Here is a 47,018-nt window from a genome sequence, read left to right as displayed (position 1 = left end):
GCTTCCTCGTCAAAGCCATAGACCGATTTGATTTCCAGATACTCTTGCAACCCGAAAACGCCCATTGAGCGGCCAATGCCGGATTCCTTGTAGCCACCCATAGGCGTCAGCGAGTTAGTCGGCGCGCCGTTAAAACAAACACGCCCGGCACGCAGGCCGCTGGCGAACTCATACGCCTTGCGCCGGTCCCCACCGAATACATAGCCACCCAACCCATAAGGCGAGTCATTGGCGATTTCCAATGCCTGCGCCTCGGTGGAATAAGGCACCACCACCAAGACCGGCCCGAAAATCTCTTCCCGGCAAATAGTCATCTCGGGGGTCACATCGACGAACACGGTCGGACGGGTGAAAAAGCCACGTTCGAAGCCTTCGGGGCGCCCCAGTCCGCCGACAATCAGCCGTGCACCCTCATCGAGGCCCGACTGTATGTGACGCTGTATGCTGTTGAATTGTGCCCGGCTGACAATCGGCCCCATGGTCGTGGCGGGATCTCGCGGGTCTCCGAGACGGAATCGGTTTGCTTCGTCAACCAGAAACGGAATGATCTGCTCCACCTGACTTTCATGCACCAACATGCGACTCGGCGCGTGGCAGGATTGTCCGGTATTGAAGAAGCCGCGCTGAATATTCCAGCGCGCGGCCTTTTCCAGATCGGCGTCTCGCAGCACGATATTCGCCGACTTCCCGCCCAACTCCAGGCACACGCGTTTGATGGTGCGTGCCGCTGCCTCGCCTACCTGCGCACCGGCACCGGTCGAGCCCGTGAAGGAAACCATGTCGACATCGGGATGCTTCGACATCGCCTCGCCAATCACTCGCCCCGAGCCGTTGAGCATGTTGAAAACGCCCTTGGGTACGCCTGCGGCATCCAGCACCTCTGTCAGCAGAATAGCGCTGACCGGCGAGTTGATACTGGACTTGGATACGACTGTACAACCGGCGGCCAGCGCATAGATCAGCTTGATGACGGTTGTCTGGATCGGCCAATTCCAAGGCGAGATCAGTGCGCAGACACCCAGGGGTTCACGGCGAACGATCGTATTGCCAATTCGCGCCTCGAACTCGTACGTCTTCAACAGGTCGCGAGCGACCTTCATATGTTCGATTGGCCCCATGACCTGAGCACGGGCACTGCAGGGAATACCCACCTCTTGCGCAATGGCCTGTACAAAATCATCGGCGCGCAATTCGTAGGCTTCGATGATACGGTTGATCAGGTCGTAACGCTCATCGAGGGAAGACTGCGAATAGCTTTTGAATGCACGCCGAGCTGCGGCCACGGCAGTGTCCACCTCTTCAACGGTCGCCATGGCGACCGTGGCAAACGCTTCTTCGGTAGTCGGATCAATCAATTCCTGGCGCTGGGAGGCCGCGGCCTCTACCCATTCACCGTCGATATAAAACTTCGCGTAATCGTGCATCTTGCTGGTGCCTCCAGTTGTTGTTATTCGGTGAGCATTTTCGTGACAGGTGGCAACACGGTACCCGCCGATTCAACCAACAGTTTCGACCGGCGAACTGCTTGCCCGGCGAGCCATTGCATCTTCACGAATCAGGTCGGCGGCTTTCACACCAATCATGATGGACGGCGCATTGGTGTTGCCCGACGTGATGAATGGCATGATCGAGGCATCCACCACCCGCAGACGCTCGATACCACGGACACGCAGTCGTTCGTCCACCACCGCCATGGCGTCGTTACCCATCTTGCAGGTGCCGCCCTGGTGGTGGGCCGAGTTGCCGGTTTCGACCAGATAGTTGTAGATATCTTCATCGGTACGAATGTGGAGCCCCGGCAATTCTTCCGAAACCACGCGAGACTTGATGGGTTCGCTGTTCATGATTTTGCGTATCCAGCGCACACCACTGATCACCGCATTGACGTCGTAATCGCTGCTCAGGAAATTTGGCGTGTAATCGGCCGGGTCAGACGGGTTGGTTGAGCGCAGCGTCACTGTTCCCGTGGTGCTGGGACGCAACTGATAGACCGACACACCGAGCCCGGGATGCCTTTCAACGTCAACCGTGCCATCGGGAAAGTATTGAAAGGTCATGGGCCGAAAGCTGATTTGGAGATCAGCGTAGTCCTCGTCCGGGCTACTTTTAACAAACGCCGCGACCTGGGAAGAGCCAAGGGCAAGATACCCTTTGCGGGTCATCAGGTAACGGAAGCCTTCCCAGTACTTGCGCAGGCCTACAAGGTTGGCGTTGTACGAACTGTCTGGGGTGCAACGGAAGGCTGTGTGAATATAAAAATGATCCTGCAGGTTTTGCCCTACTCCTGGGGAATTCAGAACTTCGGGAATTGCGTGTTTTTCCAGTTCAGCCCTTGGGCCGATGCCAGACAACATCAGCATCTGTGGGGTCTTCAGCGAGCCTGCTGACAGAATCACTTCGCGCGCCGCATAGATACGCTCCAAACGGCCACTCTTCAAAACCTCTATACCGACAGCGGTACGCCCCTCGAATAAAACGCGCTGCAGCTCGCATCCGGTTCGAACCGTCAGGTTCGGCCGTTCAATGACAGGCTCGATAAATGCCCGGTAAGTCGACATCCGTTGCCCGTCTTGGATGTTGTGTTGCATGAAACCTACGCCATCGTGCAAGGCGCCATTCATGTCCTCGGTCACCGGGATACCGGTACGGTTAGCGGCCTCTATAAAATCGTAGCTACTCTTTTCTTTGACGACCGGATCACTGATCCATAGTGGACCATTCGCTCCGCGATATTCATCGCCGCCCCGCTCAAAGTGCTCCATCTTTTTGAAATACGGCAAGACATCTTCATACCCCCAGCCTGGGTTGCCCAAGGCACGCCAGCCGTCAAAATCCTTTTGGTGACCTCGGATGAATACCATGCCGTTGATGGAGCTGGATCCACCGAGCAATTTGCCCCTAGGCCAGTACATCCGACGCCCTTGAAGCCTCTCCATTGGCGAGGTGCGGAAATTCCAGTTCAATGACTTATTGAAATAGAGCTTGCCCATTCCCGCGGGCGTATTGACCCAGAAACGATCTGAAGCAGGTCCCGCCTCAATAAGCAGGACGTTGTTCCGGGGATCGTCAGACAAACCGCGCGCAACCGGGCAGCCCGAAGAACCGGCACCGACAACGATGTAATCATAAATCTGCATGTACCCGCTCCTCCCGCTATTTCCCGACGCGGGAAGTGCCTTTGAACAACCGGTCAAAACGCTCGAAGCGATAAGCCCATTCGGGCCCCTGGTCCGTTTCGTAAGCCAACACTGCGGAGAGCATCGCGAAAGGCTCTATATAACGGGCGACCTTCAGAGCCCCAGCGTCCACCGGATCAAAGCCTACCTGACTGATAAGATCCGAAACTGTGGCTTTACTGGCTTCGTCCTCGCCACAGAAGATCAAAGTGGGACGTAGCATCTCTCCCCTGGCCGCGAATACATCGAACAAAACTTCGCTGGGCGTCGACTGGAAGGCCGCAACGACATGGGCCTCAGGAATCATCTGCGCCAACGTTTCCGCACCGGAAATCGTATGGCCGATGACAAGCTCGGTGTCTTCTGCGTTTAAAGGATTGCAGCAGGTCACGACGATTTTGCCGCTCAAGTCATCCACCTGGCTGAGGACGTCAGGCACTTGAAGCCAATGCACGGCCAAGAGGACCAAGTCAGCGTTGAATGCCGCCTCTGCCGGCGTGCTGGCCTGTGCATTCTTGCCTGCCGATGCAGCCAGATCGGCAAGTTTCTGCTGATTACGCGAGTAACTGAAGGAAACCTCATGGCCAACCCTGGCAAACATGGTGCCCAGATGACTGCCCATTCGGCCGGAGCCAAGAATTCCGATTTTCATGAAAGGCCTCTTGTTATTTTTTGGATTAAAAACACGGATGGCGTTCGGGTGAAAGGCTCGACGGCGAATAGAGGTATGATCAAAATTGATTAATCCCCTCCACGATTGTCATGGCCGGCTCATGAACATAGATCCTTGGAGCGGGCGCTTGAGCTGATACAGTATTCGCCCCCACGCAGAGAATGATGAATGGCAAAGGAACACTACAGCGACCTGCTCGCGCTCATTGCAGTTGCACGAGAGCAAAGTTTCACGCGGGCGGCCTCCCAGCTGGGAATCTCTCAATCGATGCTCAGTCATAGCATCCAGAGATTGGAGGCTCGGGTCGGCGTACGTCTTCTCACTCGGACGACCCGTAGCGTATCGGTCACCGAGGCCGGTGAACGTCTGCTCAATACCGTTGAACCGCGGTTGAGGGAAATCGAGACCGAACTGATCGCCGTGGCTGAATTTGGCGACACCCCCGCCGGCAACATTCGCATCACGGCAACCGATCATGTCATCGAAACTGTGCTTTGGCCGAAATTGGCGCAAGCCCTGCCGAAATACCCACAAATAAGTGTAGAAGTCGTTATCGACTATGGCTTGACGGACATCGTGGCCGACCATTTCGACTTTGGCATCCGGCTCGGGGACGGGTTGGCAAACGGGATCGAAGCAGTTCGTATAGCTCCCGACATGCGTTTTGTGATAGTGGGCGCGCCGTCCTACATGGAGTCTCGTGCCATGCCGACCAGACCTCAAGACCTCATGGAACATGAATGTATAAATATGCGCCTGCCAACACGTGGCGGCCTGTACGCGTGGGAGCTGGAAAAGGACGGCCAGGAAATCAATACGAGAGTCAAAGGCAGACTTGTATTCAACGGCATCAATCAGATTTTGGATGCCGCTGTATCGGGTTTCGGGCTGGCCTATGTTCCCGAGGACATCGCTCACCCCCATCTGGTTAACGGCACTCTGGTTCCTGTCATGCAAGCCTGGTGGAGAACATTCCCGGGGCTGCACCTTTATTACTCCAGCGAGCGCGAGAAGTCTCGGGCGATGCAGGTTCTAATCGATGAGTTACGGTACCCCGGATAGTCAACGGTGCTCTGAGCCCTTCCTTTTTCGCATCTGAATTATTCGCCATCATTCATAGGCGCTTTCGGATTTCAGATCATTACAGATCATCCTTAGCCCCCTATCATTTCGCCTCAAGCAAGTCGCGATGAGACAGTGTCCCATCGCCCGCCGGGGTCGATCCCTGGTTATTTTTCCTTTCATTATTCGTCCATTCGCCCAGCGCCCTAGTTGTCGAGGGCGTCATGTATTGGCTATTTCACAGGAACACCGATGACTACCTCAACTTTGAATACGGCCCAGATTGACAGCCGGATCTGGAGCGCCGTGGGGTCTTTGACACTCTGCGTCGCTCTGCTGATCGCCGCAGAATTCATGCCAGTGAGTCTCCTGACGCCCATCGCCAACGACCTTCACACCTCACAAGGCATGGCTGGCCAGGCCATTTCCATTTCCGGCTTCTTTGCGGTGGTGGCAAGTCTTTGCATTGCCTCTATCGCCGGACGCTTCGATCGACGTCATGTCCTGGTCTCGATGACCCTGCTGATGCTCATTTCGCTGGTGGTCATCGCTTTGGCGCCGGGCTTCACTTGGTTGATGATCGCCAGAGCTTTTCTAGGCGTCGCAATCGGTGGTTTCTGGGCATTGTCCACCGCCACTGTGCTTCGGATAGTCCCGGAGGAGGCTGTGCCCAAAGCCTTGGGCATGATCTATATGGGCCACTCAGTGGCCGCTGCGTTTGCCGCACCCATTGGGGCCTATGTGGGAGGTCATCTGGGGTGGCGCTTTGTGTTCGCGGCGCTTGTACCGATTGTCATCATTAACGTGATCTGGCAATACAAAAGCTTGCCCGCAATGCAGCCAGAAAAAACCATTCCCCTTTCCAGGCTGTTCGGGGTGCTGAAACGTCGGAACGTCATGTTCGGTCTGCTGGCCGCCATGCTGACGTTTGGTGGTACATTCACCGCTTTCACTTATTTGCGGCCATTTCTCGAACAGGTTACTGGCGTCGACTCCACTCAACTGTCGGTTTTATTGTTGAGCCTGGGCATAGCCGGTTTCGGTGGTACGTACATCGTCAGCCGACTGCTGGAAAAACAATTCCTCTTCCAATTGTTGCGCTGGCTTCCGGTGGCGTTGGCTGTCATGACGGTGGCTCTGGCCGAGCTGGGCTACAGTTTCGCAGCCGCCGCCATCATGATGTTTGCCTGGGGGATGTTGTACTCGGCCATCCCAGTATGCTGGTCGACCTGGCTCGCCAAAGAGGTAAGCGATGAGCCCGAAACTGGCGGTGGACTGATGGTTGCAGCTATCCAGATGGCGATCATGGTCGGAGGCGCTTTCGGTGGCAGCTTGCTGGATCATATATCGGTAACAGCCCCGCTGATTGGCGGCAGCGTATTGCTCATCCTGGCAGCGCTAGTCGTTGGGAATGGCGGGCGGCTTACCCAGTCCACGCCCGCCTGATAGCCTCTTGTGCCCAAGCCGTCGCTATGCATCCGCTACCTCAATAACAGCGGTGCATCGTCTTTAAGCACATTCAGCAGTACTTGCGCCGCCGGCGACAAATAGGCGCCGGTTCGCACGAAAACGACAATCGTGCGTTTCATTGTTGTTTCCTTGAGCTTGATCTCCCGAAGGTGCGTCACACCCTTTACGTCTTCGAGAGTCTCCCGGGCCAGAAAACTGAGCAGGTTGGTTTCACCAATCAGGCGCGGCAGCAAGGAGATCGAAGTCGTTTCGATCTGTACTTGAGGCAAAGGCAGGTCTCTGGACTGAAACGCATTGTCTATCCAGCGTCGGGCCGGCACGGCGGTGGCCGGCAGCACCCAACGGTACTGGCACAAATCGCGCAACTCATAACCTGCGCTAAACAGCGGGTGGTTGCGGCTGGCGACCACTACCGCCTCATCGTCAAACAACGCATGAAATTCCAACAAAGGATCTGCTTCGTACTGCGGGCAGATCACCATGTCCAGCCGCCCGGAAAAAAGTGATTCGCGCAGTAAATCGTCCTGCCCAATCACCAGGTTCAAGGTGATCTGCGGCGCACGTGAAAGCAGAGTCGCGGTCAGGTGCGGGAGTAGGTGATCAGCCATGGAAGCAGCGCAGCCCAGGCGAATATTGCCCATCACCCCGTTGGCAACATCACGTATCTCTCGCTGGGTTTCGGCAACGCTCTGCTGCAGCTGTTTGCCACGCACCTTCAGCAACTCCCCCACTGCCGTCAGCTTGATCCGACGCCCGTCGCGTTCGAACAGCCGGGCACCTAGCGACTCCTCAAGTCGTTGGATGCTTTTAGTCAGCGCCGGCTGACTGCGGTTGAGCTTTTGTGCGGCCCTGCCCAGATGGCCCAGCTCGGCGATGACTTCAAAATAGGCAAGGTCACGCAGGTCCATATCCATCAACCAAAGTTATCAATCAATCGATATTAGAAAATAGACTTTATCAAACACGCTATCAATAATTATCAGCACATCGATAGCGATGCCACGCCCTCAAGGCGACCAGCGATTGGAGCACGACTCTTGTCTTCTTCTGCCAGATTTTCTCTACATGCCTATCCCGCGCCATTCAAATGGTTGGCGCTTGCGCTAGTGGCTGGAGCAGCCGGTCAGTTGCTGAAGTTTCTAGGGGTGCCAGCCGGCCAGTTCCTGGGGCCGATGATGGTCGCCATCGTGTTTGGAACGTTCGGTGCGGGTATACAGCTCCATCCCTACGCCTTCAAGCTGGGCCAAGGTTGTGTAGGCATTCTGGCGGCCCATTCCATGACGCTGGCAGTGCTTCTCTCGATAGCCCAGTCCTGGCCGATGATGCTGCTGGCAACCGCCGCAACGGTTTGCCTCAGTGCTCTGGTCGGACTAGCCTTGGTATGGGCAGGCATTCCGGCCAGCACCGCCGCATGGGGAACGGCTCCAGGCGCTGCCTCGGCGATGGTCTCGATGGCGGATGAGTACGGTGCCGATTCGCGAGTAGTCGCCACCATGCAATACGTACGAGTCGTGTGCGTGGTGATGATCGGCGCACTGGTGAGCCACTGGGTCGGGGCACCGACAGGCGGCGAAACGCACGTGACAAACGTCGAGCCGCAAAGCTTCGGACTACTTAATCTAGGCCTGACCATCGCCACGCTGCTTGCTGGTGTTGCACTGGGCAATCGAGTGCCCGCCGGGGCGCTGCTGATGCCGTTGCTGCTGGGTGGCGCCTTGCAAATCAGCGGCCTGTTGCACATCGCGCTGCCCGACTGGCTCCTCGCTACTGCTTATGGCGCACTGGGTTGCTACGTCGGCTTGCGCTTTGACCGCCCAACGATTGGGTACGTCTGGCGGCGCCTGCCGGCGATGATAATGGGGGCCACGCTTTTGATCGCGCTGTGCGCATTATCTGCCTGGCTATTGGCATCAATATCGGACAGGGATTTCCTCTCGATTTACCTGGCCACCAGCCCGGGCGGGCTCGACACGATGGCGATCATCGCGGTGGACACGCATTCCGACGTGGGACTGGTGCTGGCAATGCAGACCCTGCGATTGTTTGCGGTCATCCTGACAGGGGCTTTTGTGGCACGGCTGATCATTCGCTTGTCTGAGCACCGCCAGATAACGTCATAGGCTTAAGCCACACCGCAAATGTCCGCATGCCCGAGGGCTGGTTTCTCCTACTCGGCAACACTTCCCTGTCGCTCAGCATCGCTAGCAAACTCCTCCGTAAACTCTACGCACCACGCACCGGAATGTTATTGTTCATGCGCACTCACGAAGATCATTCAAGCCATGCAAGATGACATCCTTAAGCAATCCTTTGGTGGGTTGATGGCCTTTATTGCCGTCGCCCGGGAAAAGAGTTTTACTCGAGCAGCAGCGCATCTAGGCCTGTCTCAATCCGCGGTCAGCCATGCCGTCAGCTCACTGGAGCGAAATCTGGGCACGCGCTTGCTTGCGCGCAACTCCCGCTCAGTCTCGCCAACGGAAGCCGGTGAACGGTTACTGGCAACTGTCGGTCCCCGCTTCGAAGAGATCGACGCTGAATTACTGGCGTTGTCAGAGCTGGGCGAAAGCCCAACCGGGACCGTACGCATCACCGCATCGGATCATGCCATCCGATCGATCATCTCCCCAAAGTTGAAGAAATTCCTGCCGAAGTACCCTGGAATAAAAGTCGAGCTGTTCGCGGACAATGGGCTTATCGACATCGCAGCAGATCGTTTCGATGCGGGCGTCCGATTGGGTGAGGCGATAGCCCAGGACATGATCGCCGTACGCATCGGTCCTGACATGCGATTCACCGCAGTAGCGACCAGGCGCTACTTCGCCAGCAGCCCTGAACCAGAGACGCCCGAAGACTTGATGCAGCACAATTGCATAAACCTGCGTCTTCCTACCCATGGTGGATTGTGGCCTTGGGAGTTCGGGGAAGATGGCCGGCAGTTGAACATGCGGGTTGATGGTCAGCTGATTTACAACAGTATTTATGATTGCCTTGATGCAGCCATTGCAGGCTTGGGTATCGCCTATGTACCTGAAGACATCGCTGAGCCCTATGTCAAGGCTGGCCACCTGATTCCGGTACTGAAAGACTGGTGCCCGCTGTGGACAGGACTTCATCTCTATTACCCAAGCCGTCGGCAACCCTCCGGGGCTATGGCTTTATTAATCGCCGCGTTGCGCCACGAGTCATGACAGAAAAAAAGGCCCTGCACAGCGTGCAGGGCCCGAAAGAGCCATGAAGACTCAAGGGATGAACGTTCCACCAAGGGCAAGTCGAGCGATGCGCACTACGACCTACGTTCAGACTTGAAGCCACAACATCCTATGCAAACCGGGCAGTTGCGGCTTCAAAGATGGGTTACTTCAGGTTGGTTCGGAAGAAAGAAGTCAGCTTGTCGAACGGAATCAGGTTCACCCGATCATACAAGTCCACGTGGCCCGCGCCTGGCACGATGAACAACTCCTTAGGCTCACCCGCCAGCTTGAAGGCTTCTTGGCTGAACTCCAGCGAGTGTGCTTCAGAGCCTGCGATGAACAGCATAGGACGAGGCGAAATCGACGCAATATCGTTGAACGGATAGAAGTTCATGAACTTCACGTTGCTGGTCAGCGTTGGATGCGTCGTCACTTCAGGCGAAGACCCGGCCGGGGTGAACTCACCACGAGGCGTGCGATAGAAATCGAAGAATTCGCGCTGGATGGGATGGGTGTTCGCGTCCAGTTTATGCACGGTACCGCCGGTGTACTTGGTTTCCCCACCCGTGAATTCTACATAACGCTGCTCAGCCGCCTCTGCGATGATCTGCTTGCGCTGTTCAAGTGTTTGCGAGTGCTTGAGCGCGTCGCGGTTGGCTGCGCCCATGTCATACATACTGACGGTGGCAATCGCCTTCATCCGAGGGTCGATTTTTGCCGCACTGATGACAAAACTGCCGCTACCACAGATGCCGAGAACGCCGATGCGGTTGCGATCGATATACGACTGGGTTCCAAGGTAATCGACCGCTGCGCTGAACGCTTCGGAGTAAATATCCGGCGCCACGGCGTTACGCGGTTGCCCCTCGCTTTCGCCCCAAAACGATTGATCGATCGCAAGGGTCACAAAGCCTTGTTCAGCGAGTTTCTGAGCGTAAAGATTTGAGCTTTGCTCTTTGACCGCCCCCATCGGGTGGCCAATGACAATCGCAGGGCTTTTGTTGGCCTTATTCAAATTTTTCGGGACATACAGGTTCCCGACGACTTTCATTCGGTACTGATTATTGAAGGATACCTTCTGCTCAGTCACCTTATCACTCTTGAAAAAGTTGTTCGCGCCGTTGGACATATCGGCTGCCACCGCGGTAAACGAACTAGCCAGCAGGGCCAGCGTAAAAAATAATTTCTTCATGGTGTTGTTCCTAATTAAGAACCGATGTGTGGACATCCAGAACGACTGCGGCCTGGCCCAGGCTCGATGAACGCCAGTGGAATCAAATCTAGCTGGTCAACTGCGCTGAACGGAGCATTGGGCTTTGACGCCGGGCACTACCCTTCATGGCATTAGGTCTAAGCCCACAAAGGATCAATTCGTCGACGTCAATGTATTCGAGGCGCTGTCTGGAAAACACCACATCCAATTGAATGGAGTCATGCATAAAATTGATTAATAGATACCGGACTGCCTGCAATCCTGGACTGGTGCGCTGACGATTTTATTAGCTGCAGTTTAGGGAGTTCCCACGGAGTACGGGAGATTCATTAAATCCCACCTTTAATCATTGACGAAAAAACTCCATCGCCCCACTGCGCCAAGCATCAATGTAACAGAATAATGCAGACCTAATCGTCGATTCTTCCATACCGGTTTCAGACTATATCGCGTTGATCCGCAGATGCCTTGGCGGCTTCATCGCGAATGCCCGTACTGCTCATCAGTAACCGGCTCCAGCCACTCGACATTTTTCCCGCCCTGTACCTCTTGAATTGCCAAGTGCGTCAAGCCAGTGGTATCCGTGGCCCCGTGCCAATGTTTTACACCCGGCGGGGTCCAAATCACATCACCAGGCTTGATGACGATTTTCTCCCCCCCTTCTTGCTGAATCCATCCAACACCGGCCGTGACGATAAGATTTTGGCCCGCCGGATGAGTGTGCCAAGCTGATCGGGCCCCTGGTTGAAAGGTCACAGCACCTGCCGTAACCCTTGATGGCGGGCGCGCTGCAAATAAAGGATCAACCCTGACGGTGCCGACGAAATTCCTGGACGACCCCAGGACAGAAGGTTGCTCCCCGTTCCTGACAATTTGCATCGCGCTGTCAGGCTCCTCTGCAGCGTGCAACGAACTTGAAACCATCAAGGTTACGCTAAGCATTGACATGGCAAACGTTATTCTCATCGATAAAATCCTGCTTGGAATGGGTTATCTGAACAGGAAGGGACGGCACGGCCGATCATCCTCACAAGGGGCGTATAACGTCCTGGATCCTCATCAATGCCGGCGCCAACCCCCGTACGATTTCGTTGGCCTTGGCCGTGGGCACCAGCTCCCTCGAACGTCGAATGAACAAGGGGTCTTTAAAGTGAACGCGCAGCTTCGCCAGCGTATTACTCACCGCTGGCTGCTTTACGTTCAGTCGTTCGGCTGCCCGCGTCACGCCTCGCTCGCGATAGACCACCAAGAGAATGAACAAGGCATTGAGATCGATCGCCGTAAATAGCGCTTCATCAAGCTTCATCGTGCGGCCCCCTTCCGATTTGGGGCGTGAAACTGGCAAACGTCAGGTTGGAACATGACGTTACCAAATGATTGACCAACGCCGTCATCGACTCACTTTCAAAGTGCTCAGTCATCATCGATGCCGCGCTCCAGTAGCCACTGAAGACCCACAAACCAGGATCGCGGGAGCTGCGAATCACGCTATACCCCAGGCATCCGTGTACTTTTTCAAAGGTCTCCGCGTACGCCTTCAAACGCTGTTCAAAGTGTTGGTCAACCTCTTCGATCACCCGAATCTCCAAGGTATTAACTGCGGCGATATTCATATCCGGCCCTGCTTTGCTTGGGTAATAAAATTAAATGACAACTGCGTGCAATGCCTGTGTTGCGCGCAATCAAGTCCCGCATCCAACGAAAGCATTTCTGCTGCACCAGCGAGACAAAACTAGCCCCGGCAATGGCGCCATGGCTATACGGCACCTGATTGATACGCTAATGAGCTTTTCTCAACAGTGCTCGTGCTTGAACTGCGCCACCACGAGTCCCGTTGAACAACGGTGGCTAAGCCATGAGCGGCACGTCCTGCAAAGACAGATATCGCCGAATCAAGAAGGCACCTATGAAAACAACGAGTTAAGAGCTATCGCGATAAACAGAATGGCAGCACTTGAACATCGTCGGGGCGCGATCCGGTGAATGCCGACTGAGCTTTTGGCAGCCATGAAACGCGGTCGTGAGGATTGCATCTACGCCGCGCGCTCTTCCAGGGAGATATATCCCGCAATAATTTACTGCCGTGGAAAGGCGTGACACCTCCCTCCCATGACCACCACAAGGGAAGCGCTAACGATGAGCAGCGCAAACCCCGAGAGACTTACTATCCCGAAGTAGCTTAGGAGCAAACCACCTACGGCACCTCCGCCAAAAATCCCCAAGTTGTAGATGGTCGTCAATATCGCCGTTGCCACCTCCGCATTATCTTCTGCCACCCGCCCCGTCGCTGATTGAAAAACAGTAGGCATGCCGCCGAACGAAGCCCCCCACACAAATATCGCAGCCGAAGCGATCATTTGATACGGAGCTGCTATCAGCACAACCATCGTCACAGCCGTGCACGTCAACGCGGTGGTCGCTATGAGCCGCAGCCTTGTATCGACGAAACGTCCGGCGATCAGTACGCCCAGGATGGCACCCGTACCGAACAGAAACAGGCCCTGAGCGGTCCCGCCTGACAGCCTGTTTTTTTCCGCAAGCGGCGCCATGTAGGTGTACAGCGTGTAATGAGCCAGGATCGCGCAAAAAGCCGACAGCAAGATCACTCTCAACCCCGGGGTGCGAATGACGTCATGAATCGAAGTGCCTTCCTTGCGCCCCTCTCCCGGCATGGGCGGCACGACCAGCAAAACCCAAACGATGACAAGCAGCGCGAGCAGCGAAAGCAATCCATAGCTGAAACGCCATCCAAGCAATGAACCCAGCATGCTACCCAAGGGCAAACCGGCGACCATGGCCACGGTACTCCCCGCCAGGGTAATCGCGACAGCCCGTCCCATGTCTTTGCGATCGACCAAGCGGATGGCATAACCACAGATGACCGGCCAGACAACTCCTGCGGCCAGGCCAGCCACCACCCGTGACGCGACCGTCAGCGCATAAGACGTCGAGATGGCGGTAATACCGTTAGCCATTGCAAAGCTCAGCACGAGCATGATGTACAAGGATTTGCGAGGCAGACTTCGAGTGAGCGCCACAATGGGGATTGCGGCTGCAGCGGAGGCCAATGCATAGATGGAAACCAATAAACCGATACCAGCGGGGGGCTGCTCAAGGCTCTCCGACATCGCAGGCAGAACCGCTGCCGGCATCGTCTCGGTCAGAATGGTGAGAAACGCTGTAGTGGACAGAGCAAGTAGCCCGATCATAGGCAGGCGACCATTATTGGCACTCATGGGCAAACTCCTTAATCGGATGCGTTCGTGCGAAGCGCATTGATGCCTTGCGCATCAAAAAAAGTCCGACATTAGCAGGAAGCAGCTTCAGGAAATGCCTGCCTCTGTGAATGCTCCTATGAATTCAAGTGGTCACTGGATTGGCCTTGATCATCGGATAAAGCCAAAGCCCCCAACGCCCGTCACGGAAACTGGGGGCACTGAGTCAGACGCGAGCAGTTTTCTGTAGCACGGTCTTGCTGACCATGTACGAGTCCAGACTCCACGGCCCCCCCTCTCTACCAATACCACTGTCCTTCACACCGCCAAACGGAGTGTCAGGATCCGGCGCACCGAAATGGTTAATCGACAGGACTCCAACATCCAGCTCACGACTCAATCGTTCAGCCTGTTCCAGTGAATTGGTGAACGCAAAAGCAGCCAAACCCACGGATAGACTGTTGGAAATCTCGATGGCCTCATCTAGGGTCGAGAAACGAACCGCGACAGCGACCGGCCCAAAAGGCTCATCGGTCATGATGGCGCAATCTAGTGGAGTGTCGACCAGCAGAGTCGGCGCAAAATAATAACCACGCTCACCTACACGATGCCCACCCACGGCAACCTTGCCGCCACGCGCCAATGCGTCATCGACAAAATGCTGCATCGCGGCGAGGCGCCGGACACTGGTGACCGGTCCGATGTCTGCCTTCGTATCCATGCCGTCGGCCACACGTACCTGATCGGCGGTTGCCACAAACGCCGCTACGAATTCGTCGTAGATACTCTCGTGTACCAGGAAGCGACCTGGCGCAGCGCACCACTGAGCGTTGATCCGAATTTTGCTCTTGAGTGCCATCTTGCCGATTTCCGCGGCATTGACCCCTTCGCAAACGATGACCGGGGCATGGCCGCCGAGCTCCATCAGCACCGGCTTCATGGCCGCACCCGCCAGTTGGCTCAAGTGCTTGCCGACTGCCACCGACCCCGTCAAGGTCACCATGCGGGTCACTGGCGACTCGATCAGGGTCGAAGACACTAGCGCCGGGTTGCCAAACACCAGATTCAATACGCCCTTGGGCAAACCGGCTCGCTCGAAGCACTGAACCATTGCTACTGCCGCGCCAGGGGTTTCTTCTGGGGCTTTCAAAATGATGGAGCACCCGGCGCACAGTGCACCGCTGATTTTTCGCGACGGTGCGCTTAGCGGCACATTCCAAGGCGTGAACGCTGCGACTGGACCAATTGGCTGACGAAGAATCGATTTCTGCATTTGAGCTTCGCCCGGAACGATGGTCCCGTAGGCTCGCAGGGCCTGTGCCATGTCCCAATCGAAGAAGCTCGCCGAACGCTCCACCTCCGCACGCGCATCTGCAATTAATTTGCCGTTCTCTCGGGTGATGATCTGCGCGATTTCTTCGGAACGTGAACGCACGCCTGCGATGGCACGACTGATGATGATATTACGCTCAGCCGGTGGTGTGTCCCGCCAGATTTTGAACCCCCGCTCAGCGGCGGCCAACACGCGTTTCAGGTCAGCGGTCGTGGCCCCGGGAACGCTGGTGAGCGATGCTTCGGTGCTGGGGTCCAACACTTCAAAGCAAGAGGGGCGGTCGAAAATCCATTCACCGTCGATGAAGAGGCCTACGCGCGGATGATCAGCGTCGGCGATGACATTATTATTGGTTTCAATGGACATCTGAATTCCCTCTACATTTGGCGCCAAGGGGCTCGGTTGATATCGCCCTCAATCACCGAAAAAACACTGTGCCGGAAAGGCAATTAATCAAATCTCGACCATCTCGAAGTCCAGCTTCGTCGCCGAACACTCAGGGCAAATCCAATCCTGGGGAACATCTTCCCACCGAGTTCCAGCAGGTATGCCCTCTTCCGGAATACCTTCGGCTTCGTCATACATGAAACCGCATAAAATGCATTGCCAAATTTTGAATTCGCCCTCGGACAAGGCTTGTGTGGACGTGTCATTGCTCATGATTTTTCTTCCGTTTCATTTTCTACTTGTTGGCCCCTTTGCCGACCATGGGAAGCGTTTCGTAACCCTTGGGGGACAGCAACCAGGGCGTTGCTTTCACTTTGCCAGAACAGCTGTTACCGGCCGCACGCGGCCATGGTTGCCATTGCCCTGCTTTCATATGACTGATTTCAGCTCTCTCAGGGACAGCCCTTCATTGGCCGCTTTCGACAGCAGCGGACTAGGTGCCCAACGCCTGCCGTATTGCTCATGCCATTGCTGCACTTGCAGATGGATTTCCGTGGCCCCGATCGTGTCAGCCCAGTACAGCAGCCCTCCTCGATGGCGAGGAAATCCAAAGCCGTACAACCACATGACATCAATGTCACTGGCTCGATATGCCTTACCTTCATCCAGGATCTTGCAAGCCTCGTTGATCGAGGCAAATAACAGACGTTTGAGGATTTCACTGTCGGTAAAGGTACGCTGAGGCGTGCCAAGCTCATGGGCGACGGTCGCGATGATCCGCATCACTTCTTCATCGTGACGAGGTGTGCGGTCACCTTCTTCATAGCGATACCACCCGGCCCCATTTTTCTGGCCCTTGCGGCCCAGCTCGACCATCCGATCCGGGACATGGAGCTTCCTGTATTGAGGGTCAGCTGCCGCGCGACGCTTGCGCGTGTCATAGCTGACATCGAGACCGGACAGATCGCTCACTGCGAACGGTCCCATTGGATAGCCAAATTCAACCATGACCCTGTCGATCTGCTCAGGGCGTGCTCCCTCCTCAAGCAGTAGCATCATTTCCGTGACCAGCGGCGCGCGACTGCGATTTGCCGCGAAGCCATCGCACGTTCCGGAGACCGCGCAGACTTTTTTAAGATCGCGACCCATCTTCATTGCCCGCACAACTGTCTCGATCGAGGTTTGATCACCCTTCACGATTTCGCACAGTTTCATCGCGTTCGCGGGAGCGAAGAAATGAGCGCCGGCGACGCTCTGAGGCCTGCCTGTCATGTTGGCCATGACGTTGATATCAATCGCGGAAGAGTTCGTTAGCAACAGCGCGCCAGGCTTCATCACCGCATCAAGTTTGGTGAACACATCCTTCTTCAGATCTATCCGTTCAAACACCGCTTCAACCACGACATCACAGTCGCCGATCTCTTCGTAATGAGAGACAGGCTGGACAAACTGAAGGCATGCATCCATTTCTTGCACAGTCATGCGTCCGCGCTTGACCTTTACGGCGTAGATGTCACGTATGCGCTGCAGGCCCCTGTCCAGTGCTTCGGCACTCGCTTCCAGGAGTTTCACCACAATGCCTGCATCAGCGAAGCAAATGGCAATACCGGCGCCCATCGTTCCCGCGCCGATCACAGCAGCGGACGTCACACCAGCAGGCTTGAAACCCGGGGGCGCATCCGGAACCTTGGCAGCCTCGCGCTCGGCAAAAAATGCGTAGCGAAGTGCCTTGGCAACATCAGAACCCTCCAGCTCAGAAAACAAGCGGCTCTCAACCTCTAGAGCCTCATCAAACGGCAGGTTGAAAGCTGCTTCGATACAATCGATCGCGTACTGAGGCGCCTTGTTGTGAGGAGACTTTTTGGCTGCTTCGCGGCGTGCCGCTTGCAGCAAATCCATGGTTGTCGCATCCATCGGTTCGAGCGCCAAATCGCGTACGCGCTGCGGTTGAGCGTGCGCCACTGCTTTTGCATACCTTACGGCAGCGTCACGAAGCTCTTGGTTTTGTGTTCCTGGAACAATCTGGGAAATAAGCCCGATCTGCAATGCTTCGGGGGCATGGATATGGCGGCTGGAGACGAGCAAATCGGTGGCTACGGCCGCCCCGACCAGCCTTGGTAAACGCTGCGTACCGCCGCCTCCTGGTATCAGCCCGAGAGCGACCTCGGGCAATCCGAGCTTGGCTGTGGGCAATGCAATCCGGTAATGGCAAGCGAGGGCGTGCTCGAGACCGCCTCCCAGCGCATATCCATGAATAGCAGCGACAGTCGGCTTGGCGCTGGCGTCGAGTGCCGCAGCACTCATGCTGGTAGTGATTGTTCTCGCCTTGCCGAACTGTCGAATATCAGCACCCGCGATGAAATTCTGGCCACCCCCCATCAACACGATCGCCGCGACAGCCGGGTCGGCGTTCGCATGGGTAACGGCGTCAATGATGCTCCCTCTCATCTCGGGAGTCAGGGCGTTGACGGGCGGATTGTTGACTGTGATTACGGCCACAACACCTTCGACTTCGTAACTGACCATCAGGCTTTCGCTCATCTCATCTTCCTGTCTCAAAAAAAATATGGCCTGCCCCTACCCCGCGACCGCTCGCACCCAATGAGCATCCAGGTTTGGCCCGGAAATTTGAGTGCAGCGCCATCCTGCGCTCCAAACAACGTTGAATCGATGGTAGCATGAGTTTTGATAATCAGCACGGATTTCACTGATCGGAACTTTTTGCTGTGCTACTTTAGTCTTTGACGCTGGACCGATCCCCCTGAACGAAGGTACCGGAAAGCACATTCGAGCTTCATCTTCATGCACTGAGGAAACCCTAGAGATGACAATAAAAGGCAGGGCATACATCGTCGGAGCGTATGAGCACCCCCTACGCAAGGCCCCCCACCATTCGGTGGCACAACTACATGCGGAGGCGGCGAAAGGGGCAATTGAAGACGCGGGATTAAGCAAAGATGACATCGACGGATATTTCTGCGCGGGCGATGCACCCGGCGGGAATGTATGGTCGATGGCCAACTACCTGAATCTGGACAAGCTGAGGCATGTCGATTCGACCGATATGGGAGGATGCTCTTATCTCGCCCATATCGCCCACGCTGCAGAATCAATAGCAGCGGGCAGATGCAACGTGGCTCTGATTACACTGGCTGGTCGCCCCAACTCTGAAGGTATCTCTGGGATACAGGCGCGCGTACGAGGAGTCAATCTACCGGACGCGCCATTCGAGATGCCCTATAACCCAGTCACGTTGAACCTCTATGCCATGTGTGCGATGCGCCACATGCATGAGTACGGCACAACCAGCGAGCAACTGGCGTGGGTCAAGGTCGCCGCCTCTCACCATGCGCAACACAACCCTCTGGCGATGTTGCGCAAAGTGGTCTCGGTCGAAGATGTATTGGCATCGCCGATGATTTCTGACCCGCTGCGGCGTCTCGATTCCTGCGTCGTGAGCGACGGCGGCGGCGCAGTTATCGTTGCCCGCCCGGAGATTGCGAAGGCCCTCAACAGACCACGGGTACGGATACTTGGCTGCGGTGAATCCACTAAACACCAGATGGGTGGACGCCTCGACTTGAGCTATACCGGAGCCGCGTGGACCGGCCCTCGAGCCTTCGAAGAGGCGGGTGTGACACCGGCCGACATCCAGTACGCCTCCATCTATGACAGCTTCACCATCACCGTCATCCTACAACTTGAAGACCTGGGATTCTGCAAAAAAGGCGAAGGCGGAAAATTCGTGTCGGACGGCAACCTTATTTCGGGCATCGGCAAGTTGCCGTTCAACACCGATGGCGGCGGCCTGTGCAATAACCATCCCGCCAATCGCGGCGGGATCACAAAAATAATCGAAGCCGTACGACAGCTTCGAGGCGAGGCTCATCCAAAGGTGCAAGTTCCCAACTGTTCGCTAGCCCTCGCCACCGGCATCGGCGGCGCGATAGGTCATCGGCACGGTGCAGCCACCGTCATCATGGAAAGGGAGTAAAAACATGTCGACCCCCTACACAGAACGCCCCATCAGCGACCCCATCCTGAACCCCGGTGATGAACCCTATTTCGATGCTGCGGCCGAGGGGCGCCTGCTCTTGAAGAGCTGCAATGCCTGCCATCAACCGCATCATTATCCTCGTGCGTTGTGCCCGTTTTGCTGGAGCACCAATGTCGAATGGATCACCGCAAGCGGGACCGGGACAATCTACACCTTCAGCATCACAAGACGCGGCGCATCAGCACCGTACTGCATTGCCTATGTGCGCCTTGACGAGGGACTGATGATGCTTACGAATATTGTCGATGTTGATCTGGACAGTGTTCGCATCGGGCAGCGGGTCAGGGTCGCGTTTAAAGAATCAGAAAGCGGCATGTCCGTTCCCATGTTCACAATTGACCATTCGGAGGCTTGAATGAGCAGCCGCGCCGTACTCTACAGCGCCGTAGATGATGTCATCACGCGCTATATGATTGACGTAGACAGCGCAACGCTCCACAGGATGGAAAGCGTCACTGTGGCCTCAAAGGTGCAATACGCATGGCCTCATCCATCCGGCGGCTTCCTGTATGTCTCAACAAGCGACGGTGGCCCGAGGGTGGAGTCCCATCACAATCACGTCAGCGCTTACTCGTTGGGACCTGACGGGCAACTCAACACTCACGGCTTACCTGCGCGACTTCCCTACCGAGCGGTACATTTGTGTATCGACCCCCTGGGACGATTTATCGTCAATGCCCACAATTTCAAGCGCGGCTCATTGACTGTGCACCGCATCAACGCAGACCGTACAATTGGCAGTTGCCAGGCTCAGGATCCGGACACCGACTTTGGGGTCTATCCGCACCAAGTCATGTTTTATCCATCCGCCAAACAAGTCCTGGTAGTTGACCGCGGCAATAACGCAACGACAGACAAGCTGGAAGATCCCGGGGCACTCCGTTCATTTCGGCTAACTGAAGAGCATCTCCAAATGAGCGATGTGGTTGCGCCGAATCATGGCTATGACTTCGGCCCGCGGCATGTCGACTTTCATCCGACGCATCCGTGGCTTTACGCAGCCGACGAGCGAACCAACCGTCTCTACATGTTCCGACATGACGGTGACCGGATCGAGGCCGAGCCAGCCTTCACGCGGGGAACGCTGCGAACCCCTGAGCACGTGCGCCCGCGACAACTCGCCGGTGCAATCCATGTTCATCCAAACGGGAAGTTTGTTTACCTGGTAAATCGCGCAGATGCGACGCACTCCGACCAGGGGCACCAAGTGTTCTCCGGAGGTGAAAACAACATAGCCGTCTACGCTATCAACCCTGAAACAGGCGAGCCCACACTCGTTCAGCATGTGGACACTCGTTCCTTTCACGTCCGAACATTTGCCTGTGATCCCAGTGGCCGTTTGCTCGTCACGGCGAGTATCAAGGCCTTGGCCACATACGATGATGAAAAAGGGCTGGCTGTAACGCCCGCGACACTGTCGATATTCCGGATAGGTGATGACGGGCATCTCAAGTACGCTCGAAGCGTCGATGTCGAGACGCCAGGAAATCAACTTCAGTACTGGATGGGTATTGTCGGGCTACGTTGATTGAGCGGCAATGCGCCGATGGTCCCCCACTGCCAGCAGTGGGGGACTACAATTAAATACGATTGAGCAGCCGGCCGCCGTCCACCGCCAATGAGATACCAGTGATGAAATTGGCTTCATCGGACGCAAGAAACAGGGCCGCATTCGCAACATCCCAAGCGGTTCCCTGGCGGCCGAGCGGCACTTTGGCGTTGCGCTCCGCGCTGACCTGCTCACGCGTCTGGTTCCACGCTTGAATACGCGCCTCAACCGCCATCGGCGTCGAGATCAAGCCTGGCAGGATGCAGTTTGCCCTGATCCCATAAGGAGCATTTTGAAGCGCCAACTGCTCGGTGAAAGCAATGACACCCGCTTTTGTAGCCTTGTAGGTAACGTAGGGATACTTACCCAATGCCGCCGCGGATGACACATTGACGATAACCCCGCCCCCTTGTTCGCGCATGAGTGCTACTGCGTGCTTACAGGCAAAGACGGTACCGCGAAGATTGATACGGCAAATGTTATCGAACTGATCTTCGGTGATGTCCATCAAGTCGGCGTCACCACCGGCGAGGCTGACCCCCACATTGTTGTGCAGGACATCCAGGGCCCCCCAACGTTTTTTTGCCATCTGCATGGCAAGGGCCAACTCATGTTCCCGGGTCACATCCGCAGAAAATGCTGCAGCGGAACCGCCCTCCTGAATGATCATCGCCGCAGTTTCCTCAGCGGACTCGATTTGCCGATCAACGGCCAGAACGTGCGCCCCTTCACGTGCAAATCGAATGGCCGCCGCTCGACCGTTACCCATGCCTTCGCCCGGGCTTTGTCCAGCACCAATAACAACAGCAACTTTCCCGGCAAGCCGCCCTGCCGGTGTGTACCCCTGCGTTTGATCCAGTGAGCCTGCCATTTCCGCCCTCTCTTATTTTCATGTAAGCGATTGAACTAACTGATAATTTCAAATAGTAGACTGGCACCAACGCCGTTTTCCTGAACAGGCGTCGACCCTCGACCTGCCACAGAGACGCTCAGGCAGGTAACGCCCGCGCCCGGAAGGAAGTCGAAATTGATACTATCACATGTTCTTATTATCGATACCTGTTCCGATCATCAGAACCAAGAAAATCAAAGCTGACTCTTTATCCAACGACATGATGCCTGTACAAATCGTGGTCATGCCGTTTTCGCAGTGCTATTATCAGTTCTAACTAGCAGCATATGTTTCATTCATCGGAACCATAAATTCCCCACAAAAATAATAGGAGGGAAAATGACATCGAACGCCACCATATTGATCGGCGGGGACTGCGGACCCACGCATGGACCGAAAGACGGCTTCCCGGTGGAGGGATACACAGAGCTCGTCCTGCCGACCCTTGCCTCGGCCGATATGCGCTTCATCAACTGCATGCGCACCTACTCGGACCGCACCGTGCGCGCAGATCATGCCCCACAAGTCGGTCAGCCCGTTGAAATGGCTGCTATTTTCACCAATGGCAGGTTCGATGCGGTGACCCTGGCAAACAATCACAGCTACGACAGCGGCCCGGATGCCCTCGTGGATACCCGGGACTTCTTTGTCTCGCGCGGCATCCAGGTGACAGGCGCAGGTCGGGATCTGGAAGAAGCACGATGTCCAGCAATCATTGAACACGACGGGATCAAGGTCGGTTATATGGGCTATACCTCGCTCGGTCCTGCCGGCAGTGAGGCAGGCCCGCAAAAACCTGGCGTGTCCAGTATCAAGGTCGATACCTCCTATGAAACACGTGGTCCCCACCAGCCCGTTCGCATTCGCACGGAACCCGATTCCAGCGACCTGGCGAACCTGATCGAGGACATCAAGAAGCTGAAAGGTGAGGTAGACGTCGTTATCCTGGCTTTTCATTCCGGCGTCATCCGGCTGCCACGCGTGATCTCCGATTACCAGGTGACCGTAGCCCATGCTGCCATTGATGCCGGTGCAGATATGGTGGTGTGTCACGCACCGCATATTCCCAAAGCGATCGAGATGTATAAGGGCAAAGCCATCTTCTACAGTCTCGGCGTGTTCGCAATGACCAAGTCGTTTCCCGCGCCTTCATGGAACGAACCCGCCTGGTCCCACGGTGCGGTTCGCAATCACGCGGACCTCGACCCCGAATACCCTTTCATGCCCTACGGCAAGGCCTGTACCTTGAGCTTGCTCGCCAAAGCAGTGGCGACCAAAAACGGTATACAAAAAGTTTCGTTCCTTCCGATGGTCATGGACGCACGGTATCGGCCTGAAGTGCTGGATCACGACGATCCTCGATTCCATGAAGTGCTTTCCTACCTGGAATGGGCCTCCGAAGACATGCCACATCGATTTAGCGTTGAAGGCAATGAAATCATCGTATCGGAGTAAATCATGGACCTGAAGATCAACGGAAAAGTGGCAGTCATAACCGCCGCCAGCGCAGGTTTAGGCAAGAACATTGCTCACGCACTGGCGGCCGAGGGCGTTCACGTGGTGCTGTTTGCACGCTCGGCGGACAAACTGGCCGCCCTCGCCCAGGAAATAACGGCAAAGCACGGCGTGCGTGCAGTCGCCATTGCCGGCGACATGCGCGTCGCCGCTGACGTAAAGCGCCTCGCCGACACGGTGAACGCTACATTCAACGGCACCGACATCCTCGTCCTGAACACGGGACGAGCCCCCAATCCGCTGCGGGCGACGCTCGACGAAACTGAAGAGGAACGGTGGCAAGAGGCCTATCAAAATCAACTCTGGGGAACCATCCAGGTAGCCAAGGAAATGGTTCCTCAGATGCTCAAGAAGCAATGGGGTCGCGTCATCGCCATTACCTCGGCATCAGTAAAGCAACCCATGCCGCACCATAGCCTTTCAACCGTTTTTCGCGCCGGCGTTACCGCGTACATGAAACATCTCGCGAACGAAGTGGGCTCTTGCGGCATCACTGTCAATTGCGTAGCACCGGCGTTGATCGACACATCGCACCGCACCGGCACCGCCGCGTACACCCCGGAGCAGGCAGAGGCGCGCCGCAAACTTACGCCGCTCGGCCGCATGGGGGAGCAAGACGAGGTCTGTGGCGTGGTCGCGTTTCTCGCATCCACACAGGCGGGTTTCATCACTGGATCGAGCATCAGCGTTGATGGCGGCATGATCGGTTCATTGCTTTAGCATTCAGGCAATATGCTCTCATCCCCCCCAAGAACAATAAATTATCTGCACCATTCCCCCTATACGTCGCATGCGTCGGTTGAATGGTCACAAGAGAGGCGACAGGCAATGAAAATCGGATACATCGGGCTCGGCGCCCTCGGCAGTCAACTCGCTCGTCGATTCCTGTCTCACTCGTTATGCGTGTGGGATATCAACACGGCTGCCGTCGACACGTTCAAGAAACTGGGCGCCGATGTCGCGCCTACGGCGGCCGACCTGGCTCGCCGGTGTGACGTCATATTCCTGTGCCTGCCACGCAGTTCGGACGTCAGGTCTGCGCTGTTCGGTCCAAACGGCCTCGCGGCCGGATTGGTGCCGGGGACGCTGATCATTGATCAAACAAGTGGTATCCCGGGCGAGACCAGACGTATGGCCGAAGAACTGGCCGAACGCGGTATCGACATGATGGATGCTGCGGTGTCTGCCAGCCCCCTGGTCGTTGCCGAAGGCAAAGCCACCCTGATGGTTGCGGGCCCGGATACGGTTTACGAGCGCGCCCTCCCCGTTTTACAAGTTATCACCCAAACGATTTATCGTTGTGGCGAAAGGGTCGGCGACGGTCAAGCCATGAAAATGGTCAACAACGCCATGAATGCTGGCTGCCGACTCGGGACCCTTGAAGTCGTGGCCATGGGCAAAAAAGCCGGCCTGTCACTGCCCCTGATGGCGGACGTGTTGAACCGCAACAAAGCGCGAAATCAAACCACGGATAGAATGCTACCCGCGCTTGCCCAGGGAAAACCCTCCACCAATTTCGCCCTCGCATTGATGCTCAAAGACGTCGATCAAGCCGTCGCGCTGGGAATGTCCAGGGATGTCCCAATGCCGCTAACCGCTCTGGTCAGGGCATTGTTGCAAATCGGAACCAACACCCTGGGGCCAATTGCGCAGCTCGAAGACATGGTCGGGCTCATCGAAAGCATGGCGGCGACAAAACTGTACGACGGCGACGCCGTGAAGCTGACCACGGATGGCGCCCCTCAAGCGTGCCCTGAAGGTGACGCCATCGAGTTGGTCACAGGTGCGATCGCATCGCTATGCAGCGCGATTACTTATGAATGCACGGCGGCAGGCCTGCGATATGGGTTGGCATTGGAAGACATGGCACAGGTCCTGGAAAAGACATCGGGATGGAGTGAATCCTCTCGCTCTATTTATACCCAATTGTTATCCAGTCACGCCCTGGACAACACGGCACTCTCGAGCGAAAAAACCATCCTCAAAGCGGCCTGTTTGCGCGGCAATGATCTTGGAGCTCCCATGTTGATCGCCAATGCTGCACGAAGCCTCTTCGAGCAAGCGGATCATCAGATCAGCGATCCAGTCCCGATAAAAGACTTGAGCACGTTCTACAGCTCTATTTCCGCGGTTCAGTTCAAGCCCTCCTCCAACTGCAATTGATTGGCGGCTCACGAATAGTGAGCGTGGAATCGATCGAGGTCTATATGAAAACCAAAGTCTGTCCCGATGCGGCGGTAAGCCAGCGGCACCTTCTGCAGGAAACAAGCCCACGCTCGGCTACCTGCCTGGTCCGGCAAACCTCGCCAACCTATTAACAAATAGTGAACGCGTATTGCTTTTAAACCCCAGCAACACGCGTCTTTCTAACATAACCTTCGTTAGCGGATTGCGTCATCGCAGAAACGCTTTTCACAAACATTACGCTCGCTGACCACCAAGATTCATCTGGCGAAAATGCAATATTGATCCACGCCTCGAACATCTCTAAGGCCTGATGGCGAAGCAACACTGTTTCATCCTGCAGTCTTGATGCATCAGCTTTGCATCAACTAATAAAAACCATCCTGTCACAGGAGAAGACGCATGACGAAGACGAAAACGACCAGCTCTCGGCGATCGCTAGCCGCTGGCGCTATCGGGAACTTCGGTGAGATCTACGATTTCGCTGTATTCGGGTTCTCAATACCCATTTTATCCGTTCATTTTTTTCCCGGCTCAGATCGAACTGCCGCGCTTCTGAGCACGTTCGCAGTCTATGCAGTGGCCTTCGTAGCCCGCCCCCTGGGTGGCTTGATGTTTGGCTATCTGGCGGACCGCCTTGGCCGTATCAGGGTCATGGCGATGACCGTTTGGCTCATGGCACTAGGCACCGCGATCATCGGGCTGCTTCCGACCTATGCAACCATCGGGATCGCCGCACCGTTACTGCTGTTGCTCTGTCGAATCGCACAAGGCTTGGCACTGGGTGGCGAAACGACCGGCTCGACCAGCTACATCGTCGAGTCGGCACCGGAAAACCGCAGAGGATACTGGCTTGGCTTCACGCTGATTTTCTCTCACCTGCCCAACGCCGTCGTGGCCGGTTTGGTCGTCGCACTCCAGCTTGGAGCGGGGGATCAAGCGTATTCAGACTGGGCGTGGCGCATCCCTTTCCTTCTTGGAGGCATTATCGGAGTTGTCGGGTTCTGGTTGCGCCGCAACATCGATGAGCCTGAAGAGTACAAGCAAGCCCGCCAGGCCAGTAAAGCCAGCAAAATCAAGAAAAATCCGCTGATCGCGGCCATTCGCTGCGGTGGATTGAGGGGTATGTTGCACGTGTTCATGGTCCAACCGGTTTTTTCGGTAGGGGCTTACCTATTGCTCGGCTTTATGTACACCTTTCTAATTGAGGTCGGGAAGCTGGATTCCACCTCGGCTTTGATCTCAAACGCCATCGCCGTCATCGTACTTTCAGCCCTACTTCCGTTAGGAGGTTTATTGAGCGATCGGTTTGGCCGCAAGCGAGTACTGACATTTGGTGCGGCATGGATAGCGCTCTCGGCATATCCGGCCATGTACTTGGCTGCCTCGGGTTCCTTCGCTAGCGCTGTGGCCGGGCAAACACTCCTCGCTGCCGGATTGGGGATTTATGGGGCAGCCAGCTTTGTGGCCGCAGCGGAATTTTTCCCGACATCGTTCCGTGCAACCGGACACGCGATTTCCTATCAGACAAGTGTCGCGATGTTCGGCGGAACGTGCCCATTGATCGCTGCGTACCTGTCCCAGGCGTTTGGCTCCCCGCTGGCGCCGGCCTTTTACGTCACGTTGATTGCCGTGCTCTGTCTGATCACAACTCAGTTTGTTCCTGAGACTCGTGGAGTAAACCTGCGCACCTCGGTGGGCAACAAGACAAGCAACAAGGCGAGTGAATTGCCGCAGCCCCAGAAAGCAATGCGGCAAGAGCTTTCTACATAACCCTTTTTGCAGTCAACTGATCGCTGAGCGGCTCAAGATGTGCGCGGACTGAAAACAGTCCGCCTCATCGGCTGAGCCGCCGAACATATCGCACCCGAACAGGATCGGTTGTAAAGGCGACTACCGCTCCAAATTGGCCGTTTGCCCGTCCTCCCTGTTTATGGGCTTAACTATGAAAATAAAAAACAAGCTTGTGCTGACGTTCGTATTGGTCGCGTTTATACCCGTGAGCTTGGTCGCAGTGATTTCGGTGACTAACACACGAACGCTGGCAGTTGATCAGTTTATGGATGGCAGTACGCGGGAAATACGTCAGATCGATGGCAACATTCGCCAGTTTTTCGACGCCAGCCAGCAAAATGTCGATCAAATGGCAACCGATCCAGTTTATGTATCGGTTGGCGCGCTGAAGAACTACCAGACCGGCGATGCCGCCAGCCGGCCATTGCCTCCTGCGGCCCAGCAACTGATCGAAAGGTTTGCGCATTACGGTGCGGCCCACCCGTCCGCGGCGATTCTCTCCATCGGCCTGGAGGACGGCTCCTATGCCAAATGGCCAGATGATCCTCAGCTGGCCAACTACGATCCGCGTTCACGCCCTTGGTATAAAGCGGCGATGGCGAGCCCTGGAAAAACCGTACGAACACCCGCTTTTTATCCAGCCTATGATTACGGTAAGGAAGATGCAGCACTGGTGGGGACAGCCAGGGCAATGATCACGAGCGATGGCATCGTCAAAGGTGTGTTAGCCGTGAACGTGTCTTTGAAAAACCTCACAGAGCTGGTCAAAAGTATCAAGCTTGGCGAAAGCGGCTACGTGATGTTGATCGAGGACGGAATCGTACTGGTAGACCCCCGCGACACGACGCATAGCTTCAAGCCGCTCAAGGACCTGGGCGCGGCCTATGCAAAGTTGGCCACCATCCCGCAGGGATCAACCGAGGTTGAACTCAATGGGATCCCTTACATGGCCAACGTCTGGACGTCGCCTGATCTTGGCTGGCGCTATATCGGCTTGATCGAACGTAGTGAAGTCATGAGCGCGGCCACTCGCATGACCTACCTCACCACCCTCATCGTGGGAGGGTTGACAGTCATTTTTGCCTTGGTCGCCGTGGCATTTTCCAAGTCCATCGTCAAACCCATCAGCCAGGTCAGCACCGGACTGCAATCGATCGCACAGGGCGAGGGAGATCTGCGTCGCGAACTAGAGTTTCAGGGTAACGATGAAACCGCTGAACTGGCAGGCTGGTTCAATAAGTTTCTCAGCGCCATACGTCAGTTGATCCAACACATCGGCGCCGCATCGAGCAATCTGCAAAATGCCTCGAGGGTTAACAGCGAGGTAGCCAACAACATGAACGAGGCCGCCGGGAGACAGCGCGAAGCGGTGGAGTTGGTGTCGACCGCGTTCAACGAGATGGTCGCAACCGCCAATGAGGTGGCCCGTTCATGCAGCGGCGCAGCAAAGTCCGCCGAGAATGGACATCGCCGCGTGGCGGAGGGCAAGCAGCAGATCGAGATCACCACGGACAACGTGAATCGCCTGGGACGCCGTCTGACCGAGTCGTCGCAGTCCATGACAGAGCTCGAAGCCGGCAGTCGCAGCATCAACCAGATCCTTGGCACCATTCGCGCCATTGCCGAGCAAACCAATCTGCTGGCCCTGAACGCAGCCATTGAAGCCGCCAGGGCGGGCGATCAAGGCCGAGGATTTGCAGTGGTGGCAGATGAAGTCAGAGCACTGGCCAAGCGCACATCCGATTCGACCGGCGAAATCGAGCAACTGCTCGGCACACTAGGCAGCAAGACCCAGGAGGTCATGGGCAAAATGGGTAGCTGCCTGGAGCTCTCGCACGCCAGCGTATCGTCCATCGAGAGCACTCGAGACAGCTTTGAAGGCATCCAATTGTCGGTCAATGAAATAAGGGATCAAAACCTGCAGATATCCGCCGCTGCTGAAGAGCAGCATAGCGTGGCCGAAGAGATCAATCGGCATATCCAGCAGATTTATGACGAGGCTCGGCTGGTGGAGAGCTTGGCCAACTCTGCACAAGATGACTCCGGCAAGTTGTCAAGTCTGTCAGATGAACTGAACGGTCTGGTGGGGCGCTTCAAATCGTGAACCGTCGTCGTTCGCCTGCAAGTCCCAACTGGTCCATTCGCATGGAAGTGACCAGCGGAGCGTTTCGTTCTCGCGATGAGCCGCTGTCAAGACATCCAGGCTTGAGGCCAGGCGCACATCATCAGTCGGATGTAGGGGCGGGCAAGGCCACCTCTCCACCGAATTGTCGCGATATGACTTCGGCACCCTTGATCGCCAATTCGATAAACTCCTTTTCATTCATGTTCATTCGGACAGTCGGTGCCCCCACCGACAAGCAATAGTGCACTTCTTGATTGACGTCCTTGATGGGTACCGAGATCGCCGAGATGCCTAACAGCCGTTCGCCATGGGAAACGGCATAACCCTGCTCCCGGATCATGGCGAACTCTTCAAGCACCGCGCCATTGGTGCGCTTCGTCGCTTTGGCAACATTTTTGACTAACGGGGTGAGCTGGGCTTTGGGCATATAGGCCATCAAGACCTTTGAAGCAGACCCTACCAACAAGGGAATCTGTTCACCCGCCTGGACCACCGCGCGCAACGGTGCCGAGCTGGTAGTGACCGAGTCGAGACAGACTCGATTGCGATCACTCACCGCATGAATGGAGACTGTTTCTTCAGTCTGCTCAGCGAGTTCTTGCAATACGGGTCGAGCGATCTCACGAATACCCAGGGTACTTTTTACCAGGCCAGCCAAGCGCGTGAACCGGAAGGACAAGCAATATTGCTGCTCGAGACGTACCAGGTAGCCAGCCTTTTCAAGACTCTGGACAATACGAAACGTCGTCGACTTCGGTAGCTCGATACGGTCTGCAATGTCTTGAAGCGTAAGGCTGCTGCGGTCTGAACTAAAGCTTTCGAAAACTGCCAAGATACGTTGCACAGAGCGCATCATTCTTGAAAAACCCCATCAAAATCGTTGATCGTAACGATCCTCCTCGACACGAAATGCTTCATTCGCCAACAAACGAGAATCAGTCTCAAAATAACATACTAGCATGACGCTATTTCACTCGCCAACTTCAGTTCCACCCACCGAACTTGAGAACGGAGGCACATCGCGACGGCTGGCGAACGCGCCTTGTTCAGTCGGGCACCGTTACCAGCTGCGTGCCCAGCCAACGTTTATCCGAAACCAACGTACGAACGACGTCAGCCAAAACAACACGTGCTGCCAAACCCGCCGGCGACAACTCATCGTCCGACAAACTGGCGACTTGATTCAAGCGGGTAAAATTGAACTCGGAAATGGGTACCGTATCGAAACGGTCTTTATCATGCCTTGCAAGTGCCGCGCTAGGTTGCACCGTCATCCCCAAGCCCGCCCCCACCGCGTCCATGAGTATCGCAAGCCCGTCGATTTCCGCGATGACGTTCATCGTGCAGCCTTCTCTTTCAAAAGCATTGTTTATCAGCGCCCTGAGGCCGTGCGTACTGCCGGGCAATATAAGGGGGACGTTGGAAAGCTCACTGATTGACAGCGATTCACTCTTGCGGACCAGGGAAAAGTCAGCTGCGGAAATAGCGAAAAGACGTTCATTTACCAGCGGTTGAGTGCTGAATCTGCGCCCATGATCAGCGCCAAACAATATCGCAAGATCGATCTGTCTAGCACTCAGCATCCGCTCCAGGTTGCCCGATAACGCCTCGACAATACGAAGGGAAATATCCGGGTATCGCTCTCGCATCGCCTCCATGAACGGCAGTGCAACGACGCCTGAGGTGGATGGAGCCAATCCCACCGTGACATGCCCGGCGAACCGTCCAGTCCGGGCCGCGTGGGCCGCATCCTCTGCGTTGCGCAATACCAGTTGTGCTCGATGCCAGAATGCCAATCCGGCGCTGGTGGGCTGCACGCCGCTCTTCTTTCTTAGCAGCAACCGAACGGACAGTTCATTCTCCAGTCGACTGATTTGTTGACTGAGGGCCGAGGTGACAACATCGAGTTCAAGCGCTGCTCGCCCCATGCTTCCACACTCAACTACCCGGACAAAGTAGCGCAGTTGACGCAGTTCCATCGGACACCTCCACTATCACAACGATGCCTGGACCGGTCGGTCCAGGCACGACACGCTATTTGCCGATAAAACGCGGTTTCCTTTTTTCCTTGTAAGCTTTGATGGCCTCCTTGTAATCATCCGTGGATTGCACCACGGCCATCTGCGCAGCCACCGACTCCAAGCTCGTCCGCAAATCAGTCCGCAGCGATTGGTATAGCAGCTTCTTTATGCTGCGTTGCTGGATGGGAGGGCCATCCGCCAGGCGTGTAGCAAAATCCAGCGTTTGCTGCATGAGTTCGTCATCACTGAATACTCGGTTGACGATGCCTAATGCCAACGCCTCCTCAGCACTGACGAAATCGCCCGTCCATAATAATTCCAGGGCTTTCGCGGTACCGACTATGCGCGGCAGCAAATAGCAGCCACCATTTCCAGGGATCAGGCCAACACGAATATAAGCCTCAGCAAATCGAGCCGACTCTGATGCGAAACGCATATCACACTGCAACGAAAGATCCATGCCCGCCCCCACCGCCGCGCCGTTTACCGCCGCGATGAGTGGCTTTTCAAAGTTCTCGATCGCTAATGCCACCTGGTGGGTGACTTTTTGCAATCTGATTTTACGCTCGAGCGGCGTTGGATCCCCCTCTGCGCTTTCGGCGGCCCGACGGCCCAGGTCGCCTCCGGAGCAGAATGCATCACCGGCACCGGTAATGACGAAACAACCGATGTCATCATTTTCATCGGCAGCCAGCAATGCAGTGCGAAGCGAATCCAGCATGCTCTCGCTCAAGGCGTTCTTTTTTTCGGGCCGGTTTAGCTTGGCTACCATCACCCGGCCAACGGTACTGACTTCTAGATCAGACATCATATTCCCTCAGTTCGATATGGACACGCCGCCCGTGCAAAACCACACTCGTTGCCCGCTGCGCTATTGCTCGGCCTGAGCCAGTGCACGGTGTCGTGCATGCTCGTCCCGAGCCTGCAACAATGCAGCTCTCAGCGAACGATTGAGCCACCGCTTGTTTTCGGCAAACGTGCGCGGGTTCTTTGCCCCCAACGCCTGCCCCAGCGCCGAAGCTTTCAAATGGAGTTCGTCTCGCAGGGCTACCTCGCGGACCAGCCCTCTCGCCAATGCTTCGGTAGCCTTCATCGCCCTGCCACTCTGAATCAGATCAAGCGCCAAAGCGCGTCCGCCGATGACCTCTAAAATGTTTGCACCCGAGAAGGTGGCGATACCCAAATCAATTTCGGGCAGCGACAGTTTCGCGGTATCGACGGCGACACAGGCATCCGCCAAGAGCGCAAGCATCGCGCCACCTCCCGTCGCGGTACCATTGAGCATTGTGACAACTGGCTTGGGGCAGTCCATCACGGCGTCCTGTAGCGCCGCCAACGCCAACGACCTTCGTTCACGCTGGCGTGCCGTATCACCGTCCGCCGGTTGTTCACGAATATCGACCCCTGCGCAGAACACGCGCTCACCAGTCCCGGTCAACATCACCGCGTTTATCTGCGGGTCATCAGTGGCCGCCTGCAGTGCAGCCGTCATACGCTCCATCATATCCACCGTCATCGCATTCGCCTTGGCGGCACGATTAAGAGTGATCCACAGGAGCGACTCATGTCGCTCAACCGTCAACTCGCTGGCTAGTTCATCCACGGACATCTTCCTCTACGTGCTTGTTTTTATTTCATCGAGACACACGACACGAGTTCTACTGGGGAGTCTTTTGTCCCGACACAAACATGTCCGCGAAAAACTCTTCCTCGGGGAGGTTGCGTAAGGCCACAAAATCCTGCCTTGCCGATTGCACGACGACGGGCGCTCCACAGGCATAGACCTGATGCTGGGAAAGATCCTCGTAATCTTCCATGACTGCACGGTGAACAAAGCCGACCCGACCTTCCCATAGGTCGTCGGGGTGCGCTTCTGACAGGACAGGTATGAACGTGACGTTGTGACTTTTCGTCCAAGCCTCGGCAACGGAACTCAAATACAGATCCGAGGCCCTTCGCCCGCCCCAATAGAGCGTTATTTCACGACTCGATGCTTTTTCAAGTTCGCGCTCAATCATGGCTTTGATCGGTGCGAACCCTGTGCCGCTGGCAACGAAGACCATTGGTTTGTTACTGTCTTCACGCACAAAAAAAGTACCTAGCGGGCCTTCAAGGCGCACCAGGTCGTTTTCTTTCATGACATTGAAAACGTGTTGGCTAAACGGGCCACCGTAATTCCTGAGATGCAATTCCAACACGTTGTCGTCGGGCACGTTTGCCAGCGACAAACTGCGACGAATACCGCCTGGCATCACCACGTTGATGTATTGCCCAGGCAAAAACCTGAAAGACTCCTTGGCAGGAAGGCGCAGGCGAATTCTCATCACATCCTCGGCCAGGCGCTCGAGACGATCGACACGGGAAACAAGCCGACGAATAGGGATGTCTTGTGTTGCTTCCACCACCTCGCAGGCGATCGTCAATGCGGTTAAAGCCTTTGCCTGGCACAGGAGCGCGTATCCCTGCTGCCGGTCCTCGTTGGAAAGTATCGCCATGCTGGACTCCGCATGATCGACCACCCCGTCGAGTACTTTGGCCCGACAGGTTCCGCAGATGCCATTTTGACAACTGTAGGGCAGTTGACACCCGCTTTTGAGGGCGGCAGCAAGTATCGTATCGTCTTGCTGCACCTCGAACGTGCGGTCGATAGGCTTCACATTGACCCGATGCGTCAATGTGGCGGACAGGCTGTCATTCATAGCGATTCACCCCTTTACAGAATGTTTTGTACATTGCTCTTTCTCGCGGCAAGCTTGGGGGCGGTTCATTAACCGCGCACAATCAAGGCGTCCGCGGCAATCACACCGTGGGGCAATACAAACATTGGATTGATGTCGATTTCGGCTATATCGCTGCGCTGCTGCCAGGCAAACTGCGATAACGCCACCAACGCGCGGGCAACAGCATCGACGTCAAGGGGAGGCGCGCCCCGAACCCCGTTCATGATCACGCTGCATTGCAATTCATCGAGCATTTCCATAGCGGTTGGCAGGCCGAAAGGGGCGATTCGACACGCGGAATCCTTCAGTACTTCCGCATAAATCCCACCTGCGCCGACTACCACCACTGGGCCAAATGAAGGATCCTTGACCACCCCGGCAATCAGTTCGAAGCCACCTGTCACCATCTCGGAAACGAGGACACCTTCAATGTGGGCGGCAGGCACATGCCGTTGCGCGTTGGCTAACACCTGCTCGATCGCTGACTCCAGCTCCTGGGCTGTCCGAATGCCGACCTTTACGCCGCCTATTTCGGTTTTGTGCGCAATGTCCGCAGAGACAATCTTGACGACTAGGGGCGCTTTGACTTTGTCGAACAGCGCAGTGTCAAAACCCTTCACGATCAGGTCGGTTGTGACGGGGATACCGATGGAACGCAGCATTTCCTTGGACTCGACCTCGGACAACGATGCCCGACTGCCAACGGCGGTGCTAAGCGGTACAGAAGCTCGCTCTACTTTGAGCCCCTCATCCTCTTGCATCTGCAAAATGCGCGATTGAGTCCGCTTGAATCGCATCAGCATTGCGATAGCTTTGGCGGCTCGCGACGGCGAAGGCAACACCGGAATTCCCGCATCAGCGAATACACGCAGCGCCTCTGCAACCTGAACGCTGGGGGCTGAGGAAAAAACCAGGATCGGCTTCGACGCCGACGCGGCAATTCGGGCCAATACCTGGGCTGCCGCCAGGCTGCCAGAGGCGCCTGTGGTTGCCAGGTTAATGCAAAGCGATCCTACGGCGGGGTCTTCAAGCGTCGCGCTTACAGCGGCTTCCAACTTCTGCGCATTGGCCGCTGAAAAATACCCTGCGGTAAGGTCGATTGGATTATGGACGGCCCCGATGTTAGGCACGACCGCCAGCAGCTTTTGCTGGGTATCGTTACCAAGTTCACACAAGGTCAGACCTTCAGGCTCACCCGCATCTGCGAATACGATCGCAGACCCGCCTGATACCCCCATCACCGCGACACCCCCATTGTCCGGGTATTTTTTGCTTTCCAATGCCTTGAGGAAATCCACTGCTTCATGGATCTCTCTGATCTCGACGATCCCCGTTTGCTTGAACAGGGCACGATAGAAATCATAGACACCCGTCATGCTGGCGGTATGCGATGCGGCCGCTAGTGCGCCCTGCTCGGTGACGCCCCCCTTCCACAGCAGGATCGGCTTGCCGCGCGCCGTAGCCTTGCGGCCGATTTCCAACAGCGCACGACCGTCATTGGTTCCCTCGATATAGGCGACGATGGTGTGTGTCTCGTCATCATCAAGCAGCGCCTCAATGAGCTGTACCGTGTTGACATCGCTTTCGTTGCCCGTCGCGATGACATGCCGGAAACCAATACCGGCTTCGGCACATGCAAGGGCGATGCTGTAGCCGAATCCCCCACTCTGCGTCACCAGCGATACCGACCCTTTCTCGAGTTTCGGTTCACGCGTAATGCTACCGAATGCGGCGTAGACACGAGAATGGATGTTGGCAAAACCGAGGCAGTTGGGCCCGATAATACGCATGCCCGCCGCCCGGGCAATCGCGAGCATTTTCTCCTCCCGGAGAATCCCTTCCGGACCGCTCTCTCGAAAGCCACCGCTCAGAACCACCGCAAAAGGAACCTTCTTCTGCGCACTCGATTCCAGCACGGCTAAAACACCCTGCGCAGGAACGCCAACCACTACGAGGTCGACGTCGCCTTCGATATCGGCAACGGACCCATAGCACTTCAAACCTTCAAAGGTTTCGTATTTGGGATTCACCGGATAGATCGCACCGGTGTATCCATTGCTCATCAGAGCTCTTACGGCCTGAGAGCCGGGACGTCCCGCATCCTCCGACACGCCTACAACCGCAATCGAACGTGGTTCAAGCAAGTTTTTGTAATTATTCATATCGGTACTGAAGCCCTTGATCGCTATCGAAAATCGGGAGACGAGGTAAAGAGATGCAGTCGTTTCTCTGCTCTCCCCAAAAGCAGAGCTGCCACGGTGCACTGTCGTCCGCAGTCAGCCGAAAGTCAATTATTTTTGGAATTGGTTCCAATGAATGAAACCTAAAACACTCTTTCACACAAGCTTGAACCGGCGCTAACCCAGCACGCACCTGCTACGTACAAGTTCCACTCATTGAAACTTGTGCTAATTATCAAAACACATGCTAGTATGATTTTGCGTCGACCGAGGGCAGCTACGGCCTCGTATGGACGGTTGATTTGTCCTGCATACATGCAGATTCAATAGGAGCATTGGTGATGATTTACACGCGCAGTGGGGCAGACGCCCTTGCAAACCGGAGCGTTATCGTTTCGCCCGGTACCGGAAACCAGCATTGGGGAACGACCTTCTTTGGCCCGCGGAGCTCTCAAGCGCGGGCCCCAGGCCCTCAGGCGACAATGTCTGAACTCAGAGCACACGAAGCAGTAGTGCCCCATTTCCACGGGGTGTCGATGTTTCAGTTGTTCATCGCTGGCAGTGGCACACTGGGTAATCGCGGGCAGGTACTTGAGCCGCTCACCGTCCAGTTCAAAGACCATCACACGGCTTACGGGCCGATCGTGGCGGGTCCGCAAGGGCTGTCCTTCGTCGCCATGCGGATGTACACCGGAAACTCCCAACCGGTCTATTTGAGTGAGCCTGGCTACCGGGAACAACTGCGTCCCAGCAAACGCCGGCACCTGACGTCCGAGCCCATCAAGTTCTCCATTGCCCCTGTGATGCAGGCCCGCGAAGAAGCGAGTTGGGAACTGCTTTTTGAAGATGAGGCAGATGGCCTGCGCGCTCAGGTATTACGATTGGGCGCTGGTATGAAGGTGGACGGTCCGCCCCCTGGTATTGCGTCGGGTTATTACGTTTTCGTCGGAAACGGCAGTGTGCTGCATGGCGAAGAGGAGCTTCCTCTCTGGTCCATGATCGTCGTGGAATCAACTGAGGAAAAGTTCGAGATCCAAGCAGGTGACCAAGGTGCCGAGGTTCTCGTGCTCCAGTACCCCCGGGAAGAGATTTGAAGTAGGGGTTCCCTCCGGCGAACTGACATTCGCTGGTCGTGTGCCCAACCTTAACGCGTAAGAAACACAGCTTCACCCTATCAAACAATAAACAAGTCTACGCCCCTGAGGGGGAGTAAAAGGCTTTGCACAATGGAGTTCGTTATGAGCATTGGCGTAACGTTCAATTTCAAAAGGCTGGTCGCGCCGATATCCGGCGCGCCCCCCAGCCGGCTATTCGCTACGACCGCTTTACCCACGCTGACACAACTCGACATGCCTGCACCGCACACAGCGATAAACGCGACAAGCATCCATGTCTGTAGGAAACGTTCGGATAGAAAAAGCACCAGTGCTCATGGAGCGCTCAAAAAACTCCAGCTCCGCAGCCTGCTGGCCTGTCTGGCCCTTGGCGCCGCCAGCGTCGCTACAGGCGCATATGCCGGGCCACTCCCCCCCTCTTCAGCATTGGCCTACGACAAGCAGACCCAAGGCCCAGTACCCATCCCGGTATCGGAACGAGGCCTTCCAACGGTTACTGCTCAAACCTGGTTCAAAGCATCCAACGAAGGACGGATACTGGAAGGCGCCATATTTGACCGCGAGGGCAACCTGCTTTTCTGTGATGTTTCGGGTAAACGCGTACTTCGCCTCTCGCCGACCAAACAGCTTTCAATCGTAGCCACGATAGAGAACCTCTCCCCTGGCGGACTGGCATTTCATCCCGACGGACGTCTGTTCATCGCGGCTCTCGATCTGAACCGCAACCTCGGCGCGATTTTCGCGGTCAAACCCGATGGCACGGGAATGCAAACCATCATCGCGCAAGACACCGGATTCATGCCCAATGACTTGGCGTTCAACAAACAGGGTGGTTTCTACTTCAGTGATTTCAAAGGTATCTCGACCGAGCCAAAGGGCGGGATCTATTACGTTTCTCCCGATCTTTCGCCTCCCGTTGTCGTCTTGCCGCATCTCTCGATGGCCAACGGCGTTACGCTAAGTCCAGACGGAAAAACGCTGTGGGCAACCGAATTTGGCCGCAACCTTCTGCATCGCATCGACCTGGCCAACGCTACTACCATCGCCACCATCAGTTCGTCCATCCCCTACCGTTTCACGGGGCCCTCCCCCGATTCGATGCGGGTCGACGCCGATGGCAATGTCTATGTGGCGATCTATGGGCAAGGTCGTGTAATGGTCTTTAACCAGATCGGTATCCCGATTGGCCAGGTGCTGCTGCCGGGGCGCGAACAAGGGCACAATCTGCTATCGACTAGCCTCGCAATTGATCCCCATACGAACACCTTGTACTCCGTCACCAGTGATGGAGATAAGGGGCAAGGAGCGACAATATTCCACGCCAAGGTGTTTACCCATGGCTTGCCGCCGGCGTCATTCAAATGAGCCGTCTCAATGTTTGTTCCCCACACGTGTGTCCTATTGATCACATGGAGAAACCCCTATGACCCCTATTGGCGCAGAGCCTGACTCTTTGAATGCCAAGCGCGATACGACAAAAGCCTCGCGATGGGTATGTCGTATCTTTGCCATTGTATTACTGATGCTTGGGCTGGCCCTTTCCATTGGCGGTATCATCTTGGTTGCGGACGCAGGTTCTGCGTACTACCTGATTACCGGGCTGGCCTTCATCACAAGCGCTGTACTTCTCTGGCGCGGCGATGCGCGAGGGATTTGGGTCTATGCCGCAATGCTGGTCTGGACCACGGCCTGGAGTTTGTGGGAGGTGGGTTTTAACGGCTGGCAACTGGCGCCGCGGCTCATTGGTCCGTTTGTTCTCGGCGCAGTACTTCTGCTACCGCATTTCACCCGACTCAAGCCAGCGCCGAGCACCCGGAAACTTCCACGCGGCTGGCCATCGTTTGCCGGCGGTCTGGTCGCTGCAATTGCTTTGGGGAGCGTCAGCCACGCTTTCGGACCCGATGCCCCGGACTTTCCGATGTTGAGACGCGGCGTGCAATCGCAGGCGCCAGCGAAACTACCTGAACCACTGGCCAACAACGAGCGTACCGACTGGCAAGCCTACGGCAATGACCAGGGCGGGACCCGCTTCAGTCCGCTTGCAGACATAGACACAACCAACGTCTCGAAACTGGTCAAAGTCTGGGAAGCCGACATGGCGCCAGTGAACGGCGATCTCAACGCGATCGAAGGCACCCCCATCATGATGGGTAGCTCCCTGTACGCGTGTGATGGCAATAACGGTATCCATGCATTCGATGCGGAAACCGGCAAAGAATTGTGGCGCCGCGACATTTCCAACGGCGTACCGCAGTCGGGCAAACCTTGTCGGGGTGTGGCGTACTACAAAGTGCCTGACGCCAATGGGTTCTGCTCAGAGCGCATCTACGCCCCCAGCCACAACCCCACGCTGGTGGCACTGGATGCGAAAACCGGTGAGTATTGCCCTGGGTTTGGTAACAACGGCGCAGTCGATCTGACAAAGGGCGTCGCACCTTACCCCCATGGCTTGTTCTATGTCAGCTCGGCACCGCAAGTCATCCGCGGCAAGATTGTCGTCGGTGGCGGCATTCCCGACGGGCAATACTGGGGTGGTCCGTCCGGCGTTATCAGGGCGTTTGATGCAGTAACAGGCGAACTCGCCTGGGCCTTTGATGCCGGCGCGCCAAATCGCCTCGGCCTGCCACCTGAAGGACAGTATTACACGCCTTCCACGCCCAACAGCTGGGCCCCGATCAGCGCGGATGAGAAGCTCGGTCTTGTATATTTGCCAGTGGGCAACGCGACACCTGATGCTTACGGTGGGCAGCGCCGTCCCTATGACGAGGACATCTCCAGTGCGGTGATCGCTCTCGACGCGGAGACTGGTCGACTGCGCTGGAAATTTCAGGCCACGCACCATGACATCTGGGATTATGACGTCGCTTCTCAGCCCACTCTGTTGAATTGGCCTACCGCAAAGGGCATGCGGCCAGCACTGATCCAACCAACCAAGCGCGGCGAGATTTTCGTGCTCGACCGCGAGACTGGCGAGCCGATCAAGGCGGTGGAAGAACAGCCTGTGCCTCAGCGTGATATTGCTAAAGGCGAATGGCTGTCCCCTACCCAACCTGCCTCTGTCGAGCTCCCTGCTTTCAGGGGGCCTCAACTGCGCGAAAAAGACATGTGGGGGGCGACGCCGATCGACCAGATGGTTTGCCGGATCATGTTCAAACAATCGCGCTACGAGGGCCAGTTCACGCCCATCACGCTCGACAAAAATGTCTTGATCGATCCCGGTTCAATGGGGGGTGTGAACTGGAATGGCATCTCGCTGGACGTTGATCGTGGGCTGATGATCGTCAACTGGACTCAGGTCCCTGACCGAATCGAGTTGGTCACACGCGAAGAAGCAACGCAACGCAATTTCAGGATTGCACCGGGTCTGGACGCAGGGGGACAAGCCGAGCAGCCTATGCTTGACACGCCCTACGGTGCTTATCGGGTCAACTTCCTTTCGCAGCTTGGCATTCCTTGCAATGCGCCGCCTTGGGGCCTGATTGGCGCTGTTGATCTTGTCAGTGGCAAGCTCATCTGGTCCAAGCCATTTGGCTCACCGCGTGACATTGGCCCGTTCGGTCTGCCGACCCTGGTCTCCATCCCAATCGGTACACCGACCGCCGGTGGCGCCGTGACGACACGTGGCGGCCTGGTATTTATCGGTGGTGCAGCAGAGCATACGTTCCGTGCCTTGGATGCCGCCACCGGCCGGGAGCTGTGGAGCAGCCGCCTGGCCACCAGCGCCAATGCCACACCCATGACCTACCGCAGTCCTGTGAGCGGAAGGCAATTTGTGGTGGTCGCCGAAGGTGGGCGCCCGCATTATCGTACGAAGCCTGGTTCGAAGCTGGTTGCCTTTGCAATTCCAGACAGCAAGTGATCGCTGCTGACAATAGCTGATCGACTAAGGAGCCAGGCCATCGCGACCTGTCTCCAAAGTCTTGGACAGGGCAAATTTGCCTGCCTCTGAAATGGGTCTATATCCATTTCAGTATCAAAACGCCCGGTGCATTAGCATCGGGCGTTTTGTATTTCAGGGAGAGTGGTAACGCCTGCCACATATCCCCCTGCACAGAAACATCACCCTTCACTAAAACTGAAGCCCTCACCTCTAAATCCGCCTTTCGCCGCGATGAGCCCATCCCTATGGTTAATCCACTGGCCGGCAGTCACTTCGCCCTGCCAGTGAATCGAGGAGATACGATGGTCGACGTTCTGGTGATAGGTGGCGGCAACGCTGCGTTATGTGCCGCATTGATGGCACGAGAGGCTGGCGCCAGCGTGATGCTGCTGGAAGGCTCGCCGAAAGTCTGGCGCGGCGGAAATTCGCAGCACACGCGCAACCTGCGCTGCATGCACGACGCGCCTCAGGATGTGCTGGTCGATGCCTATCCCGAAGAAGAATATTGGCAAGATCTGCTTAAAGTCACCGGTGGTCTTACCAACGAGAAACTGGCGCGCATCGCCATTCGCGCATCGTCATCTTGCCGTGATTGGATGCGTTCACATGGTGTGCACTTTCAGCCGCCCTTGTCGGGTGCTCTTCATGTGGCTCGCACCAACGCGTTTTTCATGGGCGGCGGCAAGGCATTGGTCAATGCCTACTTTCGCAGCGCCGAACGCCTGGGCGTGAAGATCCGTTATGACGCTCAAGTCACCGACATAGAACTGGAAAACGGTGCTTTCGTCGCAGCTCACCTGGCCGAACGCATGGTAGGTGGACAGCGATTCCCAGCGGAGCGTATCGAAGCACGCGCTTGCGTCCTGGCGGCTGGCGGGTTTGAGTCCAACCGTGAATGGTTACGGGAGGCTTGGGGCCAAAACGAGCGTGGTGAATGGCCATCGGACAACTTTCTGATCCGCGGCACTCGCTTCAATACCGGTGTGTTGTTGCGACGAATGCTCGATCTTGGCGCCGATGCAGTTGGCGACCCGACCCAGGCACATATGGTTGCCATCGACGCCCGGGCTCCGCTTTACGACGGCGGTATATGTACCCGCATCGACTGCGTGTCCCTGGGCGTGGTTGTCAACCGCGATGGCGAACGGTTTTACGATGAGGGTGAGGATTTCTGGCCCAAGCGTTATGCGATTTGGGGCCGTCTGGTTGCAGGACAACCCAACCAGCAGGCCTACTCGATTATCGACCAACAGGCGCTTGGCCGCTTCATGCCGCCGGTGTTCCCCGGAACCACAGCCCGGACGTTGCCAGAACTTGCTCGCCTGTTGAACTTGCCGCAAACGCAGTTCGTTAAAACCATCGAAGACTACAACAACGCTTGCCATGTCGGCACGTTCGACCACACCACGCTCGACGACTGCCATACCGAAGGACTTATTCCCGCCAAGACTCACTGGGCAAGGCCGCTCACCAAACCACCCTACTACGCCTACCCCCTCAAGCCAGGTGTCACCTTTACCTATCTCGGCTTGGCGACCGACGAAACGGCCGCCGTGCACTTTGATGGCAAGGCCAGCCCGAACCTGTTTGTCGCCGGAGAAATGATGGCTGGCAACGTACTAGGCAAGGGTTATACCGCGGGTATTGGCATGGCCATCGGTACCGCCTTCGGACGAATCGCCGGCGTACAGGCCGCGCTTTGTGCAGGGTTTGGCCTTTCTCCTGTGAAATCGGAGCTTCAACATGCAGCTGTTTGATCCCCAGGTATCCAGTCAACTGATCCCGGTCCTCAACCTGCAGGAAACCGAAGTCGAACGGCAGATGACCATTTGCAATGCCTGCCGCTATTGCGAAGGTTTCTGTGCCGTATTCCCCGCAATGACCCGGCATCTGGAATTCGGTCAGGCCGACATTCACTACCTGGCGAACCTTTGCCACAACTGCGGCGCATGCCTGTCAGCCTGCCAATACGCTGCCCCGCACGAATTTGCCGTCAACGTGCCCAAAGCCATGGCTAAGGTACGTCTGGAAACCTACACCAATTACGCCTGGCCGCAGCCACTGGGCAAATTGTACCAACGCAACGGCCTTACCTTGGCACTGGCTTCAGGCGCGGGGTTGGCGCTGTTCCTATCGCTGACCTTGATGATCATGGGCAACCTGTTCATTGCCATGCCAGACGGTAACTTCTACAAGATCTTTCCACACAACACGTTGGCACTGATGTTCAGTGCGGTGTTCGGTTTCGCCGTGTTGGCCCTAGGCATCGGCGTGCGTCGATTCTGGCGCGAAATCTCACCCGCCGAGGCACCGCTGCCGTTGAAAGCCAGTGCAGCACTGGAGGCCGGCGCCAACGTCGCACAACTCAAGTACCTGGACGGCGGACATGGGGAAGGCTGCAACAACGCTGACGACGAATTCACCCTCTGGCGCCGCCGCTTTCATCACCTCACTTTCTACGGGTTCATGTTGTGCTTCGCAGCCACGGGCGTTGCCACCCTTTATCACTTTTTGCTGGATTGGTCGGCGCCGTACCCGATTTTGAGCCTGCCGGTATTGCTCGGCATTTTCGGTGGTGTAGGTCTGTTGATCGGCCCGGCAGGTTTGCTCTGGATGAATTTGCGGCGTAACCCGCAACAGGGTGATGAGAACCAGAAACCCATGGACCGTGGCTTCATCGCGCTCTTGTTCCTGGTCAGCGCCAGCGGCCTGGCATTGCTTGCCGGGCGCGAAACCAGTGCGTTGGGCCTGTTGCTTGCGATCCATCTGGGCCTGGTCATGGCGTTCTTCCTGACCATGCCCTACAGCAAATTCGCCCACGGCATATTCCGCAGCGCTGCGTTGCTGAAATACACCATTGAAAAACGCCAACCCAACCCGATCAGTGCGGGCGGCGAATGACAGGTGTTTTTCAAGAGCGCGCCGACGGCATCCTCGGCGCCGTTAAGTTGAAAGTAACCTTCATGAGAATCACAAGGAGAGTTTTACAGATGCTCAAATAAATTACCGAGACATTTCTCAAGAACAGACGTGACATGACTTAGGTCCCGTCTTCTCATCAACTTACCGTGTGTCACGTCAAGCTCGACGCGTCCACAAAAAATCCAGTAGAGCTTCGCTGGGATCAACCGTTGCAGACATTCTTTAATGCTCTTCCGAGCGGAAGACCAACCTGAAGATGTGTTCGATTATCTGACTAATAAAAACAAAAGCAGAGATTATCATGACCACTCATTTGAACTGCAACACGCTTAATACTTCCATCGCATTGCTGCTGCTTTGCGGAGCGGCCAACAGTCATGCACAAGAAGCCTTCAGTCCCGAATCCCCTTGGATGTTGGGAGACTGGGGCGGCCTACGCACAGAATTGCTGGAAAAAGGTTATACCTTTAACGTGCTCTACACGGGCGACGCAGCGACGAATCTTGCTGGTGGCTACGATTCGCACACCACGGCGCGGTATACCGACCAACTTGCGCTGATGAGCAATTTTGACCTTGAGAAAATACTTGGCTGGGAAGATGCTGATTTTCAATTCACCATATCGGATCGTAACGGGCGCAATCTAACCAACGATGTACTCACCGATCCTCGTGTGGGAGGCATCAGTCAGGTTCAAGAGGTATACGGGCGCGGCCAGACCTGGCGACTTACGCAACTCTGGTATCGTCAAAAGTTCTTTGACGGCGGGCTGGATATCAAACTGGGTCGCATGAATTTTGGCGAGGACTTCGGCAGCTTCCCCTGCAAATTCCAGAACTTGGCATTTTGCGGCGCGCAGCCTGGTAACTGGGCCGGCGATATCATTTATAACTGGCCAATCACTCAATGGGCGGGCCGTGTAAAGGTCGCATTGAGCGATAACACTTATGCGCAGATCGGTGCGTACGAGCAAAACCCTTCCTACCTGGAAATAGGTAACGGCTTCAAACTCAGCGGCAGCGGCAATGAGGGTACCTTGGTACCTGTCGAGCTGGTCCATACCACGTCGCTGGGAGCCGGACGGCTGCCAGGGGAATATCGCGTAGGGGCGTATTACAGCAGCCGTGACGCAAACGACGTCAACACAGAAGAAAACGGCATAGCAAAATCCCGCGACAGTAAACACGGCGCATGGATTGCCGGGCAACAACAAGTCTGGAAAGATCCGGACTTCGCTGCTCGCGGGCTGACGGTGTTTGCCTATGCCACCGTGCATGACAAAGCCACCAATATGATCGATCGCTATGCGCAAGTAGGCGCTTACTACACGGCCCCCTTCAAATCTCGCCCGAATGACGAGATCGGCGTCGCCATCGCCAGTCTCCATGTGAATAACCGTTTCACAGATCATCAGCAGCAACTGAACGACCGGGCGGGGGTGAGCGATTACGACGACCCTCGCTACACACCGACACAAAGCTCAGAAACCAACATGGAAATTTACTATGGCTTCGGCGTGACCAAGTGGCTGACCGTGCGCCCCAACCTGCAATTTGTAGGCAATCCTGGCGGAGTCAGCGAGGTCAGGGATGCATGGGTGGCCGGTTTGAAATTCGAGACCAGTCTGTAAGAGGCTCTTCCTATGCAATTTATTTTCAGCCTGAATTCGCACAAACACGGGAGACTACGACAATGACGTTTTGCAGCCTACAGAATCGAGTTCAACTGCTCACGAAGTGCGTCGCCGCCCTGGCCTCTAAATTGTCGAGTCACTCGTTCTCGTACTTGGAGCAATTTCCCGAAGCCGTCCTGTTGTCCGATCGTCCGGCAGCACAAGACGAGGTATAACAGCCGAAACACGGCGCCGTAGGTTGGGCGCGCCTTGGAACGCTGCAAAATGATCCCAACCAAACTCAGAAATATGTACCTGACAAACGTCTCATCACTTGATAGGAGTACTTTCATGTCTTGGTCCAAACCTGCTTACACCGACCTGCGTATCGGTTTTGAAGTCACCATGTACTTCGCAAACCGTTAAGTTTGTATCTGATGGACAGCGCCTCGGCCTGCCGAGGCGCTTTATTTTAAGTTCCAGAATGATGGAGCAGCCATGTTCGTCCAGATTCTAGGTTCCGCGGCCGGTGGCGGTTTCCCCCAGTGGAACTGCAACTGCGCCAATTGCGCAGGTTTTCGCAACGGCAGCCTGCGGGCCCAGGCGCGCACTCAGTCATCCATCGCGATTTCCGATGACGGTGTGAGTTGGGTGCTGTGCAACGCCTCTCCGGACATTCGCGCCCAGCTTCAGAGTTTCGCCCCTATGCAGCCGGGCCGAGCCCTGCGGGAC

Annotated in this window: 38 protein-coding genes and 2 pseudogenes; 21 read left to right on the top strand and 19 right to left on the bottom strand. The window is 56.1% G+C overall.

Features of this window, described 5'->3' with window-relative positions; translation table 11 throughout:
• The 3 genes from J4E53_RS10895 to J4E53_RS10885 form a co-directional block, all read right to left on the bottom strand.
• On the bottom strand, positions 1-1,424 hold a 1,424-nt coding region (locus tag J4E53_RS10895; protein WP_207268135.1), incomplete at its 3' end, for an aldehyde dehydrogenase family protein.
• Between the two features lie 72 nt (positions 1,425-1,496).
• Positions 1,497-3,137, bottom strand: a complete 1,641-nt coding sequence (locus tag J4E53_RS10890) for a GMC family oxidoreductase (protein WP_103308706.1) — start codon at positions 3,135-3,137, stop codon at positions 1,497-1,499.
• Between the two features lie 16 nt (positions 3,138-3,153).
• Complete coding sequence (locus tag J4E53_RS10885; protein ID WP_103308707.1) at positions 3,154-3,828, bottom strand: NADPH-dependent F420 reductase; 675 nt, start codon at positions 3,826-3,828, stop codon at positions 3,154-3,156.
• Between the two features lie 189 nt (positions 3,829-4,017).
• Between J4E53_RS10885 and J4E53_RS10880 the strand changes: the two genes are divergently transcribed.
• Entirely contained in the window at positions 4,018-4,911 is an 894-nt protein-coding gene (locus tag J4E53_RS10880; protein ID WP_103308708.1) for a LysR family transcriptional regulator, read from the top strand.
• 252 nt (positions 4,912-5,163) lie between these two features.
• On the top strand, positions 5,164-6,357 hold the full coding sequence (locus J4E53_RS10875; protein ID WP_177431703.1) for an MFS transporter: 1,194 nt from the start codon (positions 5,164-5,166) through the stop codon (positions 6,355-6,357).
• Between the two features lie 35 nt (positions 6,358-6,392).
• Here J4E53_RS10875 and J4E53_RS10870 read toward each other — a convergent pair whose 3' ends face one another.
• On the bottom strand, positions 6,393-7,289 hold the full coding sequence (locus J4E53_RS10870) for a LysR family transcriptional regulator (RefSeq protein ID WP_013692834.1): 897 nt from the start codon (positions 7,287-7,289) through the stop codon (positions 6,393-6,395).
• Positions 7,290-7,418: 129 nt separating this feature from the next.
• Between J4E53_RS10870 and J4E53_RS10865 the strand changes: the two genes are divergently transcribed.
• Together J4E53_RS10865 and J4E53_RS10860 are read left to right on the top strand one after the other, a co-directional pair.
• Positions 7,419-8,501, top strand: a complete 1,083-nt coding sequence (locus tag J4E53_RS10865) for an AbrB family transcriptional regulator (protein WP_103308709.1) — start codon at positions 7,419-7,421, stop codon at positions 8,499-8,501.
• A 162-nt stretch (positions 8,502-8,663) separates the two neighbouring features.
• On the top strand, positions 8,664-9,569 hold the full coding sequence (locus J4E53_RS10860; protein ID WP_013692832.1) for a LysR family transcriptional regulator: 906 nt from the start codon (positions 8,664-8,666) through the stop codon (positions 9,567-9,569).
• Positions 9,570-9,735: 166 nt separating this feature from the next.
• On the opposite strand, the gene J4E53_RS10855 is transcribed toward J4E53_RS10860, so the two are convergent.
• The 8 genes from J4E53_RS10855 to J4E53_RS10820 form a co-directional block, all read right to left on the bottom strand.
• A complete protein-coding gene (locus tag J4E53_RS10855; RefSeq protein ID WP_013692831.1) occupies positions 9,736-10,764 on the bottom strand; it encodes an alpha/beta hydrolase in 1,029 nt (342 codons plus the stop codon).
• A 498-nt stretch (positions 10,765-11,262) separates the two neighbouring features.
• Positions 11,263-11,751 (bottom strand): cupin domain-containing protein, encoded by a 489-nt coding sequence (locus tag J4E53_RS10850; protein WP_060743003.1) that lies wholly within the window; start codon positions 11,749-11,751, stop codon positions 11,263-11,265.
• Positions 11,752-11,812: 61 nt separating this feature from the next.
• Complete coding sequence (locus J4E53_RS10845) at positions 11,813-12,091, bottom strand: LysR family transcriptional regulator (RefSeq protein ID WP_060743004.1); 279 nt, start codon at positions 12,089-12,091, stop codon at positions 11,813-11,815.
• Positions 12,081-12,398 (bottom strand): antibiotic biosynthesis monooxygenase family protein, encoded by a 318-nt coding sequence (locus J4E53_RS10840; protein ID WP_060743005.1) that lies wholly within the window; start codon positions 12,396-12,398, stop codon positions 12,081-12,083. Before J4E53_RS10840 ends, J4E53_RS10845 begins: the two co-directional genes overlap by 11 nt.
• 462 nt (positions 12,399-12,860) lie before the next feature.
• On the bottom strand, positions 12,861-14,021 hold the full coding sequence (locus J4E53_RS10835) for an MFS transporter (RefSeq protein ID WP_060743006.1): 1,161 nt from the start codon (positions 14,019-14,021) through the stop codon (positions 12,861-12,863).
• Between the two features lie 205 nt (positions 14,022-14,226).
• Complete coding sequence (locus J4E53_RS10830) at positions 14,227-15,699, bottom strand: NAD-dependent succinate-semialdehyde dehydrogenase (protein WP_060743007.1); 1,473 nt, start codon at positions 15,697-15,699, stop codon at positions 14,227-14,229.
• An 87-nt stretch (positions 15,700-15,786) separates the two neighbouring features.
• Positions 15,787-15,966 carry a rubredoxin gene (locus J4E53_RS10825; protein WP_343226763.1) on the bottom strand — a complete coding sequence of 60 codons (180 nt, stop codon included), beginning with the start codon at positions 15,964-15,966 and terminating at the stop codon, positions 15,787-15,789.
• A gap of 183 nt (positions 15,967-16,149) precedes the next feature.
• Positions 16,150-18,261, bottom strand: a complete 2,112-nt coding sequence (locus J4E53_RS10820; RefSeq protein ID WP_060743008.1) for a 3-hydroxyacyl-CoA dehydrogenase NAD-binding domain-containing protein — start codon at positions 18,259-18,261, stop codon at positions 16,150-16,152.
• Between the two features lie 283 nt (positions 18,262-18,544).
• On the opposite strand from J4E53_RS10820, the gene J4E53_RS10815 reads away from it, so the two are divergent.
• From J4E53_RS10815 to J4E53_RS10805, 3 genes are read left to right on the top strand one after another with little or no spacing between them, the layout of a single operon-like run.
• Positions 18,545-19,714: a thiolase domain-containing protein gene (locus J4E53_RS10815; protein WP_013692824.1), complete on the top strand. Its 1,170-nt coding sequence runs from the start codon at positions 18,545-18,547 to the stop codon at positions 19,712-19,714.
• Positions 19,715-19,718: 4 nt separating this feature from the next.
• Positions 19,719-20,132 carry a Zn-ribbon domain-containing OB-fold protein gene (locus tag J4E53_RS10810; protein WP_060743009.1) on the top strand — a complete coding sequence of 138 codons (414 nt, stop codon included), beginning with the start codon at positions 19,719-19,721 and terminating at the stop codon, positions 20,130-20,132.
• Positions 20,133-21,305: a beta-propeller fold lactonase family protein gene (locus tag J4E53_RS10805; protein WP_060743010.1), complete on the top strand. Its 1,173-nt coding sequence runs from the start codon at positions 20,133-20,135 to the stop codon at positions 21,303-21,305.
• Positions 21,306-21,357: 52 nt separating this feature from the next.
• Here the strand turns inward: J4E53_RS10805 and J4E53_RS10800 are convergent, their stop codons facing one another.
• Positions 21,358-22,197, bottom strand: coding sequence for an SDR family NAD(P)-dependent oxidoreductase (locus J4E53_RS10800; RefSeq protein ID WP_060743011.1), 840 nt, complete (start codon positions 22,195-22,197; stop codon positions 21,358-21,360).
• 360 nt (positions 22,198-22,557) lie between these two features.
• On the opposite strand from J4E53_RS10800, the gene J4E53_RS10795 reads away from it, so the two are divergent.
• The 6 genes and pseudogenes from J4E53_RS10795 to J4E53_RS31045 all read left to right on the top strand — a co-directional run bounded on the left by J4E53_RS10795 (position 22,558) and on the right by J4E53_RS31045 (position 29,815).
• Entirely contained in the window at positions 22,558-23,673 is a 1,116-nt protein-coding gene (locus J4E53_RS10795) for a CapA family protein (RefSeq protein WP_103308710.1), read from the top strand.
• Positions 23,674-23,676: 3 nt separating this feature from the next.
• The gene (locus J4E53_RS10790) at positions 23,677-24,453 is read left to right on the top strand and encodes an SDR family oxidoreductase (protein WP_013692819.1); all 777 of its coding nucleotides are present in this window, start codon (positions 23,677-23,679) and stop codon (positions 24,451-24,453) included.
• A gap of 108 nt (positions 24,454-24,561) precedes the next feature.
• Entirely contained in the window at positions 24,562-25,896 is a 1,335-nt protein-coding gene (locus J4E53_RS10785) for an NAD(P)-dependent oxidoreductase (RefSeq protein ID WP_060743013.1), read from the top strand.
• 423 nt (positions 25,897-26,319) lie between these two features.
• Positions 26,320-27,690 carry an MFS transporter gene (locus tag J4E53_RS10780; RefSeq protein WP_060743014.1) on the top strand — a complete coding sequence of 457 codons (1,371 nt, stop codon included), beginning with the start codon at positions 26,320-26,322 and terminating at the stop codon, positions 27,688-27,690.
• Positions 27,691-27,850: 160 nt separating this feature from the next.
• A pseudogene (locus J4E53_RS31050) lies at positions 27,851-28,960 on the top strand (sensor histidine kinase); the annotation flags it as partial.
• Between the two features lie 87 nt (positions 28,961-29,047).
• Positions 29,048-29,815, top strand: coding sequence for a methyl-accepting chemotaxis protein (locus J4E53_RS31045; RefSeq protein ID WP_371919214.1), 768 nt, complete (start codon positions 29,048-29,050; stop codon positions 29,813-29,815).
• A gap of 121 nt (positions 29,816-29,936) precedes the next feature.
• On the opposite strand, the gene J4E53_RS10770 is transcribed toward J4E53_RS31045, so the two are convergent.
• From J4E53_RS10770 to J4E53_RS10745, 6 genes are all read right to left on the bottom strand, one after another.
• Positions 29,937-30,689 carry an IclR family transcriptional regulator gene (locus J4E53_RS10770; RefSeq protein WP_060743254.1) on the bottom strand — a complete coding sequence of 251 codons (753 nt, stop codon included), beginning with the start codon at positions 30,687-30,689 and terminating at the stop codon, positions 29,937-29,939.
• 193 nt (positions 30,690-30,882) lie between these two features.
• Positions 30,883-31,815 carry a LysR family transcriptional regulator gene (locus J4E53_RS10765; protein WP_013692814.1) on the bottom strand — a complete coding sequence of 311 codons (933 nt, stop codon included), beginning with the start codon at positions 31,813-31,815 and terminating at the stop codon, positions 30,883-30,885.
• A gap of 55 nt (positions 31,816-31,870) precedes the next feature.
• Positions 31,871-32,665, bottom strand: coding sequence for an enoyl-CoA hydratase/isomerase family protein (locus tag J4E53_RS10760; RefSeq protein ID WP_060743255.1), 795 nt, complete (start codon positions 32,663-32,665; stop codon positions 31,871-31,873).
• Between the two features lie 63 nt (positions 32,666-32,728).
• On the bottom strand, positions 32,729-33,466 hold the full coding sequence (locus J4E53_RS10755; RefSeq protein ID WP_219734414.1) for an enoyl-CoA hydratase/isomerase family protein: 738 nt from the start codon (positions 33,464-33,466) through the stop codon (positions 32,729-32,731).
• Positions 33,467-33,515: 49 nt separating this feature from the next.
• Positions 33,516-34,556: a CDP-6-deoxy-delta-3,4-glucoseen reductase gene (locus J4E53_RS10750; protein ID WP_063321890.1), complete on the bottom strand. Its 1,041-nt coding sequence runs from the start codon at positions 34,554-34,556 to the stop codon at positions 33,516-33,518.
• Positions 34,557-34,624: 68 nt separating this feature from the next.
• Positions 34,625-36,739: an acetate--CoA ligase family protein gene (locus J4E53_RS10745; protein ID WP_063325119.1), complete on the bottom strand. Its 2,115-nt coding sequence runs from the start codon at positions 36,737-36,739 to the stop codon at positions 34,625-34,627.
• Between the two features lie 554 nt (positions 36,740-37,293).
• Between J4E53_RS10745 and J4E53_RS10740 the strand changes: the two genes are divergently transcribed.
• The 8 genes and pseudogenes from J4E53_RS10740 to J4E53_RS10705 form a co-directional block, all read left to right on the top strand.
• Entirely contained in the window at positions 37,294-37,851 is a 558-nt protein-coding gene (locus J4E53_RS10740; protein WP_013692809.1) for a hypothetical protein, read from the top strand.
• Between the two features lie 144 nt (positions 37,852-37,995).
• Positions 37,996-39,237, top strand: a complete 1,242-nt coding sequence (locus J4E53_RS10735) for an SMP-30/gluconolactonase/LRE family protein (protein WP_203225771.1) — start codon at positions 37,996-37,998, stop codon at positions 39,235-39,237.
• 58 nt (positions 39,238-39,295) lie between these two features.
• A complete protein-coding gene (locus tag J4E53_RS10730; protein ID WP_063321892.1) occupies positions 39,296-41,731 on the top strand; it encodes a pyrroloquinoline quinone-dependent dehydrogenase in 2,436 nt (811 codons plus the stop codon).
• A gap of 323 nt (positions 41,732-42,054) precedes the next feature.
• Positions 42,055-43,509 (top strand): FAD-dependent tricarballylate dehydrogenase TcuA, encoded by a 1,455-nt coding sequence (tcuA, locus tag J4E53_RS10725; RefSeq protein WP_063321893.1) that lies wholly within the window; start codon positions 42,055-42,057, stop codon positions 43,507-43,509.
• Positions 43,496-44,653: a tricarballylate utilization 4Fe-4S protein TcuB gene (gene tcuB / locus J4E53_RS10720; protein ID WP_103308712.1), complete on the top strand. Its 1,158-nt coding sequence runs from the start codon at positions 43,496-43,498 to the stop codon at positions 44,651-44,653. Before tcuA ends, tcuB begins: the two co-directional genes overlap by 14 nt.
• Before the next feature lie 322 nt (positions 44,654-44,975).
• Complete coding sequence (locus tag J4E53_RS10715; RefSeq protein ID WP_063321894.1) at positions 44,976-46,304, top strand: carbohydrate porin; 1,329 nt, start codon at positions 44,976-44,978, stop codon at positions 46,302-46,304.
• A 333-nt stretch (positions 46,305-46,637) separates the two neighbouring features.
• A complete protein-coding gene (gene pqqA / locus J4E53_RS10710) occupies positions 46,638-46,712 on the top strand; it encodes a pyrroloquinoline quinone precursor peptide PqqA (RefSeq protein WP_020295432.1) in 75 nt (24 codons plus the stop codon).
• Between the two features lie 72 nt (positions 46,713-46,784).
• Positions 46,785-47,018, top strand: a pseudogene (locus tag J4E53_RS10705) (pyrroloquinoline quinone biosynthesis protein B); the annotation flags it as partial.

It is taken from the genome of Pseudomonas sp. FW305-28 (genome assembly GCF_017351395.1).
Lineage (GTDB): Bacteria > Pseudomonadota > Gammaproteobacteria > Pseudomonadales > Pseudomonadaceae > Aquipseudomonas > Aquipseudomonas fluorescens_AA.
Note: the sequence above shows the minus strand (reverse complement) of the source record. Positions and strands in the feature narration are given on the sequence as shown.

What these genes read in the sequence shown, in the direction of transcription:
- J4E53_RS10855 (WP_013692831.1), bottom strand. Translation starts at nt 10,764, where the DNA reads ATGAAGAAATTATTTTTTACGCTGGCCCTGCTGGCTAGTTCGTTTACC.
- J4E53_RS10875 (WP_177431703.1), top strand. Translation starts at nt 5,164, where the DNA reads ATGACTACCTCAACTTTGAATACGGCCCAGATTGACAGCCGGATCTGG.
- J4E53_RS10870 (WP_013692834.1), bottom strand. Translation starts at nt 7,289, where the DNA reads ATGGACCTGCGTGACCTTGCCTATTTTGAAGTCATCGCCGAGCTGGGC.
- J4E53_RS10790 (WP_013692819.1), top strand. Translation starts at nt 23,677, where the DNA reads ATGGACCTGAAGATCAACGGAAAAGTGGCAGTCATAACCGCCGCCAGC.
- J4E53_RS10745 (WP_063325119.1), bottom strand. Translation starts at nt 36,739, where the DNA reads ATGAATAATTACAAAAACTTGCTTGAACCACGTTCGATTGCGGTTGTA.
- J4E53_RS10730 (WP_063321892.1), top strand. Translation starts at nt 39,296, where the DNA reads ATGACCCCTATTGGCGCAGAGCCTGACTCTTTGAATGCCAAGCGCGAT.
- tcuA (WP_063321893.1), top strand. Translation starts at nt 42,055, where the DNA reads ATGGTCGACGTTCTGGTGATAGGTGGCGGCAACGCTGCGTTATGTGCC.
- J4E53_RS10890 (WP_103308706.1), bottom strand. Translation starts at nt 3,137, where the DNA reads ATGCAGATTTATGATTACATCGTTGTCGGTGCCGGTTCTTCGGGCTGC.
- J4E53_RS10715 (WP_063321894.1), top strand. Translation starts at nt 44,976, where the DNA reads ATGACCACTCATTTGAACTGCAACACGCTTAATACTTCCATCGCATTG.
- J4E53_RS10735 (WP_203225771.1), top strand. Translation starts at nt 37,996, where the DNA reads ATGAGCATTGGCGTAACGTTCAATTTCAAAAGGCTGGTCGCGCCGATA.
- J4E53_RS10860 (WP_013692832.1), top strand. Translation starts at nt 8,664, where the DNA reads ATGCAAGATGACATCCTTAAGCAATCCTTTGGTGGGTTGATGGCCTTT.
- J4E53_RS10765 (WP_013692814.1), bottom strand. Translation starts at nt 31,815, where the DNA reads ATGGAACTGCGTCAACTGCGCTACTTTGTCCGGGTAGTTGAGTGTGGA.
- J4E53_RS10780 (WP_060743014.1), top strand. Translation starts at nt 26,320, where the DNA reads ATGACGAAGACGAAAACGACCAGCTCTCGGCGATCGCTAGCCGCTGGC.
- J4E53_RS31045 (WP_371919214.1), top strand. Translation starts at nt 29,048, where the DNA reads ATGAACGAGGCCGCCGGGAGACAGCGCGAAGCGGTGGAGTTGGTGTCG.
- J4E53_RS10810 (WP_060743009.1), top strand. Translation starts at nt 19,719, where the DNA reads ATGTCGACCCCCTACACAGAACGCCCCATCAGCGACCCCATCCTGAAC.
- tcuB (WP_103308712.1), top strand. Translation starts at nt 43,496, where the DNA reads ATGCAGCTGTTTGATCCCCAGGTATCCAGTCAACTGATCCCGGTCCTC.
- J4E53_RS10795 (WP_103308710.1), top strand. Translation starts at nt 22,558, where the DNA reads ATGACATCGAACGCCACCATATTGATCGGCGGGGACTGCGGACCCACG.
- J4E53_RS10820 (WP_060743008.1), bottom strand. Translation starts at nt 18,261, where the DNA reads ATGAGCGAAAGCCTGATGGTCAGTTACGAAGTCGAAGGTGTTGTGGCC.
- J4E53_RS10845 (WP_060743004.1), bottom strand. Translation starts at nt 12,091, where the DNA reads ATGAAGCTTGATGAAGCGCTATTTACGGCGATCGATCTCAATGCCTTG.
- J4E53_RS10885 (WP_103308707.1), bottom strand. Translation starts at nt 3,828, where the DNA reads ATGAAAATCGGAATTCTTGGCTCCGGCCGAATGGGCAGTCATCTGGGC.
- J4E53_RS10755 (WP_219734414.1), bottom strand. Translation starts at nt 33,466, where the DNA reads ATGTCCGTGGATGAACTAGCCAGCGAGTTGACGGTTGAGCGACATGAG.
- J4E53_RS10840 (WP_060743005.1), bottom strand. Translation starts at nt 12,398, where the DNA reads ATGAATATCGCCGCAGTTAATACCTTGGAGATTCGGGTGATCGAAGAG.
- J4E53_RS10830 (WP_060743007.1), bottom strand. Translation starts at nt 15,699, where the DNA reads ATGTCCATTGAAACCAATAATAATGTCATCGCCGACGCTGATCATCCG.
- J4E53_RS10760 (WP_060743255.1), bottom strand. Translation starts at nt 32,665, where the DNA reads ATGTCTGATCTAGAAGTCAGTACCGTTGGCCGGGTGATGGTAGCCAAG.
- J4E53_RS10850 (WP_060743003.1), bottom strand. Translation starts at nt 11,751, where the DNA reads ATGAGAATAACGTTTGCCATGTCAATGCTTAGCGTAACCTTGATGGTT.
- J4E53_RS10785 (WP_060743013.1), top strand. Translation starts at nt 24,562, where the DNA reads ATGAAAATCGGATACATCGGGCTCGGCGCCCTCGGCAGTCAACTCGCT.
- J4E53_RS10750 (WP_063321890.1), bottom strand. Translation starts at nt 34,556, where the DNA reads ATGAATGACAGCCTGTCCGCCACATTGACGCATCGGGTCAATGTGAAG.
- J4E53_RS10880 (WP_103308708.1), top strand. Translation starts at nt 4,018, where the DNA reads ATGGCAAAGGAACACTACAGCGACCTGCTCGCGCTCATTGCAGTTGCA.
- J4E53_RS10815 (WP_013692824.1), top strand. Translation starts at nt 18,545, where the DNA reads ATGACAATAAAAGGCAGGGCATACATCGTCGGAGCGTATGAGCACCCC.
- J4E53_RS10770 (WP_060743254.1), bottom strand. Translation starts at nt 30,689, where the DNA reads ATGCGCTCTGTGCAACGTATCTTGGCAGTTTTCGAAAGCTTTAGTTCA.
- J4E53_RS10800 (WP_060743011.1), bottom strand. Translation starts at nt 22,197, where the DNA reads ATGGCAGGCTCACTGGATCAAACGCAGGGGTACACACCGGCAGGGCGG.
- J4E53_RS10805 (WP_060743010.1), top strand. Translation starts at nt 20,133, where the DNA reads ATGAGCAGCCGCGCCGTACTCTACAGCGCCGTAGATGATGTCATCACG.
- J4E53_RS10740 (WP_013692809.1), top strand. Translation starts at nt 37,294, where the DNA reads ATGTTTCAGTTGTTCATCGCTGGCAGTGGCACACTGGGTAATCGCGGG.
- J4E53_RS10835 (WP_060743006.1), bottom strand. Translation starts at nt 14,021, where the DNA reads ATGAGTGCCAATAATGGTCGCCTGCCTATGATCGGGCTACTTGCTCTG.